The sequence below is a fragment of the Rummeliibacillus pycnus genome (assembly GCF_050459865.1).
GTDB classification, from domain to species: Bacteria; Bacillota; Bacilli; order Bacillales_A; family Planococcaceae; genus Rummeliibacillus; species Rummeliibacillus pycnus_B.
Window position 1 is genome coordinate 57,672 of sequence record NZ_JBCMNM010000077.1, and the last position, 57,671, is coordinate 115,342.

Here is a 57,671-nt window from a genome sequence, read left to right on the forward strand (position 1 = left end):
AAGTGATTCGATCTCGCTCTAAAATGGAATGGCATAAAGAGAAATTGTTAGAAAAATCATTAGAATGTCGTAAATATGAAAAGATGAAAGAAAAAGATTATCAAATTTATCAAAAAGAGCAGGATCGTATAGAGATGATTCAATTAGATGAACTTTCTTCCATCGCATATTACAACAAAGAAATCAGGTGAGAACATGACAACAAAGCCAAGAAAAAAAGTAAGTAAGCAAAAAGTACAAGTCGAAGAAGTGGAAAAGGAAAAGAAACCTAGCTTTATCCAGAAATTATTCTTTTGGGGGATTATTCCATTGCTCTTCGTATCTGCTGTTCTCCTGATTGCTGCAGAAGTTACAGGTACTAATGTTTTTGAAAAAGCAAAAGAAATAACGGGAACTTCTTCTTCACAAGAAAAAGCGAAAGATGTAACAAAATTTAACTCTAATAACGAAAAACAAATTGCAGATTTGAAAGCACAAGTTCAAGAAAAGGATGCAGAAATCGCCAAATTGCAAGGAGAAGTTGAAGACTCGAAAAGTGAAACATCTAAAATGGCTATCGAAAAACATCGATTAGAAGTACAAATCAAGAAAATGGAAAATGGAAAAGACGAAATAAAACAAGAATTCAGCAGCATTGTAACAACTTATGAAAAAATGACTCCGAAGAAAGCTGCTCCAGTTATAACAAATATGAAAGATGCAGAAGCATTGAAAATTTTATCTAGCTTAAAACCAGAGACATTAGCTGCAATCCTTGAAAAAATGCCTGCTGATAAAGCAGCACATTATACTGAATTGTTATCAAAAAATAACTAATTCATGAACATTGAAAGGAGGTGAAATAGTGAACATTGAACTGCTCAATCTATCAAAAAAAGTAAATTCAGAAACACCTTCTTCAAGAGTATCATCAAAAAACAGAGGTTTTTCAGAAGTGCTAACGAAAGCAAATTCTTCAGTTTCCAAAAGGGATCAAGCTGATCCAAGTAAAAAGGATGTTAATACCAAACAAATACCTGATAAACAGAGAATAGATAGTTCCAAAACAGAAAAAGTTCAAGAATCGCAAGTGAAAGAAACATCAGATGACAAAGAAACGAAGGAAACATCAAGCTCTTTCAAATTGGATTTAAACAAAGGTCTAGAAGGTCTTCTTGGTTCCGTATCAAAACTTGTAAATGATTCAAATGGAGAAGAAAAAATTTCTTTTGAAGATTTATTATCCGTATTAAATGCTTCTTCATTACAAGAGTTAGGAAATGCTTTAGGTATCAAAATAGAGCAACAAGACTTTTCAAAAGGAATATCTCTAGATAATATCTTAAAGGCTTTAGGTATTAATAAAGAAGATTTACAAAAAGCACTACAACAATTAACTGGGAAACAATCAAAAGGTGAAGATGTTTGGGATATGCTTGCAGGAATTGACCAAAATCAACAATCATTCATTCAAAATCTGATAGCTTCTATTAAAGGCGATCCGGGTGCTAATATTTCTAAATCTCAAGCTTCACAAGTTTTGCAGTTTTTGAAAATGATTGAACTAGTAGCTCCAAAAACAGATTTAATGTTGAATCAAGAATATCAAACATTCCAAGTAAAGGAATTGATTTCTAAACTTTCGTCAGAAGTTGAACAAACTAAAGTAACAAGCAATGAAACACAGCTTTTAAAAACAAACGAAATGCAACAGCTAAACATTAAACAAATAAATAATAAGCTTGCTGATATTACAGCAAACGAAAGTGTTAGCACGATTCAAACAACAACTAAATCTGAAACAACAGCCGTTACATTAACACTACCAACAAATAAAGCATCTCAAGCAGAAGCATTTGTTAAAGAATTCCAAGCAATCATGAATCGAAGTCAGTTTTCAAACAATGCAGCTGGAACAAAGCTATTAATTAAGCTTTATCCAGAAAATTTAGGATCTATTCGAGTAGAGCTAGTACAAAAAGACGGTGTTATGACAGCACGATTTTTAGCATCTACAAATATTGGTAAACAAATGCTTGAAAGTCAACTACAACAGTTAAAACAAGGATTAGTAAACCAAAATATACAATTAGATCGCATTGATGTTGCTCAAGCATTGAATGAAACAAACCGCCAGGAAAAAGAACAACAACAGTTCCAACAAGCTTTTAAACAACATTCAGAAAACCAGCAGAAACAAAAAAAGGATGAAAACGATGAGAAATCAAGCTTTAACGATTTCTTAATGGAATTGGAGGTCTAGTGTATGGCAGAAACAACCTTAACAAACAAGGCAGTAACAGATAAAACTTCGGATTATTTTTTATCTAATAAACCCAAGAGTGTAAAAGAGACTGGGAATAGTTCTTTAGGTAAAGATGCCTTCTTACAATTACTCGTTAAACAATTACAAAATCAAGATCCTACCAGTCCTATGGATGATAAAGAATTTATTGCGCAAATGGCACAATTTTCATCTTTAGAACAAATGCAAAATGTAGCAAGCGCTGTTGAATCTTTAGCAGGTATTGCTCAGCAATCCCAGCTTATGGAATATAACAATTTTATAGGGAAAAATGTAACATGGCATGAATTAACATCTGAATTAGATGAAGAAGGAAAACCTATTGTAAATACTGGTTCAGGAACTGTAAGTAAAATCTCATATAATGGAGATTCTGTTATTATTACATTGGCAGATGGCAAACAGCTAACACCAGCAAATATTTCTGAAGTTGGTACTGGATCAACAAATGGTTCTTCAAATTCACTTGTAGAAGCAAGTATGTTGATTGGAAAAAATGTTACATATAAAGAAAACGAAGAAACTGAAGAGATTACGGCAACAGTAAAATCCGTTAAAAAATCTTCAGATGGCAGTATTGTACTTGTATTATCAAATGGTAAGGAAGTTAAAGCAGATCAATTATCCTCTATTTCTGAATAAAGGAGGATAAATATATGTCAACGATAAAGTACATTCAACATCAGTATCCGATTCATTCGGAGATTCAATCAAACGTATTGAATGTAAAGCCTACAGCAAATAAATCTTTTAGTGAGTTATTAGCAGAACAAACTTCACAACAGTTAAAAGTGAGTAAACATGCATCTAATAGACTCCAAGAGCGCAATATCCATATTGATGAACGTCAGTGGGAACGCATTACAAACAAAGTATTTGAAGCGAAATCCAAAGGCGTTAACGATTCACTTGTATTAACAAACAATGCAGCTCTAATTGTAAGTGCAAAAAATGCAACAGTTATAACTGCAATGGATCGCAAAGAAGCACAGGATCAACTATTTACAAACATTGATGGCACAATTGTGCTGGGATAAGGCAGGACCTTTTTTAGGGTGCCTTGTATTACTGAATGACTGAGGTAATACACTTTAATTTGAAGGGAGAAAAATTATTTTATGTTACGTTCTATGTATTCTGGAATTAGTGGTCTTCGCAATTTCCAAACAAAATTAGATGTTATTGGTAACAATATTGCAAACGTAAACACATATGGCTTCAAAAAAGGTCGCGTAGTCTTCAAAGATTTAATTTCTCAAACTACACAGGGTGCAACAGCTCCTGGAGCAAATCTTGGTGGTACAAACCCAAAACAAATCGGTCTTGGCTCACAACTTGCAGCTATTGATACTATCCATGATGGTGGTTCCATGCAAACAACAAACCGTACACTAGACTGTGCAGTTAATGGTGATGGATACTTCGTTGTTCAAGATGGAAATGAACAATATTTTACACGTGCCGGAAACTTCTACCTAGATAGAGATGGAACACTAGTTACAGGTGATGGTAAAAAGGTATTAATGGACAATGAAGCTGCAATACCTAGCGATGCAACAGCAATCACAATTGGTCAAGATGGTACAGTTTCATACACCCAAAATAATACACTAGTAACTGCTGGAACAATCCAAATTGCTCGTTTTGCAAATACTGGAGGTTTAACAAAAGTAGGTGGTAACTACTTTAAACCATCTAATAACTCTGGTGATCCAGTAATTGGTGCACCGAACTCAGAGGGACGAGGATCTGTTGAATCTGGTTTCCTTGAAATGTCTAATGTTGATTTGTCTGAAGAATTCACCGAAATGATTGTTGCTCAACGTGGTTTCCAAGCAAACTCACGTATTATCACAACTTCTGATGAAATTCTACAAGAATTAGTAAATCTTAAACGATAATTGATCTGTCGGTTAAATTATGATTGGAAGGGGGGCTGGGCCGGCTCTCATGCACCCGGCCCTTACATCCTATGATTGCTCTAACGAAACTAAATAAAAAACCGTTCTTTTTAAATGCTTTATACATAGAATCGGTCGAGGAGTTTCCTGATACGACAATCACGTTAACGACCGGGCGAAAATATGTTGTATTAGAAACTATGGATGAAGTTCAATCGAAAATGATTCAATTTTACCGTAGTGTGCAACTCCTATCAAACCCGCACTTAAGAGGTGAAGAAGATGAAGAATAATAAGTTATTATCAATAATGTTGATTATTTTAGTTTCAATTACACTTATTGGTGTTGTTGCAGCGGTTATTGTAACTCAATTCAATAAGGGAGCAGCAGCTCAAGTAGAAAATATTGACGATATTGTCGCATCATCAGTTGATGTAGAAGAAATCACAACGAATATAGCAGATGATAGTTATGTAAAAATTGCGCTGAAAATCCAAACAAATAGTAAAGAAGCAGCTGCAGAATTAACAAAACGTGATTTTCAAGTAAAGAGTATCTTAATTGATGAGTTATCAGAAATGACAAAAGAAGATTTAGACGGTAAAAAAGGCAAAGAAATGCTTGAAAATACGTTGAAAACGAAGATAAATGAACTCATGCAAGACGGAGAAGTTCAACAAGTATATATAACTTCGTACATTAATCAGTAATCATAATATGAATTGTAAATGGAGGTGGGCAAATGGCAGGAGATGTGTTATCTCAATCCGAAATTGATGCGTTATTATCTGCATTATCAACTGGGGAAATGACTGCAGATGATATAAAAAAGGAAGAGGAAGCAAAAAAAGTTAAAGTGTATGATTTCAAACGAGCTCTCCGCTTCTCAAAAGATCAAATTCGTAGTTTAACGCGGATTCACGAAAACTTTGCACGCTTGCTAACTACTTTTTTCTCAGCACAGCTTAGAACATACGTGCAAATTACTGTCGCATCAGTTGATCAAATACCATTTGAAGAGTTTATCCGGTCAATTCCGAATATGACTTTGATAAATGTATTTGAAGTTCCTCCATTAGATGGTAATATTTTAATGGAAATTAACCCTAACATTGCTTATTCAATGTTAGATCGTTTGATGGGAGGTACAGGGGCGAGTCATAGCAACGTTGATAATCTAACAGAAATTGAAACGAAAATCATGACAAACCTATTTGAGCGTTCATTTGATAATTTGAGAGAAGCTTGGACGAACATTGCGGATATTGATCCTGTTTTAACAGAATTAGAAGTAAACCCGCAATTCTTACAAATGATTTCGCCAAATGAAACAGTTGTTGTGATCTCATTCAACTCAATTATTGGTGAGACAAGTGGTATGATCAATATCTGTATTCCACATGTTGTTCTTGAGCCAATTGTTCCAAACTTATCTGTTCGATACTGGATGCAATCAAACAAAAAAGAGGTTTCTCCAGAACAAACAGCAATTATCGAAAAACGCGTGAAACAATCTGATTTAAAAGTTGTAGCTGAACTAGGTACTACAGATATAAGTATTGAAGATTTCTTATTCCTACAATTTGGTGATGTGATTCAGCTAAATCAGAAAATTAGTGAACCTCTTATTTTAAATGTTGGGGGTATTCCTAAATTTACTGTCCAACCAGGTAAGTTGAAAAATAGGATGGCTATACAAGTAATAGATTCTTTGAAAGGAGGAGACGATGATGAGTGATGAAATGTTATCACAAGAAGAAATTGAAGCCCTATTAAGAGGCGAATCTATTGATACAGATAATGAACCGTCTTCTCGCACAGACTATAATGTGGAAGATTATTTAGATCCAATGTCACAAGATGCACTTGGTGAAATTGGTAATATTTCTTTCGGAAGTTCAGCAACAGCCTTATCTGCATTGCTAGGACAAAAAGTTGAGATTACTACTCCTACCATTAGTATGATCAACCGTGATAAGTTAGAAGAGGAATTTCCAAATCCTTACGTGGCGATTCAAGTTGAATATACAATTGGTTTAATGGGGATGAATTTACTCGTTATCAAACAGTCTGATGCGGCGATTATTGCAGACTTAATGTTAGGAGGAGATGGAGTAACTCCTACAGAAGATTTAGGAGAAATTCATTTAAGTGCTGTCCAAGAGGCAATGAATCAAATGATGGGATCTGCTGCTACTTCCATGTCGACAATCTTTAATAAGAAAGTGGATATTTCACCACCAACAATCGATTTGATGAATATTTCACTAAATCAAGGTGCTGAAAATATCCCATCAGAAGAATTACTTGTAAAAGTATCATTCCGATTGAAGATTGGTAATTTAATAGATTCAAATATTATGCAATTGTTACCATTAGAATTTAGTAAATCTTTAGTTAAACAATTAATGAATCCAGAGCAGGAAGAAGCAGCAGTTACACAAGCAGTTCAGGAGGAAATTCCAGTACAACAACCAGTTGTTCCAGAAATTGCATCAAATCAAATACCTGCTCAGGATTATTCTATGCCAACAATGCAACAACCATCTCAACCGGTATATGAACAATCTTTTGCGACTATGCAACAACGAGCACCACAACAACCTGTAGATGTTCAGCAAGCACAATTCGCTAGCTTCGAAAATGCAAGTTTAAAACAAGCCGAGGCCAGAAACTTAAATATGCTACTGGACATACCATTACAAGTTACAGTTGAATTAGGACGTACAAAACGTTCAGTTCAAGAAATTTTAGAACTAGCAAGTGGTTCCATTATCGAGTTGGATAAATTAGCTGGTGAACCAGTAGATATTCTTGTCAATAGCCGACTTATTGCTAAAGGTGAAGTAGTTGTTATCGATGAAAACTTCGGTGTTCGTATTACAGATATCTTAAGCAAAGCGGATCGACTTAATAATCTAAGATAGTATTAATTGGAGGAGTTAGTCATGTCAAAACGTATTTTAATTGTGGATGATGCAGCTTTTATGCGAATGATGATCAAAGATATTTTGACTAAAAATGGATTTGAGGTTGTCGGAGAAGCTGGAGATGGAGCTCAAGCTGTTGAAAAATACAATGAGTTAAAACCAGACTTAGTAACAATGGATATTACAATGCCTGAAATGGACGGTATTGCAGCACTAAAAACGATTAAAGAAAAAGACCCAGGTGCTATTATTATTATGTGTTCAGCAATGGGACAACAAGCAATGGTAATCGATGCAATTCAAGCTGGCGCAAAAGATTTCATTGTTAAACCATTCCAAGCTGATAGAGTAATAGAAGCAATCCAAAAAGCGCTAGGTTAATAAAATGTTTTATAAGAACTTATTGAAAATGATTTTGTGTGCATCGCTTTTTACCGTAATAACAAGTCAACCTATTGAACAAGCATTCGTCTATGCGGCATCTAATGATTCTGTAGATGAATGCATAAAAAATCCTGATTCATGTAAGGATGAGTTAAAACCAGCTGTCGACCCTAAGGATCAATCGACAGCTGTTGGCTTGTCTGCGTGGGATTACATTAAAATGGTATTGGCACTAATTTTTGTAATCGCATTACTTTATGGCGTGCTTAAATTTGTCAATCGCCGCAACAACAAATATCAACAAAATCAGTTAATGCAAAATTTAGGCGGTATATCTCTTGGACAACAAAAATCAGTGCAACTATTAAAAGTTGGAAATTCTCTTTATTTAGTTGGCATAGGAGATGATGTACATATTTTGAAAGAAGTGACGGACAAAGCAGAAAAGGACCATTTGTTAAGTATATACAGTGACAAACAAGAACTTTCAGCACAAGTACCATATGTCTCTGAACTATTTTCAAAGTTAAAAGGTCGTCACTCTGAAAAAGAGAGAGATTCGTCGGGCGAAGAATTTAAGGAAGAGTTTCGAAAAAAATTATCAGAAATTCAACAAGATCGTCAGAAAGAATTAGAAGATTGGAAGCAGAAGGAGAGGGAAAATGAATGAGTGATTTTGTCGATTACTTCTCCAATAGCGATCCATCAAATGTATCTGCATCTGTCAAATTGATGTTGATGCTTACGGTTTTATCTTTAGCGCCAAGTATTTTAATATTGATGACATGCTTTACTAGAATAATCATTGTATTGTCTTTTGTACGAACAGCATTGGCAACACAACAAATGCCACCGAACCAAGTCCTTATTGGTTTAGCTTTGTTTTTAACGTTTTTCATCATGGCACCAACATTCCAAGATGTAAACAAAAATGCATTACAGCCACTATTCGATGAAAAAATCACATTAGATGAAGCTTACTCTAAGGCAAGTAAGCCATTTAAAGAGTTTATGAGTAAGAACACTAGACAAAAGGATTTAGATTTATTTCTGAAGTATTCTGGTGCAAAGGAACGTCCTAAAACAATTGAGGACATTCCACTTACAACAATGGTTCCTGCATTTGCTATTAGCGAGTTAAAAACAGCTTTTCAAATGGGCTTTATGATATTCATTCCGTTCTTGGTAATCGATATGATTGTTGCCAGCGTCCTCATGTCGATGGGGATGATGATGCTACCTCCGGTAATGATCTCATTACCGTTTAAAATACTTTTATTTGTATTAGTAGATGGTTGGTATCTTGTTGTGAAATCACTTTTAGAAAGCTTTTAGGGGATGGGAATATGACAGCAGAAGTAGTTATTAAAGTTGCAGAAGAAGCGATTAAAGTTATTTTACTAGCATCAGGTCCATTACTACTTGTTGCTTTAATAACGGGTCTTTTAGTTAGTATTTTTCAAGCAACTACACAAATTCAAGAGCAAACCCTTGCTTTTGTACCAAAAATTATTGCAGTACTTGTTGCTATTATCTTTTTTGGTCCCTGGATGCTTACTCAAGTGACTACATATACCAAAGATATATTTGAAAATTTAGGCCGTTTTATAGGGTGATTGAATGGAAGAATTGATACCGAAAACAACCATATTTCTTCTTATTCTTATTAGAATTTCAGCATTCTTTATAACAGTGCCGTTTTTCTCATATAAAACGATTCCAGCTAAAGTAAGAATTACCCTTGCATTCGTATTGTCATGGATGATGTATTATACGATAGATGTAAAACCGTTTGATATTAATGGAGAATACATATTATTGATGATGAAAGAAGCAGTAGTTGGTTTATCAATAGGTCTTATAGCATATATGATTATGTCTGCTATACAAATAGCTGGAGGATTTATTGATTTCCAAATGGGTTTTGCTATTGCTAATGTTATTGATCCACAAACAGGTGCGCAAAGTCCGTTATTAGGGCAATTTTTTAATTCATTAGCTCTTCTTGTATTATTAGGAACAAATGGGCACCATTTAATTTTAGATGGCATTTTTTATAGCTATCAATATATTCCGATGGATAGTCTTTGGCCAGCATTTGGATCGAGCGATTTATCGCAGTTTGTTCTGAAAACTTTTGGTACACTTTTCGGGATCGCCTTCCAGATGTCAGTACCAATTGTGGCTACATTATTCTTAGTTGATATTGCTCTTGGTATTACGGCTCGAACTGTACCACAACTGAATATATTTGTTGTTGGTTTTCCCGTTAAAATCGGAGTTAGCTTTATCGTATTAATCGTCATGATGGGTGTAATGATTGCTGTTATGCAAAAACTATTTAATTTCATGATAATTAGTATGCGAGATTTTATGGTTCTATTAGGTGGTGGATAGTATGCTATTAATTGAATTAGACTTGCAATTTTTTGCAGGTGAAAAAACAGAAAGGGCGACACCTAAGAAACGTCAAGACGCTCGGAAAAAAGGTCAAGTTTTAAAAAGTCAGGATGTAACGAGCGCGCTTGTGTTGTTATCAGTATTTTTATTTCTGTTAATAGCAGCGACTTCCATGAGAGATGGCGTTATGTCTTTTTTTAGGCAAACTTTTTCAAAATATATGCTTGTTGATTCTATATCGATTGAGCTAGTAATCAAAGTTTATAAAGATGTACTATCTGAAGTTGCGATAATCGTATTACCAATTATGGCAATTGCAGTGATTGCAGCGATTGTAGGAAACTTTCTTCAATTTGGACTAGTATTCACTACCGAACCATTAAAATTTGATTTAACCAAATTAGATCCAATTAAAGGAATCAAGAGGATTGTTTCACTCAGGGCTGTTATCGAATTACTGAAATCTATTTTGAAAATTTCTTTGATTGGTTCAGTAACAACGGCAATTTTATGGATGAATATTGATGATGTATTAAGCTTATCATTCAAAACTCCATGGGATTCTCTTATAACAGTTTCTAAGCTTACAGTTTTAATGGGTATTGCAGCTTCTATTGTGTTGTTGATAATAGCTGTACTCGATTATTTCTATCAAAAATTTGATTATGAAAAAAATCTGAAAATGTCTAAACAAGATATTAAAGATGAATATAAAAATGCTGAGGGTGATCCCCTCATCAAATCTAAAATTAAACAACGTCAACGTGAAATGGCCATGCGTCGAATGATGCAAGAGGTGCCACAAGCGGACGTGGTAATCACAAATCCAACTCACTACGCAATTGCATTAAAGTATGATGAGGACACAATGGATGCGCCGAAAGTAATAGCAAAAGGCACAGATTTTATTGCACAGAAAATCAAATTAATTGCAAAAGAAAATGATGTGGTAATGGTAGAAAATCGACCTTTAGCTCGTGCTATGTACGATCAGGTTGTGATTGGACAACGGATTCCAGATGAATTTTTCAAAGCTGTAGCTGAGGTATTAGCGTATGTATATCGTATTAAACGAAAAATTTAGGGTTTTAAACCGGGAGGGACAAACATGAAATTTCGCGACATAGGAGTATTAGCTGCAGTAATAATGATAGTAGCAATGCTCATCATCCCTTTACCGCCATGGCTGTTAAGCTTTTTAATCATCATTAATATTACGCTAGCGCTTCTTGTATTGTTAACAACGATGAACATGAAAGAAGCATTAGAGTTTTCAATTTTCCCATCCCTCTTACTATTATTAACATTGTTCCGTTTAGGTCTAAACGTTTCGACTACTCGAGCAATATTAACAGGCGGAGATGCTGGAAATGTTGTTGAGACTTTCGGTACCTTCGTTGTTGGAGGTAATGTACTAGTTGGTTTAGTTGTATTCGTCATTTTAGTTATTATCCAATTTATCGTAATTACAAAAGGTGCTGAACGTGTATCTGAAGTTGCTGCACGGTTCACGCTAGATGCGATGCCTGGGAAACAAATGGCGATTGATGCAGATTTAAATGCTGGCCTGATTTCTGAATCAGAAGCTAGAGAACGACGAGAAAAAGTTAGTAATGAAGCAGACTTTTACGGATCTATGGATGGTGCTACGAAATTCGTAAAAGGTGATGCTATTGCAGCGATTATTATTGTATTAATCAACTTAATCATTGGTTTAGTCATTGGAATAGTGCAAATGGATATGGGATTTTCAGATGCTGTGCATTTATTTACTACTCTGACTGTTGGTGATGGATTAGTATCACAAATTCCGGCATTACTTATTTCTACAGCTACAGGTATTGTGGTAACTCGTGCTGCATCTGATGGTAACTTAAGTAAAGATATCACAGGTCAGCTATTAGCAAATCCAACATTAATTTACATAGCAGCTGGTACGATATTTATCCTAGGAATTGTGACACCAATTAAATTTATTTATACAGTTCCAATTGCAGGGGTACTAGCACTTGTTGCATATCGAATAAGCCATTCTAAGAAAGAGAACATTGAAGAGCTTGAACAAATTGAAGAAGTTGAAACAACTGATAATTTGAAGAGTCCAGAAAATGTTGTCAATTTATTGAATGTGGATCCAATTGAATTTGAATTTGGTTATGGCTTGATTCCACTAGTTGATGCTTCACAAGGTGGAGATTTACTTGACCGCGTTGTCATGATTCGCCGCCAATTAGCTCTTGAATTAGGGATTGTGATTCCAGTTGTTCGTATTCGAGATAACATTCAGCTGCAACCAAATGAATATCGCATTAAGATAAAGGGAAATGAATTAGCACGCGGTGAATTATTGTTAGATCATTATTTAGCAATGAGTCCTGGAGATGATGATTCGATAGAAGGAATCGATACAGTAGAGCCATCCTTCGGTTTACCAGCAAAATGGATTACAGAGCAAGTAAAAGAAGAAGCAGAAATGCTTGGTTATACGGTTGTTGATCCGCCGAGTGTCGTTTCAACACATTTAACAGAAATCATTAGAGCAAATGCTTCAGAGCTTTTAGGACGTCAAGAAACAAAACAATTAATCGATCACTTACGAGAAACTGCACCAATTTTAGTAGACGAGTTGACACCTACACCACTATCCATTGGTGAAATTCAAAAAGTATTAGCAAAATTGCTTGAAGAAAATGTATCTGTTCGAAATCTACCTGTTATTTTCGAAACATTAGCAGATTATTCGAAGTTAACATCTGATGTTGATGTCTTAACTGAATATGTTCGACAATCTCTAGCACGTCAAATTACAACACAATATGCTAGTGGTCAAACAGAGTTGAAAGTATTAACTGTTTCTGCAAAAGTTGAAAAAATACTTGCTGATAGTATACAACAAACAGATCACGGAAATTATTTAGCAATGGATCCAAGTGATTCACAAGCAATTTTAGAATCAATTGCAAAAGAAGTAGAGCGTATTGCATTCTTTGAACAATCACCAGTCATTCTATGTTCTCCTGCAGTACGTATGTATTTACGACAATTGACTGAAAGATACTTCCCTCAAATTCCAATTCTTTCGTATAATGAGTTGGAATCATCAATTGAGATTCAAAGTGTTGGGGTGGTGAACGTTGAATGAAAATGAAAAAATATATAGCATCATCTATGGCTGCAGCGATGAAAAAAGTACAAGTAGATTTAGGTGATGATGCAATTATTGCAAGTTCGAAAGTGGTATATTCAAAAGGTTTCTTAGGTATGTTCAAAAAGAAAAGCTATGAAGTTGTTGCGGGGATTGAACGCAAAAATCAAAAAGAAACAATGATTTCTCCTAGAACTATACAACAACCCATAATTATAGAATCAGAAACTACCGAAAAACAAACAGAAACAATCAAAAAAGAGCTCGCAGATTTAAAGACAATGATGGAATCGATGAAGCGTCGATCTGCTAGTGTACAATATCCAGATGAACTAGCTGACATCATTGAAAAATTAGAACAGCAAGAGATTAATCACGAGCTCATCACACAAATAGGTGATGGGCTCTTTACGGTTGTAAAAAACAGTAAAAATGACCTATCTCAAAATGAACTTCAAGAATTAGCAAAAAAGCATATATTAAGTATATTGAGGGAATTGCCTTTTGGCGGCATTTCATATGATAAAAAATATATTAATGTACTAGGCCCAACAGGAGTAGGTAAAACAACCACCATTGCCAAAATGGCTGCAAGAGCAGTATTGCAAGAGAAAAAGAAAATAGGTTTTATCACAACAGATACATACCGAATAGCAGCAATTGAGCAGCTTAAAACGTATGCAAATTTATTACAAGCACCAGTAGAAATTGTATATAGTAGGGATGACTATGAAAAAGCTTTACGTAAATTTGAACATTTAGATTTGATTTTTATTGATACGGCTGGGAGAAATTATAAAGAAGCAAAATATATTAAAGACCTTCAACAATTAATAGATGTTGAAAAAAATGTAGAAAATTATTTAGTTCTGTCTTTGACAGCAAAAGAACGCGATATGGCAACAATAATTGAACAATTTTTAGCATTTCCAGTGAAAAAGTTGATATTTACTAAGTTAGATGAAACAAATACTATTGGCTCAATGATCAATTTAATGGTTAAATATAAGAAGGGACTTGCTTACTATACAAATGGTCAAGAAGTACCAGAAGATATTGAAGAAGCTTCTATGAAAAATATGATAGATTTGCTTTTTCAGGGAGATAACATATGAGAGATCAGGCTGAAACATTAAGATTAAAGATGCAACAAAGTATCAGTATGGGTAAATCGATTGCTATTGTTAGTGGTAAAGGCGGAGTTGGGAAAAGTAACTTTACAACAAATTTTTCTAATATGTTAGCAGCTTATGGTAAAAAAGTCATTATTGTTGATATGGATATTGGAATGGGAAATATTCACATCTTATTAGGCAAAAGTTCTAGAAATAGTCTGAAAGATTATTTACAAGGAGATGTCTCACTGCCAGAAGTGATTTTTGAGGGACCCAATGGTTTGCATTATATTTCAGGTGGTACTGGTCTTGCAGGACTATTAGAATGGTCTAATTTAATGTTTACCCGTCTACTTACTGCTTTTGAAAATTTACAAAAAAATTATGATTATATTTTATTTGATATGGGAGCGGGTGCCACAAATTGGTCACTTGATTTACTAGTTGCCGTAGACGATATAATAGTTGTTTCAACTACAGAACCTACTTCTGTAACGGATGCCTATTCAATGATGAAATATATCCATTACAAGGATAGAGAAAAAAACTTTTATTTACTTTGTAATAGAGTTTTAACTAGCGAAGAAGGTACCGATACATTGAATAGATTGAAACAAACAATGTCTCGATTTTTGTCAAAGGATGTAAAAATATTAGGTTCATTACCAGAAGATAAACTAGTTTATCAAGCAGTAAAAAAACAAGTGCCATTTTCGATATTATATCCTAATGCTCCTATCACTAAGACATTGAGAGAAATAACTTATAGATTTATTGAAGGGAATATGGAAGAAGTAATTGTTCCAAATCAAAAAAATAAGTTTATTTCTAAATTAAGAAGTATGTTTTCAAAAGGAAGTGATTAGTTGTCTATTACCCAGCCGAAAAAACTATTAATCGTTGATGACTCAGCTTTTATGAGAAAAATGATTTCTGATTTCTTTGTGGACCACCCTAGTATAAAAGTAATCGGTACAGCTCGTAACGGTAAGGATGCAATAAAGAAAATTCAAATGCTCAAACCGGATGTTGTAACGATGGATGTAGAAATGCCAGAGATGAACGGCCTTGAATCGCTAAAAGTGATAATGAAAGAATGTCCTGTTCCTGTTGTCATGTTGTCAAGCACAACAAAAAGTGGGGCGAAGATTACATTAGAAGCAATGGCAAGTGGAGCCGTTGATTTTATCACAAAACCTAGCGGCCCCATTTCATTAGATTTACAAAAGATACAATCTGATTTAATTCGAATTGTAGAAAATGCGGCGACAGTGCATGTATCTAAATTACGACATGCAGCACATATGGATGTGGGAAGGACAACTAGTCCAATAGAAAAAGTATCTACTATTTCTAACAACGCTCATATCGTGGAAAATAATTTACGAGAAGTAAATGTTAAACATTCTGTTAAATGGGACTCACATTCTAAGAAAATAGTGCTCATAGGTACTTCAACAGGTGGCCCTAGGGCATTGCAGGAAGTTATTACTCGATTGCCTCAAAATATTCCAGCACCAATACTTATTGTACAACATATGCCAGCTGGATTTACGAAATCATTGGCCAATCGACTAGATCAACTGTCCAAAATTACCGTAAAAGAAGCAGAGCAAGGAGATATTTTGCAAGCTGGAGTAGCTTATATTGCGCCAGGAGATTTTCATCTACATATTCGAAAAATAGGCATGTCTTATGGTATTGAATTAGATAAATCAGAACCACCACGTGGAGGGCATAGGCCTTCTGTAGATGTAATGTTTGAAGATATTAGCAATTACAATGATTTTGATAAAATCGCAGTAATTATGACGGGCATGGGTTCAGATGGAGCAAAAGGATTACAAGCTTTAAAAAACAAAGGAAATGTTATTGCTATATCTGAATCCGCAGAGACATGTGTTGTTTATGGAATGCCAAAATCTGCTTACGCCACAGGTTTAGTTGACGAAGTTGCAGATGTTGATGATATTTCAAATATTATTATGAAATATTTACCTTAAAGGAGGGCTTTTTATGGATACAAACCAATATTTAGAGGTTTTTATAGATGAAAGTAAAGAACATCTTCAATCATGTAATGAAAATTTATTAGCATTAGAACAAAATCCTCATGATTTAGCAATTGTCAACGAAATATTCCGCAATGCGCATACATTAAAGGGTATGTCAGCGACAATGGGATTTGAAGATTTAGCCGATTTAACGCATAAAATGGAAAACGTATTGGATGCGATTCGAAATGAAAAAATATCTGTAACTCCAGAGATATTAGATGTAGTGTTTGAATCTGTCGACCATTTAGAAGCGATGATTGATGATATTGCTAATGGTGGAGATGGTAAACATGATGTATCAGCTACTGTTGCCAAATTAAAACAAATTGAAAATGGTGAACCAATTAATGGAGCAGAAATCGATGCGGAAGAAGTGCTAGCAAATTCTGCTGTTTCTAGTGCCGAAGCATTACAATATGATGAATTTGAATTAACTGTTATTCAACAGTCGCATGAACAAGATTTCAATACTTACGAAATCGCTGTACATTTACGTGAAGATTGTTTATTAAAAGCTGCACGTGTATTTATGGTGTTTGATATTTTAGAAAAAATAGGGGATGTTATTAAGTCCTCACCATCTGTTGAAAGACTAGAAGAAGAGCAATTCGATAACGATTTCTTTGTAGCAGTCGTAACAAAAGATTCAGCAACTGATGTACAAAAAAAATTATTAAAAGTATCTGAAGTAGAAAAAATAACTGTTACGCCAATAGATTATTATGCGATTGTAAAAAAAGAAACTGCTGTGACTGTAGCAGAAGAAGCACCTACTCAACAAGTTGCACAAAATTCAACTCTGCAAGCATCAACAAAGACAGCACCTAAAAAGGAAACTGAAAAAAAACCTACTCATGCTAACAGTAAAACTATTCGTGTTAATATTGAGCGCCTAGATATATTAATGAATCTTTTTGAAGAACTTGTCATTGATCGCGGTCGATTACAATCTATTGCTACAGAATTGAATCATAGTGAATTAAATGAAACAGTAGAAAGAATGTCGCGTATTTCAGGTGATTTACAAAATATTATTTTAACAATGCGTATGGTACCTGTTGAAACAGTTTTCAATCGTTTCCCAAAAATGGTACGTCAATTAACTCGAGATTTACACAAGAAAGTAGATTTGGAAATTATCGGAGCAGAAACCGAATTAGATCGTACAGTAATCGATGAATTAGGAGATCCGCTTGTACATCTTATTCGTAACGCACTTGATCATGGTGTCGAAAGCCCAGAAGTACGTAAAGCAGCTGGTAAACCTGAAGAAGGTAAAGTAGTACTACGTGCTTATCATAGTGGTAACCATGTATTTATCGAGTTAGAAGACGATGGTGCTGGAATTAATCGTGAAAAAGTATTAGAAAAAGCTATTTCAAGAGGAATTGTATCTCCAGAAGTTGGTAGTTCAATGACTGATAATCAAGTAAATGAACTCATATTGGCATCAGGTTTCTCAACAGCTGATGTAATTTCTGATATTTCTGGACGTGGTGTAGGACTTGACGTTGTCAAATCGACAATTGAATCTTTGGGTGGCAATATAACAATAGATTCTACAGAAGGTAGAGGTTCCTTATTCTCTATTCAATTACCACTTACTCTATCGATTATTTCTGTCATGTTAGTAGAAATAGAGAAAGAAATCTATGCAATTCCATTATCATCAATTATTGAAACATCAATTATACGTAATTCTGATATCATGAATGCTCATAATCAAAAAGTAATTGATTTCCGTGGTAAAGTTGTTCCACTAGTATTCCTAGAGGAAATTTTTGAAGTACCTCGAGAAGAATCAAAAGATAATGAGTTCCATTCAGTAGTTCTTGTACGTAAAGGTGAAAAAATGGCTGGTTTAGTAGTCGATTCATTTATTGGACAACAAGAAATCGTCTTAAAATCATTAGGTAATTATTTAACAAATGTTTTTGCAATTTCAGGTGCTACTATTCTTGGAAATGGTAAAGTAGCATTAATTGTCGACTGTAATTCACTTATTAAATAACGCACTTATAGAAAGAGGTGTCCATAGTGGCAAATTCACTTGATGTAGAAAGTGTAAAAGTAATTGTATTTCAATTAGGTGACAAAGAGTATGCAATTCCTGTAAACCAAGTTCAAGGAATTGAAAAAACAATGCATATTACACGTGTACCGAAAACTCCTGAATACGTTAAAGGTGTAATAAATCTTCGCGGAGTCGTGACACCTATTATCGATCTTCGTGACCGTTTTAACGTGAACTCATCAGTAGAAAATGAAAATACACGAATTATTATTATTTCATTAGATGAAATGGAAGTAGGCTTTATCGTCGATGCCGCTAATGATGTGCTTGATATTCCAAAAGAAGCGATTGAACCACAACCTGAAGTAGTTGGTAATTATGAAGAAGAATTTATTTCAGGTGTTGCAAAAGTAGATAAAAGACTTTTAATATTATTGAATTTAGAGAAAGTACTTAATACCTTAAAATAAGGGAAGGTCAATTCTAATGACATTTTATAATGAGATTACGTCTTTACACTTAGATGTTTTAAAGGAAATCGGAAATATAGGGGCTGCTCACGCTGCTACAGCCCTTTCAGATTTACTAAATACAAAGATCGATATGCGCGTCCCAAAAGTTGAAATGGTCTCATTTAACGAGATGATGGAATTTGCTGGGGGGGCTGAAAGTGTTGTTGCAGGTATTTATCTACGTATCGAAGGTGATGCAGAAGGTGGGATGTTTTTTATCCTTCCAGTGGAACAAGCAAACCACTTTATCAAAAAATTAATCCATGATGATTCGTTTGATTTTAGAAATCCACCAGTTTCTGAATTAGGACTATCTGCTATGCAGGAACTAGGGAATATATTATCTGGTTCCTATTTATCTGCGTTATCCGATTTTACTGGCCTGAAAATTTATCCTACTCCACCTGCATTAACTGTTGATATGTTTGGTGCAATTATCAGCTTTGGTCTTGTTGAACTTTCGCAAATAGGTGATCATGTAATAGTTATTGATACTACGATTTTTGAAGAACATATGGGTGATTCTGAAACAGTACGCGGTCATTTCTTTTTACTACCTGATCCTGACTCGTTTGATACAATTTTCAGATCTTTAGGGGTTTCGTAAAAATGATTGCGAGTATGAGCACGGTTGTAAAAGTTGGCATTGCTCAAATGGATATTGCCAAATCGCCAAATACAATAAGAACCTCAGGTTTAGGATCATGTGTAGGAGTAGTACTTTATGATGAATCAAAAGCAATTGCGGGTTTAGTTCATGTCATGTTACCAGATTCAAAATTAGGTCGTGGTGGATCAATCAATGTAGCGAAGTTTGCAGATACAGGTATACCTGCTATGGTGGAACAGCTGAAAAGAGAAGGCGTCCATTCATTTAAATTAAAAGCTAAGATTGCAGGTGGAGCTCAAATGTTTCAATTCACAGCAAATCGAGATTCGATGCGTATTGGACCTAGAAATGTAGAAGCAGTGAAAGAACAACTAAAGATGTTATCAATTCCAATAATTGCAGAAGATATTGGGGGAAGTAGTGGTCGAACAATTGAATTTGACACTACTACGTCCTTATTACATATTCGTACAGTAAATCAAGGAGTGAAAGAAATATAATGGTAGGCTCATTCTTATCCAATTGTTGGGCGGCTGTGATAGCTTTTACAATTTATTTTTTAATGACATTCCAATCATTAGAAACACCAACGACTATTATTATTCATTCATTCGTTGTAGCCATCATTGTGTTTTTATTAACATATTTGGTTCGTTTTTTAATTGCTTTTGTTATGTACTCATCTTCAGCCGACGAGTCAACAAATGATGAAGAAAATAATTTGAAATCTAACTTGGAAATGGAAGAACAAGATTCTTTGGAAAAAAATTCTTCTGAAATCCCTAATGTGGATCAAGCAGAAGAATTAGCGAAAGCTGTCAAAACAATGATGTTAAATGACGAATAATTTCGAAAGGGAGCTCAATTTGGCTCCCTTTATTAGTAAAGATTTGATATAATATACATGAAATTTAGAAAGACAACGAGGAGGATTCGATGATGCAACCAACGTCAAATGAAGAACAAAAGCTTTGGCAAAGCTGGGTAGCTGAACGTGATCCTCGTGCAGGAGATTTGTTAATAAAAAAATATACTCCACTCGTCTCTTACCATGTACAACGAATTAGTACGGGTTTACCCAAGAATGTATCGAGAGATGAATTGACAAGCCTTGGCATGATGGGATTATTCGACGCACTTAACAAATTTGATTTATCCAGAGACTTGAAATTTGATACATACGCATCTTTCCGAGTCCGTGGTGCAATAATTGATGGACTAAGAAAGGAAGATTGGTTGCCACGATCTGCTAGGGAAAAATCAAAAAAACTAGAATCACAAATTGAAGCGATGGAGCAACAATTACAACGACATGTTACACCAGAAGAAGTAGCAAATGAATTAAACATTAGTGTAGATGAAGTATATCAAACAATGCAAGAACACTTTATTTCTAACATATTATCGATGGACGAGCATTCTTCAGATCAAGATGATTCAGAGGTTAAGACATTTGTCATTAGAGATGATCATTTACGAACACCGGAGCAAGAGATTGTTCGAACAGAATTAATAGAAGATTTAGCTAAAAACATAATGAAGTTAAATGAAAAAGAACAACAAGTATTGAGTTTATTTTATTCAGAAGAGTTAACCCTTACTGAAATAGGAGATATGCTACATCTATCCACATCGCGAATATCTCAAATACATTCAAAAGCACTGTTTAAATTACGTAATTTATTATCAGCCGAGATGCAAAACGTATAACTTCTTTGAGTAGAAGTTCCATATCCCTGCATAGGAGTCCTAATGTATGAGCTTAAAAGGCGTAGAATTACAAATAGCATTGCCTAAAACTTTTGAAGCAGGTAAAGTAGCGGAACAAGCACAGCAACAAGTAAATACAGGGCAAGAATTAGCTAATCAATCATTACAAAAACAAATTGAACGAAATAGAACAGCTGTTTTAGAATCTGATAAATCTGCTCAAATTAGCGAAGATGATCCATCCGATAGAAAAGAAAAAAAACATGGACAAAAAAAGAAACAACAACATAAATCTTCCGCACTTGAACAGGTTCAACATCCTTTTAAAGGACACTTTATAGATTTTAGCGGATAGGAGTCATAATGGTAGGAACGGTTTTAGTGTTTTTATTTATTGCACAAATATTAAGCTTTTACTTCATCATTTTACTTTATACGAAAATTTCTAGACTAAAAGATATTGAAAAAAGTCAAGAACGTTTAAAGGATGAAATGGATAATGCAGTTGGTGCTTATTTAGCAGAAATGCGTGATGAAAATAATCGTTTAATCAAAGAATTAACAATGATGAATAAAAATAGAAAAAATGATGAAAATGAGAGTAAGCTTACTATAGAAAAGAATGAAAAAATAGAAAGCGTACTATCTTCTGAAAAAGAAGAAGTTGCAACAACTTTTAATATGCCGAGACATGTCGTAGCTAAGGCATATCAAAATAATTCTACTCCGACAGCTTCTACAACCGTACAAAAGGTATCCTTTAAAGACGAAATGGATCAAGTAGTTCATCCAGAAAAGAAATTAACAATGGAGGAACAAATCCAAGAATTGTATCAAAATGGAAAAACTATTGATGAAATTGCAAGAATGCTGCAAAAAGGAAAAACAGAAATTGAATTATTACTGAAATTCCAACACTAAAAAGGTTGCAGAGGACAAGACGGTGTGATATATTATCAATTGGTGTTACATTACACACGTATTCTGATGCAAGGAGAAGGTGCTCATATTTGAGTTGCTCCTACAGATGATGAATACGGAGGGCAAAAAAACCATATCAGGAGGAAATACACATGTCAGTAATTTCAATGAAACAATTACTAGAAGCTGGTGTACATTTCGGTCACCAAACTCGCCGTTGGAACCCAAAAATGAAAAAATTCATTTTTGTTGAACGTAACGGTATCTACATTATCGATTTACAAAAAACAGTTAAAAAATTAGAAGAAGCTTACGACTTCATGCGCCAAGTTGGCCAAGATGGTGGTAAAGTTCTTTTTGTTGGTACTAAAAAACAAGCTCAAGAAGCTATTAAAGATGAAGCTGAACGTTCAGGTAACTACTACATCAACCAACGTTGGTTAGGTGGTACTCTTACAAACTTCGGTACTATTCAAAAACGTGTAAAACGTATGAAAGATATCGAAAGAATGGAAGAAGATGGAACTTTTGAAGTTCTACCTAAAAAAGAAGTTGTTCAACTTAAAAAACAACACGAACGTCTTGTTAAATTCTTAGGCGGTATCCGTGATATGCATGATCTACCAGACGTAATGTTCGTAGTAGACCCACGCAAAGAACGTATTGCTGTAGCAGAAGCTCGCAAACTAAACATTCCTTTAGTAGCAATGGTTGATACTAACTGTGATCCTGACGAAATCGATTACGTTATTCCTTCAAATGATGACGCAATCCGCGCAGTTAAATTAATCACTGCAAAAATGGCTGATGCTTTAATCGAATCTAAACAAGGTGAAGAAGAAGCAGTTCCAGCTGAAGAGGTTGCAGCTGAGTAATTTCTGATTAGAAAACAGGTGATAAGCGGCTAAACCCTCTTATCACCTTTTTTTGAGAATAATAATAATTTCATATGATTTTATAAGGAGGAACTATCAATGGCAGAAGTAACTGCAAAAATGGTTAAAGAATTACGTGAAAAAACTGGTGCTGGTATGATGGATTGTAAGAAAGCATTAGTACAAGTTGATGGAGATATGGAAGCAGCAATCGATTTCCTACGTGAAAAAGGTTTATCATCTGCTGCTAAAAAAGCAGACCGTGTAGCTGCTGAAGGTACTACTTCTATTGAAGTTAAAGGTAATGACGCTGTACTTCTAGAAGTTAATGCTGAAACTGACTTCGTTGCTAAAAACGAAGGATTCAAAACTTTAGTTAAAGAATTAGCTGATCACTTATTAGCTGTTAAACCAGCAACAGTTGAAGATGCTTTAGAAACTACTATGGAAAACGGTGCGAAAGTTGCTGACCATATTTCTTCAGCAATCGCTACAATTGGTGAAAAAATCACTCTTCGTCGTTTTACAGTAGCTACTAAAACTGATGCAGATGCATTCGGTGCTTACCTACACATGGGTGGACGCATTGGTGTATTAGCAGTAGTTGAAGGTACAACTGATGAATCTGCAGCTAAAGACGTTGCAATGCACATTGCTGCATTAAATCCTAAATATATTGCACATGACCAAGTTTCTGAAGAAGAAACTGCTCACGAACGCAAAATATTAACTGAACAAGCTCTTAACGAAGGTAAACCAGAAAACATCGTTGCTAAAATGGTTGAAGGTCGTTTACGTAAATACTTCGAAGAAATCTGTGTTCTTGATCAAGCATTTGTTAAAAACCCAGACCAAAAAGTTGGCGATTTTGTAAAATCTGTTGGAGGTACTTTAACTTCATTCGTACGTTACGAAGTTGGTGAAGGTATCGAAAAACGTGAAGATAACTTCGCTGAAGAAGTAATGAGCCAAGTTAAAGGTAACTAATACTAATTTTATTAAATAATTACGTTAAAAGTAGGGAGCACAGCTTATCGTGTTCCCTCTTTTTAAAGATAAGGCTTTGTTATATGACATGTTGATATTTTTTTGCATTATACTAGAGCGTAAGGTGGCAACTCCTAGGGAAAGCCATTTGAGTGTAGCGCAACTTATGAAACGTCAACAGGATCAACAGGATTATCAAAACCAAAGAAAAAAAGCATGATGGAGGTTCCAATGAGTATGCCACAGTACAAAAGAGTAGTCATTAAACTAAGTGGAGAAGCACTTGCTGGAGAAGAAGGCTTTGGCTTATCACCTAAAATTGTTAAATCAGTAGCAGAACAAGTAAAAGAGGTTATTGATCTAGGGGTTGAAGTTGCCCTAGTAGTCGGTGGCGGTAACATTTGGAGAGGGAAAATTGGTGCTGAAATGGGCATGGAACGTGCAAATGCTGATTACATGGGTATGCTAGCAACTGTTATGAATGCATTAGCACTTCAAGACTCACTCGAAAATCTTGGTGTTCCAACACGTGTTCAGTCATCTATTGTTATGACACAAGTAGCAGAACCTTATATCCGTAGAAAAGCTGTTCGCCACTTAGAGAAAAAACGTGTTGTTATTTTTGCTGCTGGAACAGGTAACCCATATTTCTCTACAGACACAACAGCAGCTTTACGTGCAGCTGAAATCAATGCAGATGTCATTTTAATGGCTAAAAATAACGTAGATGGCGTATACTCTGCAGATCCAAAAACAAATGCAGATGCAGTAAAATATGATAATCTAACATACTTAGAAGTAATTCAACAAGGATTGCAAGTAATGGACTCAACAGCATCCACTTTATGTATGGATAATGATATTCCATTAATCGTGTTCTCTATTACTGAGAATGGTAATATTAAACGCGCAGTTTTAGGTGAAACAATCGGAACAGTAGTTAGGAGGAATTCATAATGTCAAAAGAAGTTATGGTAAAAGCTGAAGAAAAAATGACAAAATCGATTCAAGCATTTACTCGTGCATTAGCAACTATACGTGCAGGTCGTGCAAATGCTTCATTATTAGATCATGTAAATGTTGATTATTATGGTGCACAAACACCTATTAATCAATTAGCTGGTGTATCAATTCCTGAAGCACGACTATTGGTTATTCAACCTTATGATAAAACAGTTCTTGGTGATATTGAAAAAGCATTATTAAAATCAGATATTGGTATTACACCAACAAATGATGGTAATGTTATTCGTTTGACAATTCCCGCATTAACAGAGGAACGTCGTAAAGAACTAGTTAAACAGGTTAAAAAAGAAGCGGAAGAAGCGAAGGTAGTAGTTCGTAATGTTCGCCGTGACGCTAATGATGAATTTAAAAAATTAGAAAAAACTGGCGAAATTACAGAAGATGATTTACGTGGTTTCTCAGATGATATTCAAAAACTTACAGATGCAAATATTGTGAAAGTTGATCAAATTGCAAAAGAAAAAGAAAATGAGATTATGTCTGTTTAATTTTTTAGCAAAAGTCGACATCTTAATAGGTTGAGCAATAATTGCAGAATTTGTCTGTATTCAGTAAGTTTCTATAAACTCGCTGAAAGAAGTTAAAACCTCCGGCGGATGTCACAAATTTTGAATTGTGCAAGCACAATTCAAAATTTGGACGCAATTAAGTCGAGGTAAAATTGATTATTTAGAACCTTGTGTTTTTTTAGACGTCCTATAAGTACAGGGACGTCTTTTTTTGTTAAGAATAAGGAAAATAATTCGCATTTTTGATATGATAGAATTAGTATACGTTCCGATTTGTAAGTTAGTGGAGGATTCTAAATGTTAAACAAACTCGTATGGGGAAAATCAGATAAACAACGTCAAGATTTACAGGAACGAATTTCAGAGATTTCTAATGAACAAGTGCCTGCCCATATTGCAATAATTATGGATGGTAACGGTAGATGGGCGAAAAAACGTGCACTACCTCGTGTTGCTGGACATCATGAAGGAATGAAAAACGTTCGTAAAATTACACGAGCTGCAAATGCAATCGGAGTAAAAGCCATTACGTTATATGCTTTTTCAACAGAAAACTGGAAACGTCCAAGAAAAGAAGTAGAATTTTTGATGCGTTTACCTGAAGAATTTTTAGGTTCATTTTTACCTGAGTTAATGGAGCTAAATATTCGCATCAAGATGATTGGCGAAATGGATGTATTGCCTGGTCATACACAGAGAGCTGTTCAAAATGCGATGGATCGAACAAAAGACAATACAGGAATGGTTCTTAACTTTGCACTGAATTATGGTAGTCGCACTGAATTAGCAATTGCAATGCAAAGAATAGCCAACCAAATTAAAGTGGGAGAATTAGATGTATCAGATATAACTGAAGAGCGTATTTCTTCAGAACTTATGACTGCTAATTTACCTGATCCAGATTTATTAATTCGCACGAGTGGAGAAATTCGTTTAAGCAATTTTATGTTGTGGCAACTTGCTTACACAGAATTTTGGTTTACGGAAATCCTATGGCCAGACTTTGACGAACATGCCTTTTTTGATGCTATCAAAGATTATCAAAAACGCAATCGCCGTTATGGTGGATTGAAAGGAGAATAGGGAAAAGTGAAGCAGCGTATTATTACGGCTATAATTGCCGCTGCACTGTTTATACCATTCGTCATCTATGGTCAATTACCATTTACCATTTTGATTTACGCAATGGCAGCAGTAGGTTTATATGAAATATTGAAAATGAGAACAATCTCGTTGTTCTCAGTACCAGGAATCATTGCATTATTTACCTTGTTTATCATATTAATGCCTGATGACTGGGCAAATACTGTGCATGAAGTTACAAACTATTCAAAGATTGAATATGTATTCATCGCAACTATTTTATTGCTAATTTATACTGTACTGGTAAAAAATAAATTTACATTCGATGATGTAGGCTTTTTATTAGCAAGTGCTATGTATGTTGGAATTGGATTCCACTTCTTTATTACAACGCGAGCAGAAGGATTAGCATATGTTGTCTATGCATTGGTTATTGTATGGACTACGGATTCAGGAGCATACTTCATTGGTAGAAAGCTTGGCAAAAATAAACTTTGGCCAGAAATTTCTCCAAATAAAACAATAGAAGGTTTTGTTGGGGGAATCGTTGTAGCAATTATTTCCGCAATTATTTTCCAATTAATTGCGGAAATAGATAAATCTTATGTGACATTAATTATTGTAACGATTGTAGCTTCTGTATTTGGTCAATTAGGTGATTTAGTAGAATCGGCAATTAAACGTCATTATGGTGTAAAGGATTCAGGGAAAATACTACCCGGGCATGGTGGGATATTAGACCGCTTTGATAGTCTATTATTCGTTTTACCATTACTTTATTTCTTGCACTTCATAGGATAAGGGAGATCTTTTAAATGAAATCAATTAGCTTATTAGGAGCAACTGGCTCCATTGGCTTGCAAACACTAGATATTGTAAGAGACCATGCAGATGAGTTTGAAATCGTTGCATTTGCAGCAGGCAAAAACATTGAAAAAACAAAAGAAATTATTCGTACATTCAATCCGAAATTAGTTTCTGTGCAATTAGAGGAAGATGCACAATCTCTTTCTAAAGAGTTTCCTCATATTGACTTTTCTTTTGGGCCAAAAGGTTTAGTAGACGTAGCTACTTTCTCAGATGCAAACGTTCTATTAAATGCAGTATTAGGAAGTATCGGTCTTGAAGCAACTTTAGCAGCTATACGTGAAAAAAAAGCCATTGCCATTGCCAATAAAGAAACGCTTGTAACTGCTGGCCACTTAGTAATGAGTGAAGCAAAAAAATACGGGGCACCTATTTTACCAGTAGATAGTGAACATTCAGCTCTTTGGCAATCCATGCAAGGGGAAAATCGTAAATCTATATCTCGCCTTATCCTTACTGCTTCAGGTGGTAGTTTCCGAGATCTAACACGTGAAGAATTAGAAAATGTTACGATGAAAGAAGCTTTAAAGCATCCGAACTGGTCAATGGGAGCGAAAATTACTATTGATTCTGCTACCTTGATGAACAAAGGATTAGAAGTAATTGAAGCAGCTGTATTATATGACATGCCATATGACAAAATTGATGTATTGATCCATCGGGAAAGCATTATTCACTCAATGGTTGAATATCATGATACAAGTATAATGGCTCAATTAGGTACACCAGATATGCGAACACCAATTCAATATGCATTAAGCTATCCTGAGAGATTACCACGATCCACAGCTGAAAGATTAGATTTAGCAAAAATCGGTCAATTGCATTTTGAGAATGTAGATCTAAAACGTTTTCGATGCTTAGATTTCGCATACCAAGCAGGCCGTATGGGTGGTACAATTTTGACAGTTATGAATGCCGCAAATGAGGCAGCTGTTGGTGCATTTTTGCAAGAGAAAATTAAATTCCTTGAAATTGAAGACATTATCGAAAACATGATGAACAATCATGTGAACATTCAACATCCAGATTTAGAAACTATTTTACATGTTGATAAAGAAACGAGAAAAACAGTTCAAACCATGATAAAATAGCAGTAGAAGTTATTTTACAAAGCTTGAGAAGGTGGGATTCCATGCAATCAATCATTGCATTCATCGTAGTATTCGGTTCCATCGTATTTTTCCATGAACTAGGCCACTTTATTTTTGCTAAACGATCAGGTATATTAGTGCGTGAATTTGCAATTGGCTTTGGTCCTAAAATATTAGGAATCACTAAAGGCGAAACATTATATACAGTTCGTTTATTGCCGATGGGTGGCTATGTCCGCATGGCAGGAGACGATGCAGATGTGGTTGAACTTCAACCAGGGTATCGAATTGGAATGCTATTGAACGATCAAAACGAAGTAACGAAAATCGTTTTAAATCAAAACAAGCAGTTGCCAGACATGCTCTTTTTAGAAGTAGAAAAGGCAGATCTTCAAAAAGAATTATGGGTTGAGGGTTATGATGAAGATGAAAAGCTTGTACGTTACAATATAGCGCGCAATGCGGTCATCGAAGAAAATGGTAGCGAATTGATTATTGCTCCTTATGACCGTCAATTTAATTCTAAATCAGTGGGCAAACGAGCAATGACAATTTTTGCTGGTCCACTATTTAACTTTATCCTTTCAGTGATAATATTTATTGCTATCGCACTAATGACAGGTGTGCCAACATATGAACCAGTCATTGCAGGTGTTGTAAAAGATAGTCCAGCAGCTGTAGCAGGATTGGCAAAAGGTGATGTTGTCAAAGCAATTAATGGCAAGTCGATTGATAGTTGGCAAGAACTTTCAGATGCAATTCAAAACAGTCCTGAAAAAAAATTAACTTTAGATATTAATCGTGATGGTAATCATGAAACACTAAATGTGACACCAACTAAAAAGACAATTGATGGACAAACAATTGGCCAAATTGGGGTTCAATATCAAAGTCCTGTAGAAAAAGGTCCATTAAAAGCAATTGCATTTGGATTTACAGAGACATTTCATTGGATCATTAAAATCTTTACAATTCTCGGATCATTAATTACAGGTGGATTTTCGATTGATGCATTATCAGGCCCTGTAGGTATTTATAAAGCAACTGAAGAAGTGGCGAAATATGGTGCTGTTAACATTATGAACTGGGCAGCTGTTTTAAGTATTAATTTAGGTATTATGAACTTACTACCTTTACCTGCTTTAGACGGAGGTCGTTTATTATTCTTCGGATTCGAAGCTGTTCGTGGTAAACCAGTTGATCGTCAAAAAGAAGGAATGGTTCATTTCGTTGGGATTGTATTATTAATGATTCTCATGATTGCAGTAACTTGGAATGATATACAACGGTTCTTCTTTTAATGTACACTAATTAAACATAGCTCAAAGTGAGGTTTTTTTGATGAAACAAAGCAAAACATTTATCCCAACTTTGCGCGAAATACCCGCTGATGCAGACGTTAAGTCTCATCAGCTCTTATTACGTGCAGGTTTTATTCGCCAAAATACAAGTGGTGTTTATTCATTCTTACCATTAGGAATAAAAGTACTTCAAAAAATCGAACAAATCGTTCGTGAAGAAATGAATGAAGCAGGTGCTGTTGAATTATTAATGCCTTCATTACAACAGGCTGAATTATGGCAAGAATCAGGTAGATGGGAAGCATATGGTCCAGAATTAATGCGTTTAAAAGACCGTCATGATCGCCAATTCGCGCTTGGACCAACACATGAAGAAGTCATTACATCATTAGTACGTGATGAAATAAAATCTTATAAAAAGTTGCCTTTAACTTTATATCAAATTCAAACTAAATTCCGAGATGAAAAACGCCCTCGCTTTGGATTATTACGTGGTCGTGAATTTATCATGAAAGATGCATATTCTTTCCACGCAAACGAAGAAAGTTTAGATGAAACATATCAAGCGATGGTTAGAGCATATACAAATATTTTCACTCGACTTAGTTTGAAATTCCGTGCAGTAATTGCTGATTCTGGTTCAATTGGTGGTACAGATACTCATGAATTCATGGTACTATCTGAAATCGGTGAAGATACTATTGCCTATTCCGATGAATCAGATTATGCAGCCAATATCGAAATGGCTGAAGTAAACGTTGATTATACACATTCAAGTGAAGAAATGCAGGATCTTGAAAAAGTAGCAACGCCAGATCAAAAATCAATTGATGATGTGGCAACTTTCCTAAATGTTAAACCAGAACAATGTATCAAAACATTAGTATTCAATGTAGATGATGAATTAGTAATCGTTCTTGCTCGTGGTGATCACGAAATTAATGATATTAAACTAAAACATGCATTAGATGCTGAATCTGTGGAATTAGCAGAAGAAGATGCTATATTTGAATTATTAAATAGTCATGTAGGTTCACTAGGACCTGTAAAATTACCTGTGAATGTGAAAGTTATAGCAGATAATGCTATTAAATCAATTCGCAATGGTGTAAGTGGAGCAAATGAAGATGGCTATCATTATATGAACGTAAACCCAGGAAGAGATTTTGCAATTGATCGTTTTGAAGACTTACGTTTTGTGCAAGTTGGTGACCCAACACCCGATGGCAAAGGAACAATAAAATTTGCAGAAGGTATTGAGGTCGGACATGTCTTTAAATTAGGAACAAAGTATAGCGATTCCATGAATGCAACATTCTTAGATGAAAACGGACGTACACAACCATTTATCATGGGCTGCTATGGTATTGGTGTTTCTCGTGTTATGGCTGCAGTTGCAGAACAATTCCAAGATAATTACGGATTTGTATGGCCAAAACAAGTTGCCCCTTATGATATTCACTTAATCTCTGTAAATGAGAAAGATGAAACACAAAAAGGATTAACTGAAGACCTATACAAATTACTACAATCATATCGTTACGATGTGTTATACGATGATCGTAAAGAACGCGCTGGAGTTAAATTTGCAGATGCTGATTTAATCGGATTACCAGTACGAGTAACAGTTGGTAAAAAAGCTTCAGAAGGTATTGTTGAAGTTAAATTCCGTCAATCAGGTGAAACATTCGAATGGGCGAAAGAAGAATTAGTCGATCGTTTAAACAATTTCTTTCACGCTGAATAAATAACGATAAAAATTAGGTCATTTAAGGAGAGAAAGTACATTTGTGCTTTCTTTTCTTTCTTTATTTGACCCTATTAAATATAATGTAGGGGTAAAGAAACCATTTAAATCATAATGGAATTGTGTTCTATATCGGTATGTTTATCTATAAAAACAATATAAAAGTGTGGGTGAATCCCCTAACACTCCTGTATTTGCCGAACTATTAGTAAATGTAAGAAAGTAGGTGGGAAGATGGCAAACGAACAAGATTCAAAACTTAAATTTCAGCTATTATTACAACAGATTAATATGACAGAAGACGTCTTGATGCCTTTTTTCGAAGAGGCTGAAATGACAAGGATGACTGTGCAAAAAAAAGAACGTGTTTGGCGCTTTTCATTGAAATTACAAAATATATTACCTTTTCGAGTCTATCAAGATTTCCAAATGCGTATAGATGCAGCATTCTCTCAGATCGCGAAAGTACATGTTCAGATAGAAGCTGTAAATCAACAATTAACACAACAATTAATTTCAGATTATTGGTTAAAGATTGTCGAAGAAATTGATGAAATGTCCCCACCGCTTAGAGAAGGATTAGCAAAGCAGTTCCCTGAATGGAATGGACAAAAGCTAATATTAAATTGCCAACAAGAATTCCAATTAACTACATTAAAAAATAAATATGCAGAAGTATTATCAGAAGTATATATGCAATGTGGCTTCCCTCATATGGCTATCGATTTTCAGTTAAAAGAAACAACTGAAGAACTAGCTGAACAACAGCAAGCATTTCTTGAACAACGTCGCAAAGAGGAAGCTGCTTTTGCACAAAAAGCCGTTATGGATATGCAAAAACGCGAAAAAGAAAAACAAGAAAATCCTGATTTGTCCGATCTTGCTGATAGACCTTTCCAATTGGGTATCCCAATTAAACCGGATGAACCTATGATGGAAATTCACCAAATCCAAGATGAGGAACGACGAATAGTAATTGAAGGATTTGTTTTCGATGTGGAAGTAAAAGAATTACGAAGCGGGCGGTCATTGTTAACAATTAAGTTAACCGATTACACCGATTCTATTTTGGTCAAAATGTTCTCTCGTGATAAAGAGGACGCAGCTCTTATGCAAATGGCTAAAAAAGGAATGTGGCTAAAAGTACGTGGTTCTGTTCAAAATGATACGTTTGTTCGTGATTTGATTGTAATGGCTCAAGATATGATGGAGATTAGACCAACATTAAGAGTGGACAAAGCGCCAGAAGGGGAAAAACGTGTAGAGTTACATTTGCATACACCGATGAGTCAAATGGATGCTGTCTCCTCAGTCGATTCGCTTGTAGGTCAAGCAGCAAAATGGGGGCATCCTGCAATAGCAATTACGGATCACGCGATAGCACAATCGTTCCCGGATGCTTATAATGCAGGTAAAAAGCATGGCATTAAGATTATTTATGGTATTGAAGCAAATTTAGTCAATGATGGTGTTCCAATTGCTTACGATGATCAACATCGTTTTCTTGAAGAAGACACATTCGTAGTATTTGACGTGGAAACAACAGGATTATCTGCAGCATATGATACGATTATTGAACTTGCTGCAGTAAAAATTAAGAATGGTGAAGTGATTGATAAATTTGAAAGCTTTGCCAATCCACATCATCCACTATCTGCTACAACGATTGAATTAACAAGTATTACGGATGATATGGTAAGGGATGCACCTGAAGTTGTAGACATGATTGCGAAATTCCATGATTTTATAGGAGATGCTATCGTCGTTGCACATAACGCAACATTCGATATTGGTTTCCTTTATGAAGCCTATAAAAAAGCAGGAATTGATGATTTCCATCATCCTGTAATTGACACTTTAGAGCTTGCACGTTTCTTGCATCCAGAAATGAAAAACCACCGATTAAATACATTGTGTAAAAAATTCGGTATTGATTTAACACAACATCACCGTGCCATTTATGATACGGAGGCAACGGGCTATTTATTGTTACATTTATTAAAAGAAGCCGATGAACAAGATATTAAATATCATGATGACTTCAACAAACATATAGGTGAAGGGGATGCTTATAAAAGAGCACGTCCTACACACTGTACAATTTTAGCTGTAGATAATGATGGACTAAAAAATCTATTTAAACTTGTGAGTGAATCACATGTTCAAACATTCTATCGAGTGCCCCGAATTAAACGTTCTTCATTACAAAAATATCGTCAAGGACTACTAATAGGTACGGCTTGCGATAAAGGTGAATTTTTTACAGCAGTTATGCAAAAATCGATGGATGAAGCGATGGAAGTAGCGAAATTCTATGATTATTTAGAAGTACATCCTAAAGCTGTTTATGCGCCTTTAATCGAAGCCGAATTGATCCGCGATGAATGGAATCTAGAAGATATTATTCGTAAAGTTGTGAAAATCGGGAAAAAATTAGATAAACTGGTGGTAGCAACTGGGAATGTGCATTATTTAAGTGAAAATGATGCGATCTTCCGTAAGATTCTATTGCGCTCACAAGGTGGTGCGAATCCGTTAAATCGTTATGAGCTGCCAAAAGTTCATTTACGTACTACAGATGAAATGTTGCAAGATTTTGCGTTTTTAGGGGAAGATATAGCGAAAGAGATTGTTGTAACGAATTCGCAAAAAATCGCAAACACGATTGGGGATGTCGTACCGGTAAAAGACAAATTATACACTCCCCGTATTGAAGGAGCGGACGAAACAGTTCGTGATATGAGTTATAATATGGCACATAAAATTTATGGACCAAACCTACCCGAAATAGTAGAGGCGCGTCTTGAAAAAGAATTAGGCTCTATTATTGGCCATGGATTCTCTGTTATTTACCTTATATCACATAAGCTAGTAAAAAAATCATTAAGTGATGGCTATTTAGTAGGTTCGCGTGGTTCAGTAGGTTCGTCGCTTGTCGCGACAATGATGGAGATTACAGAAGTTAATGCATTACCACCTCATTATATTTGCCCAAATTGCCAACATGTTGAATTCTTCAACGATGGTTCTGTCGGTTCAGGTTTTGACTTACCAAACAAAGATTGCCCTGAATGTGGTGCACACTATAAAAAAGATGGGCATGATATTCCATTCGAAACGTTCTTAGGCTTCAAAGGGGATAAAGTACCCGATATCGATCTAAACTTTAGTGGTAGTTATCAACCACGTGCTCATAACTATACGAAAGTATTGTTTGGTGAAGATTATGCGTATCGTGCGGGAACAATTGGTACAGTAGCTGAAAAAACAGCTTATGGTTATGTAAAAGGCTATGCAGCAGACCATAATATTAATATGCGTGGCGCTGAAGTTGATCGACTCGTACAAGGTTGTACAGGTGTAAAACGAACAACAGGTCAGCACCCTGGTGGTATTATCGTAGTGCCTGATTATATGGATATTTATGATTTCTCACCATTTCAATATCCAGCAGATGCACAAGATGCTGAATGGCGTACAACACACTTTGATTTCCACTCCATTCACGATAACGTGCTAAAACTTGATATACTTGGACACGATGATCCGACAGTTATTCGTATGCTACTTGATTTAACTGGGATTGATCCAAAAACGATCCCTACCGATGACCCTGAAGTAATGAAAATCTTCACTAACCCAGATTCACTTGGTGTGACTGCTGAACAGATTAATTGTAAGACAGGTACACTTGGGATTCCAGAGTTTGGGACGAGATTTGTACGTCAAATGCTAGAAGAAACAAAACCTTCTACTTTCTCTGAACTTGTTCAAATTTCAGGTCTATCACACGGTACAGATGTATGGCTAGGAAATGCTAGTGAATTAATCGAAAATGGAACTTGTGTGTTATCTGAAGTTATTGGATGTCGGGATGATATTATGGTTTATTTAATCTACCAAGGTCTTGAACCCTCATTGGCTTTTAAAATTATGGAACATGTCCGAAAAGGGAAAGGATTAACAGAAGATATGGAAGCAGCTATGAGAAAAGAGAGCGTTCCGGAATGGTATATTGATTCTTGTAAAAAGATAAAATACATGTTCCCTAAAGCTCACGCAGCTGCTTATGTATTAATGGCGGTCCGTATCGCATACTTTAAAGTACACTTCCCAATTGTGTACTACTGTGCTTACTTTACTGTACGTGCGGATGATTTCGATTTAATCGCAATGGTAAATGGCTCTCAAATGATTCGTGCACATATTGAAGAAATTGAAGCAAAAGGTCTAGAGGCATCAACAAAAGAGAAAAGTTTATTAACTGTATTGGAACTATCACTTGAAATGTGTGAGCGTGGTATGTCATTCCAAAAAGTTGATCTTTATCGTTCTGATGCAACAGAATTTGTTATTGATGGCGAAAGTTTAATCCCGCCTTTCAATGCAATTCCGGGACTTGGAAATAACGTTGCCTATGCAATTGTAAAAGCAAGAAAAGAAGGGGAATTCCTTTCTAAAGAGGATTTGCAAATTCGTGGTAGGGTTTCGAAATCATTAATTGAGTATATGGATAAATTAGGTTGCTTAGAAGGGATGCCAGACGCGAATCAACTCTCTCTCTTCTAGGGCTAGTTGCATTTGCTGCTTGATTGTGTTATAATTTAAACAATTATTTGTTGATAGAACGGCAGCAAAAGAGTGGGATTTCCCGCTCTTTTCTGTTGTTATGACAACTATGTGAGTCAGGAGGATTGTATGAGCAAAGTTACAACAGAAGTAGAACAACTAGTAACGCCAATAGTAGATAGTCTAAACCTTGAATTAGTCGAAGTTGAATTTGTTAAAGAAGGTCAAGATTGGTTTTTACGTGTTTACGTGGATACTCCTGAAGGAAGCATTGACATTGAGCAATGTGCTCAAGTAAGTGAATTATTAAGTGTAAAACTTGATGAAGTTGATCCAATCGAACAAAATTATTTCCTTGAAGTTTCCTCTCCAGGGGCAGAACGTCCACTTAAAAAAGATGCAGATTTTGAAAAAGCCATTAATCAATTTGTGCATATTAAATCATATGAAGCCATCAATGGTATGAAAGTATTTGAAGGATATTTAAAATCATACACAGACGAAGGCGCTGAACTTACTGTACAGATTAAAACAAGAAAAATTACAGTTCTAATTCCGAAAGATAAAATTGCAAAAGCTCGCTTAGCAATTGATTTTTCTGCAGAACGTTAAACTTTAGGAGTGAAATAGACAATGAGTAAGGAATTAGTCGGTGCACTAAGCGCACTTGAATCCAAGGGTATCTCAAAAGAGGTGATCGTTGAAGCAATTGAAGCTGCACTAATTAATGCATATAAAAAGAATTATAACCAAGCGGCAAATGTTCGTGTGGATTTGAATTTAGAAAAAGGCACAATGCATTTATATTCTCGTAAAAATGTAGTTGAAGAAGTGGAAGACGAACGTTTAGAAATTTCTTTAGCAGATGCACAAAGAATTAATCCTAATTATGAATTAGGGGATATTGTCGAAGAAGAAGAAACACCTCGTAACTTTGGACGTATTGCAGCAACTACTGCAAAACAAATTGTTACACAACGTTTCCGTGAAGCAGAACGTGGCATTGTATATGAAGAATATGTAGACCGTGCTGATGATATCATTAATGGTGTAGTAGAACGATTGGATGCTCGTAATATCTATGTAGGTATAGGTAAAATCGAAGCAGTTCTTCCTCAAAACGAACAAATTCCAGGTGAAGTTTACAAACCTCATGATCGTATTAAAGTATACATTACGAAAGTTGAACGTACTTCTCGTGGACCTCAAGTATTCGTTTCTCGTACTCATCCAGGTCTATTACGCCGCCTATTTGAACTTGAAGTGCCTGAAATCTTTGAAGGTACAGTAGAAATTAAGTCAATCGCACGTGAAGCGGGTGATCGTTCTAAAATCTCTGTTGTTGCTCACAATGAAGAAGTAGACCCAGTAGGTTCATGCGTAGGTGCAAAAGGCGCACGTGTTCAAACAATTGTTAACGAATTACACGATGAAAAAATTGATATCGTGGAATGGTCAGAAGATCCAGTAGTTTTCGTAGCAAACGCTTTAAGTCCTTCTCAAGTGTTAGATGTACAAGTAAACGAAGAAGAAAAATCTACAACTGTAGTAGTTCCTGATTATCAATTATCATTAGCAATCGGTAAACGTGGTCAAAATGCAAGATTAGCTGCAAAACTAACTGGTTGGAAAATTGATATTAAAAGTGAAACAGATGCAACTGAATTAGGAATTTATCCTCGTCCAGAAGCACAAACTAATGTATATGAAGATATAGATGAAGAATCAACAAATAGTGAAGTTGTTGAAGTGGACCTATATAAAGACGACGAAGAATAGTGAAGAGTAGAATGGTTGGTAGGATCGTATTATTTCTTACCAATCGATTCTTAACGCCAGAGGAAAGGTGAGTTCTGATGCCGATCAATCGTAAGGTACCTTTAAGAAAATGCATCGCTACAGGCGAAATGCTTCCTAAGAAAGAAATGATTCGTGTCGTTCGTACAAAAGAAGGAGAAGTCACTGTTGATGTAACGGGAAAAAAATCCGGCCGTGGTGCGTATGTTTCAAAATCTGAAGCAGCCATCAAAACAGCTAAGGAAAAGAACGTATTTGAACGTCAACTTGAAGTGAAAGTTCCTGATCAAGTTTACGATGATTTAATGGCAATCGTTCGTAAGGAACCATCAGCATGAATAAAGAACAAGCAATTTATAACTTATTAGGTTTAGCCACTCGTGCTCGTAAAGTGGTTACTGGAGAAGAACAAGTAATTAAAGAAGTTCGGGGACAAAATGCAAAACTTGTGATTTTATCAACGGATGCTTCTAAAAATACACGAAAAAAAATGCAAGATAAATGTAAGTCTTTTAACGTTGAGCTACATGAATTTGCGACAAGAGATTATCTTGGACACGCTATGGGTAGGGAGGCGAGAGTTTCCGTAGCTATTATGGACAGTGGTTTTGCAAAAAAACTGTCTGAGCTACTCAACGAAATCTAACCGGGGGTGAATACATGACAAAGTTACGAGTTCATGAATATGCGAAACAAGTAAGTAAGTCAAGTAAAGAAGTAATTGAACAGTTATCTAAGCTCCAAATTGATGTAAAAAATCATATGTCTATGTTAGAAATAGAAGCGATTAGCAAATTGGATGGTGTATATAAAAAGAATAGTAGTACACAACCAACTCAACAAAATGAACAATCTAAAGGACAGCCAGGAACTGGTCCTGTAGCAAGAAAAGAGCAACCCTCTTCTAGTCCTGCTCAAACAAAACAAAAAATTACCCAAGGAAGTACTATGAATAATAATTCGACTTCAAAAGATCAATCAAAATCAAAACAAAATACAACTAGTAGCAATAGCCAAGGCCGTTCAAATAATAACAATAATAATAACAACAACCGTGGTGGGCGTGGAAACAATGCGCAAGGTGGAAACCGAAACAATAATCAAAGACGAAAACCGGGTATCAATGGGGGACAACGTCGTAAAAATCGTCCTCAACAAGCACCACAACCAGCTGTGAAGAAGGAACTGCCAGAAAAAATTACTTTCTTTGAATCCTTAACAGTTGGAGATTTAGCGAAAAAACTTGGACGCGAACCATCTGAAATTATCAAAAAATTATTTATGCTTGGCAGTATGGCAACAATCAATCAAGAACTAGATCAAGATGCCATCGAGTTAATCTGCGCTGATTACGGTGTAGAAGTAGAAGAAGAAGTACGTATAGATGTAACAGACCTTGATACTTATTTCGAAGAAGATGAAAATGAAAATCAAGCAAATATCAAAGAACGTCCGCCAGTGGTAACAATTATGGGACACGTTGACCATGGTAAAACAACATTATTAGACTCAATTCGTAATACAAAAGTTACTGAAGGTGAAGCTGGTGGTATCACACAACATATTGGTGCATATCAAGTGGTTGTAAAAGGCAAGAAAATCACTTTCTTAGATACACCTGGACACGCAGCATTTACAACAATGCGTGCACGAGGAGCAAAAATCACCGATTTAACTATTTTAGTTGTAGCTGCAGATGATGGTGTAATGCCTCAAACAATTGAAGCTATTAACCATGCAAAAGCTGCAGAAGTTCCAATTATCGTAGCTGTCAACAAAATGGATAAACCAACATCAAACCCAGATCGTGTAATGCAAGAATTAACTGAACATGGTTTAATTCCTGAAGATTGGGGTGGCGATACAATCTTTGTTCCAATCTCAGCTTTAAAAGGTGACGGCATCGATCAATTATTAGAAATGATTTTACTTGTTTCTGAAGTAGGCGAGTTGAAAGCAAACCCTAAACGTCGTGCAATTGGTTCAGTTATTGAAGCTCAATTGGATAAAGGTCGCGGTTCAGTTGCTACATTATTAGTACAAAACGGTACTTTAAATGTTGGCGATCCAATCGTAGTAGGTCATACATACGGTCGTGTCCGTGCTATGGTCAACGATTTAGGTCGTCGCGTAAAATCTGCAGGTCCATCAACACCAGTTGAAATTACTGGTTTAAATGAAGTGCCACAAGCTGGAGATCGCTTCGTCGTATTCGAAGATGAAAAAACAGCCCGTCAAGTTGGGGAAGCTCGTGAATCGACTGCTATCCAAGCACAACGTTCAGAAAAACAACGTGTAACACTTGATAACTTATTTGATCAAATGAAACAAGGCGATATGAAAGAATTAAACCTTATCGTTAAAGCAGACGTTCAAGGTACAGTAGAAGCTATGGCTGCATCTCTTATGAAAATTGATGTAGAAGGCGTAAACGTGAAAATTATTCATACAGGTGCCGGAGCTATCACTGAATCAGATATCTCACTTGCTGCTGCTTCTAACGCAATCGTTATTGGATTTAACGTACGTCCAGACGTTAATGCAAAACGTGCTGCTGAAGCAGAAGGCGTAGATATTCGTCTTCACAGAATTATTTATAAAGTAATCGAAGAAATCGAAGCTGCGATGAAAGGTATGCTTGATCCAGAATTCGAAGAAAAAGTAATTGGATCTGCTGAAATTCGTGAAACATTTAAAGTTTCTAAAGTAGGTACAATTGCTGGTGGTTATGTAACTGAGGGTAAACTAACACGTGATAGTGGCGTTCGAGTTATCCGTGATGGTATTGTAATATTTGAAGGTGAATTAGATTCTCTTAAACGTTTCAAAGATGATGCTAAAGAAGTCGCTAGAGGTTATGAATGTGGATTCACAGTAAAAGGCTACAACGAGATTAAAGTTGGAGATGAAATTGAAGCATTTATCATGGAAGAAATTAAACGCTAATGATCATGTATGCAGAGTGTGAATTCTTCGTCCCTTCTGCACATTCGCTAAAAGAGAAAAGAGCAGTATTACAGCGTATGATTACTCGTACAAAACAAAAATACAATGTCTCAATAGCGGAAATTGATCATCAAGATGTTTGGCAAAGAACACTTCTAGCACTTGTTTCCGTTGCATCCTCACAACAGGCAGCCGAAAAAGAGCTTGGGCGGGCAATTGCTTTTCTCGAATCTAATCCTGATTGGCAATGCCTTAACATACAACGAGAGTTTTTATAGAAATTGAGGTGAAACGATTATGTCAATGCGTTCAAACCGTGTTGCAGAACAAATGAAAAAAGAACTTGCGGATATTATTAGTCGTAAGTTAAAAGATCCACGTGTTGGATTTGTTACTGTAACAGATGTAGATGTAACAGGAGACCTACAACAAGCTACGGTATTTATTACTTGCTTAGGTTCAGAAAGAGAACGTCAAGATACGATGAAAGGTCTAGAAAAAGCAAAAGGCTTTATTCGCTCTGAGATTAGTCAACGTATTCGTTTACGAATTACACCTGAAATTTCATTTGAGTTTGACTCATCTGTTGAGTATGGTAATCGAATTGACAATTTGTTACGTCAACTTCACGATTCGCAAGAATAATAATCGATAGAAGCCTGCAGATGAAAAAATTTGCAGGCTTTTTCTAATATAAAGCGCGACCTCGTGTCGTAACGGCTATCTGACCCACATCTTGTGGGCCAGTGTTAAACACTAAATTATAAATTATAAGCAAAGGAGTGAACATGTATGCAGCATGGCATTCTCCCATTATGGAAAGAAAAAGGCATGACATCTCATGATTGTGTATTTAAAATCCGTAAAATCCTACATACAAAGAAAGTAGGGCATACAGGGACATTAGATCCAGGTGTTGAAGGCGTATTACCTATTTGTATTGGCAATGCAACAAGACTTGCTGAATATTTAACAGATGCAGGTAAAGTTTATGAAGCTGTGATTGAAATTGGAACGACCACGACAACAGAAGATGCTGAAGGTGAAGTTGTAGAAGAAGATAAATCGGAAAAACATCTAACTCGTACACAAATTCTGGAGGCATTAAAATCATTAACAGGTGTTATTTCTCAAACACCGCCCATGTTTTCAGCTGTTAAAGTGAATGGTCGTAAATTATATGAATATGCAAGACGAGGTGAAGTTGTTGAACGTCCAACTCGTCAAATAACGATATATGCTTTAGATTTATTGGATGATGACGAAGTGTATGAAGGAAAGACTATTACTTTTCCAATTCGTATTGCATGTAGCAAAGGTACGTATATACGTACTTTAGCTGTTCAAATAGGTGAAGCACTTGGATATCCTGCTCATATGGCTTCATTAGTACGTACAAAATCAGGTGCTTTTACAAAAGATGATTGTGTCACATTAGACCAATTACAAGAAAAAGTAGACAATGAACAATTAAATGATTGTATTAAACCATTAGAATTTGCATTGATGGAATTTCCACATATTGAAATGACACCAGATATTAAGAAGAAAATTATGAATGGCCAAGTTTTACCAATGCACCCTTCTCTTGAAGAACATGATAAAATAGTTTATATGGAAAATAACAAAGCGGTTGCTGTCTACGTGAAGCATCCAGAGAAAAAGGGACTTATGAAACCAGAAAAAATGTTCCCAAAAGTTGATTAGGAGGCACTAGCATGAAAGTCATTCAACTGATGTACCCTCATCAGATTAGTTCAAAGTATATTGAGGGACCTTACTCTTTAGCAGTTGGGTTTTTCGATGGGGTACATCGTGGACACCAAGCTGTTGTAAAAGAAGCAAAAATACAAGCAACAAATAAAAACTTAAAACTTGCGGTTATGACATTTGATCCGCATCCTTCTATTGTTTTAGGGCAACGTAAAGAACAAGTATTTTACATTACGCCATTAAAACAAAAACTAGAAATTTTAGAAGAACTAAAAGTGGATACAGTATTTGTCGTTCGATTTACTTCAGATTTTGCTAAATTATGCCCTCAACAGTTTGTAGATATATTTATCCGTAATTTAAATATAAAACATGTGACAGCCGGATTCGACTTTACATTTGGTGAGATGGGAAGAGGTACGATGAAGGATTTACTAGATATGAGTAATGAAGATTATGAAGTTTCAGTAGTAGAAAAGCAACAACAAGAATCAGAAAAAATCAGTTCAACAAATGTTCGTCAAGCGTTAAAAGAGGGAGATATGGAGCGAGTTCGTTTGCTTTTAGGACGCCCATTCCAAATACCTGGTATTGTTGTTCATGGGGACAAGCGTGGCCGACAAATTGGTTTCCCAACAGCGAATGTTCAAGAGGCTGAAGGTTCCTTTATTCCAGCGACAGGTGTTTATGCGGTTCGTATACTAGTTCAAAATGAATGGCATGATGGTGTATGTAATGTGGGATATAAACCAACTTTCAAAAATCCTGATGAAAAGAATTTAACTATTGAAGTATATATTAATAACTTTGACAAAAATATCTACGGAGAAGAAGTAAAAGTGGATTGGTATAAATATCTTCGTGGTGAACAAAAATTTGATGGAATCGAATCATTAAAAGCTCAAATCGAATTAGATAAACAGCATGCATTGGAATATTTGAGTCACTGCTAGTTCAATTAATTATAGTTGCATGAGTGAAATCTTTATGTTAATATTTCTAAAGTGACTTGCATAACAAGTTACTTAACCATTACTTGGCACATCGAATCACCAACGAGTAGCTCAGTAATTGGGGATATTTCAATTTAGGAGGTGAATAGGATGGCACTAACACAAGAACGTAAAAACGAAATCATTGCTGAATACCGTACTCATGAAAGTGATACTGGTTCACCAGAAGTTCAAATCGCTGTCCTTACGGAAGAGATTAACAACTTAAACGAACATTTACGTGTTCACAAAAAAGACCACCACTCTCGTCGCGGTTTATTCAAAATGGTCGGACGTCGTCGTAACTTATTAAAATACTTACGTGAAAATGACGTACAACGCTACCGTGAAATCATTACTAAACTCGGCTTACGTCGATAAAATGCAATTTTGTGAAAGCGGGCTTGTCCCGCTTTTTCTTTATGCTTCAATAAATATAACCTCCTATTTAATAATTGAAACTGAAGTTTAGAGAAATGTTTCGCAAAGCATAATTTTTTTTGATAAACTACAAGTAACTACATAACATAAACATATATGTGATTAGGTTTTCTTTTTAAGAGAGGAGTTCAATACATGAACGAGAAAAAGGTTTTTACCTATGAATGGGCAGGACGACCTTTGCAAATTGAAGTTGGTCAGCTCGCAAAACAAGCTAATGGGGCCGTAATGGTACGTTATGGAGAAACAGCTGTATTATGTAACGCAACAATGTCCAAACATCCTAAACAAGCAGATTTCTTCCCATTAACAGTAAACTACGAAGAAAAATTATACGCTGCTGGTAAAATTCCAGGCGGATTTATTAAACGTGAAGGACGTCCTTCTGAAAAAGCGGTTCTTACATCTCGCTTAATCGACCGTCCGATTCGACCTCTTTTCCCAGATGGCTTCCGTAACGAAGTACAAGTTATTTCGATGGTCATGTCTGCAGATTCAGATTGTAGTACAGAAATGGCAGCAATGCTTGGTTCATCATTAGCACTTATGGTGTCTGATATTCCATTTGATGGCCCAATCGCCGGCGTTCAAGTAGGTATGATCAACGGTGAATTCATTGTTAACCCAACAGTTGAACAATGGAAAGATTCTATTATCAACTTAGCAGTTGCTGGTACAAAAGATGCTATTAACATGGTTGAAGCAGGGGCTTTAGAAGTACCAGAAGAAACAATGCTTGAAGCGATTATGTTCGGACATGAAGAAATTAAAAAATTAATCGCATTCCAAGAAGAAGTTACTGCTCAAGCTGGTAAAGAAAAAATTGAAGTTGTACTTCATGAATTAGATGCAGAGTTAACTGCAGTAATCACTTCTGAATATGAAGAAAAGATGAATGCAGCAATCCAAACTCATGAAAAACACGCTCGTGACGAAGCAATTGAAGCTGTAAAAGCAGAAGTTGTAGCGAAATATGAAGAGCAAGAAACAGACGAAGAAACATTAAAACAAGTAAATCAAATTTTAGATAAAATGGTGAAAGAAGAAGTTCGCCGTTTAATCACTGAAGAAAAAATCCGTCCAGATGGTCGAAAATTAGATGAGATTCGTCCTTTATCTTCTGAAGTAGGTTTATTACCACGTACACATGGTTCTGGCTTATTTACACGTGGACAAACTCAAGCATTGTCTATTTGTACTTTAGGTGCATTAAGTGATGTTCAAATTATTGATGGTCTTGGAGTGGAAGAATCTAAACGCTTTATGCACCATTATAATTTCCCACAATTCTCTGTTGGTGAAACTGGTCCAATGCGTGGCCCTGGTCGTCGTGAAATCGGTCACGGTGCTCTAGGTGAACGTGCATTATCAGCAATTATTCCAGATGAAAAAGACTTCCCATATACAATTCGTTGTGTATCAGAAGTATTAGAATCAAATGGTTCAACTTCCCAAGCTAGTATTTGTGGATCATGTCTAGCTCTTATGGATGCAGGTGTACCAATTAAAGCACCGGTTGCAGGTATTGCAATGGGTCTTGTTAAAAAAGGCGATTATTACTCAATCTTAACAGATATTCAAGGTATGGAAGATCACCTTGGAGATATGGACTTTAAAGTGGCAGGTACAGCTAAAGGTGTAACAGCACTTCAAATGGACATTAAAATTGATGGACTTTCTCGTGAAATCCTTGACGAAGCTTTAGTTCAAGCAAAACGTGGTCGTATGATTATTCTTGACTCAATGCTTGCTACTATTTCTGAATCAAGAAATCAATTATCAAAATATGCACCAAAAATTAAAAGTATCAACATTAATCCAGATAAAATCCGTGATGTCATCGGACCGGGTGGTAAACAAATCAACAAAATCATTGAAGAGACTGGCGTGAAAATTGATACAGAACAAGATGGAACAATTTTCATCTCATCTTCTGACGAAGCAATGATTAACCGTGCAAAAGAAATCATCGAAAATATTGTTCGCGAAGCAAAAGTGGGCGAATATTATATGGGTAAAGTAAAACGTATCGAAAAATTTGGTGCATTCCTTGAAATCTTCCCGGGCAAAGATGGTTTACTACACATCTCTGAAATTCAAGAAGAACGTACAAAAGCAGTAGAAGACGTTTTGAAATTAGACGATGAATTAATGGTAAAAGTAATCGAAATCGACCGCCAAGGCCGTGTCAACCTATCACGAAAAGTAGTGATTAAAGAAGAAAAAGAACGCGCTGAACAACAATAAAAGCTGAACGTGCTCGTAAAACGTTGAATAAAATGTTTGTTTTCATTTTAGTTTTACATTCACAATTAAAAATCACGAGGTTGTCGGTTTCGTATGAAACGGCAACCTCTTTTTTACATAAGGAGGAGTCCATTTGGTTACAAAGCATATATGTCAAAATGGCGTTCGTATATTAGTTGAAAAGTTACCTTATGTTCGATCTGTTTCCATGGGGATATGGGTCAATATAGGTTCGGGCAATGAACGTCCTGAAGAAAACGGCATCACACACTTTATCGAACATATGCTATTTAAAGGTACATACAGTAGAACAGCTAAAGAAATTGCAGAATCTTTTGACCGAATTGGAGGACAATTAAACGCCTTTACTTCAAAAGAAAATACGTGTTACTATGCCGTAACCCTAGATCATCATGCAATTGAGGCGATGTCCATATTAGCTGATATGTTTTTCCATTCTAAATTTGAAGAAACAGATATTGAGAAAGAGCGACAAGTCATCTTTGAAGAAATGGCGATGGTAGAGGACACACCTGATGATGATGTGGATGAAAGACTTTGGAGCGTAATGTATCCAAATCATTCGATAGGGGCTCCTATTTTAGGAACTGAAGAAACGTTAGCAACTTTTACAAAAGATAAAATTGAAACTTATATGTCTGAAAATTATACACCAGATAAAGTGGTCATCTCAGTTGCAGGAAATGTTACAGATCAGCTTCTAACATCAATCATTACTCTATTTGATCAGTTTAATAACTCATCAGTTCAATCGAAAAAAATTGCAACAATACCAATGTTTGTTCCAGGACAGACAAAAAAAGATAGTAATACTGAACAATCACATCTTGCCATAGGTTACGAGGGGCTGGCAGTTAAAGACACTGATTTAGTCAGTTTACTTGTAGTCAACAATATATTAGGAGATACGACATCCTCTAGACTATTCCAGCAAGTACGAGAGGAAAAGGCATTAGCTTATTCTATTTTCTCCTATTATTCTGCATATGAGCATACAGGAGCTTTTATGATTTATGGTGGTACATCACAAGATAAACTTACTCTACTAGAAGAAACTATTCTTCAAGTAACAGAGCAGATGATAAATGATGGAGTATCGAAAATCGAAATTCAATATGCCAAAGAACAATTAGAAAGTAATTTATTACTCGGACTTGAAACATCGAATGATTTCATGAATCGAAATGCTAAAAACGAGCTTATATATGGTAAAGATAAAACAGTAGAAGAGACTTTAAAAGACCTATATGCTGTTGATGAAGAAAGTGTATATCGAGTTATTCAAAAGCTGTTAACAAAACCATATGCAAAATCATTAATTCAACCTGCTAAGGGGATATAAGTTTGTCTCCTTAGCTTTTTTATGCACGGGAAAAGCTTGGGCTACATACACTGTTAATACGGGAAAAGGAGGGATTGAATGCTCTTATCGGAGCTTGCAGACAAAGAGTTGATTCAGATCAAAGATGGTGTGCGTTGTGGATTACTCGCTGAAACAGAGTGTTTACTTAATGCTAAAACTGGCCAAATCTACGGTTTTGAATTAGTTCAAAAAGGTTATCGCTTACCTTTTCAATCAAAAGAAAATAAAACACAATCATTTATTCCTTGGACAGAAATTGCTTTAATCGGCGAAGATCGAATTTTATTTAAAAAAACTGAGCCTTTAACATCGGGGTATATTAAATGACAATGGAAAAATGGCTTATATTGGGTAAGGATTTACGGTTTAAGGAATTAGCGTTGCAGCTTTCTCTTGATTTTGAAAAAGTAATTTATAAGTATACAAATACATGGAACGACGAAATACAACAGATTGTTTTGACTGAGAAACCACAGAGAATTGTATTGCCTATTCACGCAGTTGATTTACCTAAATATGCTTTTGAGGGGTTACAGAAAGATACAGCCATATTTGTTGGTAAAAGTAATCAAACATTACAGCAGGAACTTCAATATCTAGATGAAAATCGAGTGATTTACTATTTGCAAGATGAATCTTATATATGGCTAAATGCAAGGTTAACATCAGAAGGGATGCTATGTGCATTTTATGAACTTGAGAGTGCTTCAGTTTATGGAAAATCCTTTTATATTACAGGATTCGGTCGAGTAGCAAAAATGCTTGCATACATGTTGCATAAATTAGGGGCAAATGTCCATATACTAGCACGTTCAAATAGTCAAATTCAAGAGGCAATTGCGTATGGATATGTTGCTGCGCAGCTATTACCTGAAAATATGACACAGCCTTATTATTTGATCAATACAATCCCAAATAAATGGTTTACAGATGAATTTATTCAACAATTTGATCATTCGGTAAAAATCTTTGATGTAGCATCAGCTCCAGGATGCTTAAATGTTGAGGATGACCAAAGTGTAGACTATAAATTACTTCCTGGATTACCTGGAAAGTATTTTCCACAAGATGCAGCAAATCTATTGGCACAAGTAATCATACGTAAAAATAACGAACTAAAGGAGGGATAAAGTGTTAGAGGGAAAACGTATTGGCCTTGGCATAACTGCATCTCACTGTACGTACGAAGACGTAATACCTAAAATTACATCTCTAACAGACCAAGGAGCAACTGTTGTACCAATTATCACAAATTCGGTATTAACAGCAGCTACACGTTTCGGAACAGGTGAAGAGTGGATTCAAAAGATAGAAGCATTAGCAGGTCATGAAGTAATTAAAAGTATCGTAGAAGCAGAACCTTTTGGGCCTTCCAATCCCGTGGATTGTATGGTTATTGCTCCTATGACAGGAAATTCAATTAGCAAATTTGCAAATGCAGCAACTGATTCGCCAGTTTTAATGGCGGCTAAAGCAACTTTACGAAATGGAAGTCCAGTTGTATTAGGAATTTCAACAAATGATGCCCTTGGATTAAATGGAGTTAACGTCATGAAGTTATTAAATACCAAAAACATCTACTTCATTCCATTTGGTCAAGATAGTCCGACTGGAAAACCGAATTCCTTAATATCTGATTTTTCGCAATTATTACCTACGGTTGTAGCTGCCTTAGATAAGAAACAAATACAGCCTTTGCTGATTCAATATACTAAATAATATAATTATTATATAAAATTCGTACTAGTTGTGATACAATAGCGCCATTATCTAATGAATAAATGAGGAGAGATGTAGGGATGGCTAAAGAATATACAGTAGCAGTTGTTGGAGCTACAGGCGCAGTAGGAACAAAAATGATGGAGCAGCTTGCAAAGCGTAAGTTTCCTATTGGGAAATTAAAGTTACTCGCATCAAAACGTTCTGCTGGTAAGGAACTTACATTTAATGGTCAAACATACACAATAGAAGAGGCTACGCCAGAAGCTTTTGAAGGAGTAGATTTTGCATTATTTAGTGCAGGCGGATCTGTTTCAAAAGCATTAGCACCTGCTGCAGCAGAACGAGGAGCAGTTGTTATCGATAATACAAGTGCATTCCGTATGGATCCAGAAGTTCCTTTAGTAGTACCAGAAGTGAATCCACAAGATTTAGCGACTCACAAAGGTATTATTGCCAATCCAAATTGTTCAACTATTCAAATGGTTGCAGCACTTGAACCAATTCGCCAAGCATTTGGATTGAAAAACTTAATTGTTTCTACATATCAAGCCGTTTCAGGGTCAGGAATAAGCGCGATTGAAGAACTAAAAGAACAAAGCTTAAATTTTGACCAGGCAAAGAATGTAGAAGCACATGTGTTACCGGTAAAAGGCGATAAAAAGCATTATCCGATTGCTGGAAATGTCATTCCACAAATTGATGTATTCACTGACAATGGTTTCACATATGAAGAAATGAAAATGATTAATGAAACAAAAAAAATTATGCATGCGCCAGAATTACCAGTTGCTGCAACATGTGTCCGTGTACCAGTAGTTGCTGGACATTCTGAATCTGTTTATATTGAAATTGATCAAACAGACGTAACTGTGGAAAGTATTAAAAGAGTATTGCAAGAAGCACCAGGTGTAATTGTGCAAGATGATATCTCGTCACAAGACTATCCAATGCCAATTTACACTGAAGGCGAAGATGCAGTATTTGTTGGACGTATTCGAAAAGACTTAACAAAAGATAATGCTTTCCATCTTTGGATTGTGTCAGATAACTTATTAAAAGGTGCTGCATTAAATTCAATTCAAATCGCAGAGAAGATGATTGAAGACGGATTAATCTAAGGGGGCATAACAAGTGAATATTGGTAATGTTGCTACTGCTATGATTACACCGTTTCGTGAAGATGGTTCAATTCATTTTGAGCAGGTTTCAGAAGTAATAGAGCATTTAATAGCAAACGGTACCGATGCAATTGTTGTTTGTGGCACAACAGGTGAATCGCCAACATTGTCACATGACGAGAAAGTTGCTTTAATTCATTTTGTTTTGAAAAAAGTTGATAAAAGAGTTCCTGTTATTGCAGGGACTGGGAGCTATAATACGCAAGCTTCGTTGGAACTTACCAAAGAGGTTGAAGCAGTTGGTGTTGATGGAGTTATGTTAGTTTGTCCTTATTACAACAAACCAAGTGAACGAGGTATCTATGCACATTTTGCAACAATTGCAAAATCCACATCGTTACCAGTAATGTTGTACAATATTCCAGGACGTTCAATCGTGAATATACAACCGAAAACCATTTTAGATTTAAGTGAAATTCCGAATATTCAGATCATAAAAGAGGCTAGTGGTAGTTTAGATCAAATGACAGAAATTATAGCTGGAGCTCCTGATGGTTTGGAAGTATACTCAGGGGATGATGGCTTAACATTACCTCTACTAGCAATTGGAGGTTCAGGTGTAATTTCCGTTGCAGCACATATAGTGGGAAATGATATGCAAAAAATGATTGCATTATTTAAAGAAGGTCGTAATCAAGAAGCAGCAACGATACATCAAGCATTATTACCATTAATTCGAGCTTTATTTTCTACGCCAAGTCCTTCAACTGTAAAATACGCATTAACCAAAATAGGAATAGGGTCAGAAGATGTTAGATTACCGATTGTAAGACTGACAGATAAAGAAAAATTAGCCTTTGACCTTGCGTGGGAAGAATATTTGGAAAAGCAAAAACAATTTTAGAAAATAATTTTTTGAATGGGTAGCCTGCCCATTCTTTTTTTGTTTGTGAAAACTCTCAACAATAGATATAATGAGTGTAAGTGGTTTGTGTTCGGGATTATTTTAGGAGGAAATCAAGTGGTAAAAACAAAAAATGAAGTTATTCGCGTCATTCCACTAGGTGGCGTTAGTGAAATCGGCAAAGCTATGTATGTCGTTGAAATCGATGAAGAGCTTTTTGTCGTAGATAGTGGACTTATGTTTCCTGAGGATGATATGTTAGGAATAGATTACGTGATTCCTGATATGTCGTACTTAGAAGAAAATAAAACGCGTGTGAAAGGTATTTTCCTAACACACGGTCATGAAGATGCGATTGGTTCAATAGCATATCTTTTACAAAAAGTGAATGCACCTGTCTACGGTTCTAAATTGACAATTGCATTAGCAAAAGAGCATTTAAAAGATTTACCTGCTCCATACCCGGTTAAATTCTTTGAAGTAACGAAAAAGAGTCGTATGAATTTCCAATCTACGCATGTAACATTTTTCCACACAACACATAGTATTCCAGACTCTTTAGGGATTGCTTTCCATACTTCAGAAGGTGCAATTGTGCATACTGGAGAATTTAAATTTGACCAATCAGCACAAGGTAAATACAAACCGGATATTGCGAAAATGGCTACATTAGGTGAAGAAGGTGTTTTCATCTTAATGTCTGATTCAACAGAGGCAGAACGCCCTGGATATACGATCCCAGAAAACGTAATTCGTGAAAAACTTGCAAAAACATTCCATCAAGCAGAAGGAAGAATTTTAGTTGCTCTTTATGCATCAAACTTTATACGCATTCAACAAGTATTCGATCAAGCAACAGCTGATGATCGTAAAATAGCAATTGTAGGCCGTAGTTTAGAACATGTATTTGAAATAGGTATGCGTTTAGGTTATCTGTCTGTAGATCCTGAACGAATTATTCCAATTAGTAAAATTAACGACTATGCCGATGATGAAATTGTAGCAATTATTACAGGTAAACAAGGTGAACCACTAGAAGGATTAGAAAAAATCATCCGAAAACACCACCGTGATATCCGTATTAAAACTACAGATACAGTACTAATTACATTTACACCTTCACCAGATATGGAGGTACAAATTGCTGATACAATGAATAGTCTTGCGAAAGCAGGTGCTAAAGTTTTATCAGCTGATACTAAGGTTCATGTTTCAGGCCATGGTGCTCAAGAAGATTTGAAATTGATGTTGAATCTTATGCAACCAAAATACTTTATCCCAATTCAAGGGGAATATCGTATGCTGATTGCGCACTCTAAATTAGCTCAACAAACAGGTCTATCTAAATCTCAAATCTTTATTGCTGATAAAGGGGATATCGTTGAATATAAAGGCGGTAAAATGCGTATGAGTGGCCGAGTAACGGCTGGCAATGTTTTAATCGATGGTATTGGTGTCGGTGATGTAGGTAATATTGTCTTACGTGATCGTAAATTACTTAGCCAAGATGGAATTTTTATCGTTGTTGTAACGATTAATCGTCAACAGAAAAAAATTGCCTCAGGTCCAGAAATTTTATCTCGTGGATTTGTTTATGTAAGAGAATCTGAAGAGTTACTAAGTGAATCTTCTGAATTAGTAAAAGCAGTTGTCGAAAAATATGTGAATAAAGGATCATATGAATGGACAAATATAAAACAAGAAATCCGTGACACGCTAAACTCTTATTTATTCCAAAAAACGAAACGTCGACCAATGATAATCCCTATTATTATGGAATATTAATGCGTAAGCGGACAAAAAGGATTTCCTAACCTCAAGATTGGTAGGAAATCCTTTTTTCCTTTCAATACATGAAGATAAAAGAGAGTAGGTGGAGGCATGGCAATAGCAAAAAAGGGACCTGCAAAGTCAAAAAAAGCATCATCAAAAACAAAAAAAGATACACCATCGCATCCATTAATGTATGAAATTATTGGTCTCATTTTAATTGGGTTTGCAATTATTATATTTTTTGAATATGGTCCTGTAGGGAGATTGTTTCAATTTATAGCACTATTTTTATTTGGAAACTGGGCAATAATTGTTCCGTTTTTATTTATCGTTAGTGCACTTTTATTAATGTTGAAACGAACGGTCCCCAATTTAAAAAATCGATTAATATTAGGAAGTTTGCTAATTACAGGGGGACTAACATTATTTAGTCATATCGCATTGTTTGAACAACTATTTGAAGGGAATGCAATTCAAAGTAATTCCGTTTTAAAAGAGACATGGCGAATATTAATTACTAGTGGTGGTATACAAGATCATAGCCACGCATTAGGCGGTGGTATGATTGGTGCAGTGTTATTTGCATGTTTTTATGCATTATTTGACTCTGCAGGTGCTAAAATTGCCGGTTGGTTAATGGTACTCATTGGCATTGTTTTAATTACAGGAAAAGCGCTTATTCCGTATTTGGCTAGCAAATGGCCATCCATAAAAAAATCAATCCTTCAAATGAAAAAAGATTCTGGGGATTCTATAAGTAGACGCCAAGAAGCGAAAAAGAAAAAGGAAGATGAAAAGAAAGTCAATTCTCGAAGAAATCGAAAAAAAGAGAAGTCAGACTCAACGATTCATGATGAAGAGCATCATGCAGCAACAGAAATTGAGCCGGTATTAGAAGAACGTAGAGAACCGATTATTTCTGCCTTTACACAGAGAGTTCAAGAAGATCATTCTAAACCAGAAATGCCAGTAATAGGTGAGGGAGATTTACATATAGATGTAGATCATCCACCGATTGATACCTCCGATGTGGTTGAAAATAAAGCGTATCAATTACCTGCAATGAATTACTTGAAACTTCCACCACATACTGACCAAAGTGGTGAATTTGAATTAATTCAAGATAATGCGCGTAAATTAGAACAAACTTTCCAATCTTTTGGTGTCAAAGCGACAGTTACTCAAGTTCACTTAGGACCAGCTGTAACTGAATATGAAGTTTTACCTGATCGAGGCGTAAAAGTAAGTAAAATAGTTGGGTTACAAGATGATTTAGCATTAGCACTTGCGGCAAAAGATATACGTATAGAAGCACCAATTCCAGGCAAATCAGCAGTTGGAATTGAAGTGCCAAATAAGGAAGTTGCAATTGTAAGTCTGCGTGAAGTGTTAGAATCTAAACAAAACAATAAACCTGATGAGAAATTGTTAATCGGTTTAGGAAGAGATATTACGGGTGAAGCAAAACTAGCGAAATTGAACAAAATGCCACACTTACTTGTAGCTGGTTCAACAGGTAGTGGTAAATCCGTATGTATTAACGGCATTATCATTAGCATATTAATGAGAGCAAAGCCCCATGAAGTTAAAATGATGATGATTGACCCTAAAATGGTTGAATTGAATGTTTATAATGGAATCCCTCATTTACTTGCGCCAGTTGTAACAGATGCTCGTAAAGCTTCTCAAGCATTGAAAAAAGTAGTCTCTGAAATGGAGAGACGTTATGATTTATTTTCACATACTGGAACACGTAATATTGAGGGCTATAACGAACAAATTGAGCGATTCAATGAGGAAAACGGAGAAAAACATCCTAAAATGCCATTTATAGTGGTCATAGTTGATGAATTAGCAGATTTAATGATGGTTGCTTCTAGCGATGTGGAAGATTCAATTACTCGATTAGCACAAATGGCACGTGCTGCAGGAATTCACTTAATCATTGCTACGCAAAGGCCAAGTGTCGATGTAATCACGGGTATTATTAAAGCGAATATACCATCCCGAATTGCTTTTGCTGTATCTTCTGCTATTGATTCTCGCACAATCCTTGATATGGGTGGCGCTGAACGTCTTTTAGGTAGAGGAGATATGTTATTCTTACCAGCTGGAGAATCGAAACCTGTGCGGGTACAAGGTGCTTTTGTTTCTGATCAGGAAGTAGAACAGATTGTTGATTTTGTTATAGCACAGCAAAAAGCCCAATACCAAGAGGAAATGATTCCAACTGATGAAGAAGAAATTCAAGATTTAGATGATACAGATGATCTGTTTGAAGAGGCCGTTCAATTAGTTGCTTCACAAGACACTGCATCTGTATCTTTCCTTCAAAGAAAACTTAAAATTGGCTATGCAAGAGCTGCACGTATAATGGATCAGATGGAGGAAAGAGGGATTGTTGGTCCGGCTGAAAAAAGCAAACCAAGAGAGGTCCTGATTGGAAAATAATTTTAATAGATAATTTTGATATTAACCAGAGAATGTAAAAAAATACCTATATTAGAATAGTAATATAAAAAAATATCTGTTTTAACACAGTTTTTTCTGAAAGTTATTTATTTACCTAAACAAAAATGGTATAGTAATGTCTGATTAGTAGGAATGTTTTACGTCTGATGTCTGATCTCTGATCTCTTTTGGTGGTGGTTTATATGACAATTAAGTCTGATCATCGTCATCTCTATCTTCAAGTGATTGATCATTTAAAGGCAGATATTGATCAAGGTGTTTACAAAGAAAATGAAAAACTACCTTCTGAATTTGAATTATCGAAATCACTTGGAGTCAGTCGTGCAACACTTCGTGAAGCTTTAAGACTGTTGGAAGAAGAAAATATTATTGTTCGAAGACATGGTGTTGGTACCTTTGTTAATCCGAAACCTTTATTTACATCGGGTATTGAACAACTCTCAAGTATTTCCTCTATGATAGAGGATGCTGGAATGCAGCCCGGTACAAACTACATAAGTTCTTCCGAGCAGCTTTCGAATGAAGAAGATATAAAACGCTTTCAATGTGATGCTGATGAATCATTAATAACGATTGAACGTGTGCGTACAGCAGACGGTGAACCGGTCGTGTATTGTGTGGACCAAGTACCTGCAAAATATTTACCAGCAGACTTCTTGCTTCGACATAATTCATCCATTTTCTCGGCCTTAGAGGAGTCTGGGGAAATTCATGTAGCTTATGCAGTTACATTTATTGATCCAGTTGGCTATCATAGTCAAGTTTCTCCAATATTACAATGTGGGCGTGAAACAGCGCTCTTAGTTTTAAAACAGCTCCATTATGATGATAACGATCGTGTGGTGCTCTATTCACGTAATTATTTCAGAGCTGATAAATTCAGTTTCCATGTAGTACGAAAACGTGTGTAAAATAAGTATTCATTCCTGCTATCGAAAAAAACAATATAACTTACTTTTGGGGGGATTTCAAGTGAAAACACGTAAAATCGGTTTAGCACTTTCTGCACTTCTAGCATCTGGTACATTACTAGCAGCTTGTGGTTCAAAGGATGCAACAGAAACAAAAAAAGGCAGTGACAAAAATTCATTCTCAGTAGCAATGGTGACTGACGTTGGCGGTATTGATGATAAGTCATTCAACCAATCGACTTGGGAAGGTATTCAAAAATTCGGTAAAGACAATGGCTTATCTAAAGGTAATGGTGGTTATGATTACCTACAATCTAATTCTGAAAGTGATTACAATACGAACCTTAACGGCTTGATCCGCCGCAACTTTGATTTAGTATACGCTGTAGGCTTTAATTTACATGACTCTGTATCAGAAGTAGCAAAACAACAAAAAGATGCCAAAATTGCTATCATCGACTCAGTAGTTGAAGGTCAAGACAATGTCGCTTCAATTATGTTCAAAGCAAACGAAGCTTCTTATTTAGCAGGTGCTGCAGCAGCATTACAATCTAAAACTGGTAAAATTGGTTTCATCGGTGGTATGGAAGGTGACATCATTGGCGGATTTGAAGCAGGCTTCGTTGCAGGTGCTAAAGCTGCTAATCCAAAAGTAAAAGTTGATGTTCAATATGCAGGTACATTTGGCGATGCTGCAAAAGGTCAAGCAATTGCTAAACGTATGTATGATTCTGGTTCTGATATTATCTTCCACGCAGCTGGTGGTACAGGTAATGGATTATTCACAGAAGCGAAAGAACGTAAGAAAAAAGATCCAAATGCTGATGTATGGGTAATCGGTGTTGACCGTGACCAATATGATGAAGGTAAAGTGGATGATAAAACAAACGTTACTTTAACTTCAGTATTAAAACGTGTTGATATTGCAGCAGAACAAGTAGCTAAACAAACTAAAGATGGTAAATTCCCTGGTGGTGAATTGATTACTTTTGGTTTAAAAGACAATGGTGTTGACTTAGCTGATTCTCGTGGTGCGATTACTCCAGAAACACAAAAGAAAGTTGACGATTATAAAGCAAAAATTATTAGTGGTGAAATTAAAGTTCCTGAAAAACCAGGAAAATAATATTAACCATTATCATCATAAAGGCCAGTATCTCCAGGTCTTTATGATGTTTTTATCTATTAAAAAATTAATAGATGAAGGTA

The 57,671-nt window shown here is 35.6% G+C and carries 59 protein-coding genes (1 of these 59 only partly in view); all 59 read left to right on the forward strand.

Going from position 1 to position 57,671, the window contains the following annotated elements:
- Window positions 1-191, forward strand: partial view of a flagellar export protein FliJ gene (fliJ, locus tag ABE048_RS15585; RefSeq protein ID WP_430312185.1) — the 3' end only. Its footprint begins 259 nt before the window's first position; 191 of the gene's 450 nt are visible here — the last part of the coding sequence; the start codon falls outside the window, past its left edge; it ends in the stop codon at window positions 189-191.
- A gap of 4 nt (window positions 192-195) precedes the next feature.
- The gene (locus ABE048_RS15590; RefSeq protein WP_430312186.1) at window positions 196-816 is read left to right on the forward strand and encodes a MotE family protein; all 621 of its coding nucleotides are present in this window, start codon (window positions 196-198) and stop codon (window positions 814-816) included.
- 28 nt (window positions 817-844) lie between these two features.
- Window positions 845-2,242, forward strand: coding sequence for a flagellar hook-length control protein FliK (locus ABE048_RS15595; RefSeq protein WP_430312187.1), 1,398 nt, complete (start codon window positions 845-847; stop codon window positions 2,240-2,242).
- A 3-nt stretch (window positions 2,243-2,245) separates the two neighbouring features.
- Window positions 2,246-2,926 (forward strand): flagellar hook assembly protein FlgD, encoded by a 681-nt coding sequence (gene flgD, locus ABE048_RS15600; protein ID WP_430312188.1) that lies wholly within the window; start codon window positions 2,246-2,248, stop codon window positions 2,924-2,926.
- A 14-nt stretch (window positions 2,927-2,940) separates the two neighbouring features.
- Window positions 2,941-3,321 (forward strand): TIGR02530 family flagellar biosynthesis protein, encoded by a 381-nt coding sequence (locus ABE048_RS15605; RefSeq protein WP_430312189.1) that lies wholly within the window; start codon window positions 2,941-2,943, stop codon window positions 3,319-3,321.
- A gap of 81 nt (window positions 3,322-3,402) precedes the next feature.
- Complete coding sequence (flgG, locus tag ABE048_RS15610) at window positions 3,403-4,185, forward strand: flagellar basal body rod protein FlgG (RefSeq protein WP_430312190.1); 783 nt, start codon at window positions 3,403-3,405, stop codon at window positions 4,183-4,185.
- A gap of 71 nt (window positions 4,186-4,256) precedes the next feature.
- Window positions 4,257-4,478, forward strand: a complete 222-nt coding sequence (locus ABE048_RS15615; RefSeq protein ID WP_430312191.1) for a flagellar FlbD family protein — start codon at window positions 4,257-4,259, stop codon at window positions 4,476-4,478.
- Window positions 4,468-4,896 carry a flagellar basal body-associated protein FliL gene (fliL, locus tag ABE048_RS15620; protein ID WP_430312192.1) on the forward strand — a complete coding sequence of 143 codons (429 nt, stop codon included), beginning with the start codon at window positions 4,468-4,470 and terminating at the stop codon, window positions 4,894-4,896. The genes ABE048_RS15615 and fliL overlap by 11 nt, the downstream gene beginning before the upstream one ends.
- Before the next feature lie 32 nt (window positions 4,897-4,928).
- Window positions 4,929-5,924 carry a flagellar motor switch protein FliM gene (gene fliM, locus ABE048_RS15625; RefSeq protein ID WP_430312193.1) on the forward strand — a complete coding sequence of 332 codons (996 nt, stop codon included), beginning with the start codon at window positions 4,929-4,931 and terminating at the stop codon, window positions 5,922-5,924.
- On the forward strand, window positions 5,917-7,113 hold the full coding sequence (fliY, locus tag ABE048_RS15630) for a flagellar motor switch phosphatase FliY (RefSeq protein WP_430312194.1): 1,197 nt from the start codon (window positions 5,917-5,919) through the stop codon (window positions 7,111-7,113). The genes fliM and fliY overlap by 8 nt, the downstream gene beginning before the upstream one ends.
- A gap of 21 nt (window positions 7,114-7,134) precedes the next feature.
- Window positions 7,135-7,497, forward strand: a complete 363-nt coding sequence (locus ABE048_RS15635) for a response regulator (RefSeq protein WP_430312195.1) — start codon at window positions 7,135-7,137, stop codon at window positions 7,495-7,497.
- A 4-nt stretch (window positions 7,498-7,501) separates the two neighbouring features.
- Complete coding sequence (locus ABE048_RS15640; protein ID WP_430312197.1) at window positions 7,502-8,170, forward strand: flagellar biosynthetic protein FliO; 669 nt, start codon at window positions 7,502-7,504, stop codon at window positions 8,168-8,170.
- A complete protein-coding gene (gene fliP, locus ABE048_RS15645) occupies window positions 8,167-8,835 on the forward strand; it encodes a flagellar type III secretion system pore protein FliP (protein WP_430312198.1) in 669 nt (222 codons plus the stop codon). Before ABE048_RS15640 ends, fliP begins: the two co-directional genes overlap by 4 nt.
- An 11-nt stretch (window positions 8,836-8,846) precedes the next feature.
- Window positions 8,847-9,116, forward strand: a complete 270-nt coding sequence (gene fliQ / locus ABE048_RS15650; protein ID WP_430312199.1) for a flagellar biosynthesis protein FliQ — start codon at window positions 8,847-8,849, stop codon at window positions 9,114-9,116.
- Window positions 9,117-9,120: 4 nt separating this feature from the next.
- Window positions 9,121-9,897, forward strand: coding sequence for a flagellar biosynthetic protein FliR (fliR, locus tag ABE048_RS15655; protein ID WP_430312201.1), 777 nt, complete (start codon window positions 9,121-9,123; stop codon window positions 9,895-9,897).
- Window position 9,898: 1 nt separating this feature from the next.
- On the forward strand, window positions 9,899-10,984 hold the full coding sequence (gene flhB, locus ABE048_RS15660; RefSeq protein WP_430312202.1) for a flagellar biosynthesis protein FlhB: 1,086 nt from the start codon (window positions 9,899-9,901) through the stop codon (window positions 10,982-10,984).
- A 24-nt stretch (window positions 10,985-11,008) separates the two neighbouring features.
- Entirely contained in the window at window positions 11,009-13,042 is a 2,034-nt protein-coding gene (gene flhA, locus ABE048_RS15665; protein ID WP_430312203.1) for a flagellar biosynthesis protein FlhA, read from the forward strand.
- Window positions 13,039-14,160, forward strand: a complete 1,122-nt coding sequence (gene flhF / locus ABE048_RS15670; protein ID WP_430312204.1) for a flagellar biosynthesis protein FlhF — start codon at window positions 13,039-13,041, stop codon at window positions 14,158-14,160. The genes flhA and flhF overlap by 4 nt, the downstream gene beginning before the upstream one ends.
- Window positions 14,157-15,026 carry a MinD/ParA family protein gene (locus tag ABE048_RS15675; protein ID WP_430312205.1) on the forward strand — a complete coding sequence of 290 codons (870 nt, stop codon included), beginning with the start codon at window positions 14,157-14,159 and terminating at the stop codon, window positions 15,024-15,026. The genes flhF and ABE048_RS15675 overlap by 4 nt, the downstream gene beginning before the upstream one ends.
- A gap of 51 nt (window positions 15,027-15,077) precedes the next feature.
- On the forward strand, window positions 15,078-16,163 hold the full coding sequence (locus tag ABE048_RS15680) for a protein-glutamate methylesterase/protein-glutamine glutaminase (protein WP_430312259.1): 1,086 nt from the start codon (window positions 15,078-15,080) through the stop codon (window positions 16,161-16,163).
- A gap of 13 nt (window positions 16,164-16,176) precedes the next feature.
- Complete coding sequence (locus ABE048_RS15685; RefSeq protein WP_430312207.1) at window positions 16,177-18,228, forward strand: chemotaxis protein CheW; 2,052 nt, start codon at window positions 16,177-16,179, stop codon at window positions 18,226-18,228.
- A gap of 26 nt (window positions 18,229-18,254) precedes the next feature.
- The gene (locus ABE048_RS15690) at window positions 18,255-18,701 is read left to right on the forward strand and encodes a chemotaxis protein CheW (protein WP_430312208.1); all 447 of its coding nucleotides are present in this window, start codon (window positions 18,255-18,257) and stop codon (window positions 18,699-18,701) included.
- Window positions 18,702-18,717: 16 nt separating this feature from the next.
- Window positions 18,718-19,350 (forward strand): chemotaxis protein CheC, encoded by a 633-nt coding sequence (locus tag ABE048_RS15695; protein ID WP_430312209.1) that lies wholly within the window; start codon window positions 18,718-18,720, stop codon window positions 19,348-19,350.
- 2 nt (window positions 19,351-19,352) lie between these two features.
- Window positions 19,353-19,853 (forward strand): chemotaxis protein CheD, encoded by a 501-nt coding sequence (locus ABE048_RS15700; RefSeq protein WP_430312210.1) that lies wholly within the window; start codon window positions 19,353-19,355, stop codon window positions 19,851-19,853.
- Window positions 19,853-20,200 carry a hypothetical protein gene (locus tag ABE048_RS15705; RefSeq protein WP_430312211.1) on the forward strand — a complete coding sequence of 116 codons (348 nt, stop codon included), beginning with the start codon at window positions 19,853-19,855 and terminating at the stop codon, window positions 20,198-20,200. Before ABE048_RS15700 ends, ABE048_RS15705 begins: the two co-directional genes overlap by 1 nt.
- A gap of 89 nt (window positions 20,201-20,289) precedes the next feature.
- Entirely contained in the window at window positions 20,290-21,063 is a 774-nt protein-coding gene (locus tag ABE048_RS15710; RefSeq protein ID WP_430312212.1) for a FliA/WhiG family RNA polymerase sigma factor, read from the forward strand.
- Between the two features lie 46 nt (window positions 21,064-21,109).
- Window positions 21,110-21,418, forward strand: a complete 309-nt coding sequence (locus ABE048_RS15715; RefSeq protein WP_430312213.1) for an RNA polymerase subunit sigma — start codon at window positions 21,110-21,112, stop codon at window positions 21,416-21,418.
- A gap of 8 nt (window positions 21,419-21,426) precedes the next feature.
- Window positions 21,427-21,984 carry a hypothetical protein gene (locus ABE048_RS15720; RefSeq protein ID WP_430312214.1) on the forward strand — a complete coding sequence of 186 codons (558 nt, stop codon included), beginning with the start codon at window positions 21,427-21,429 and terminating at the stop codon, window positions 21,982-21,984.
- 152 nt (window positions 21,985-22,136) lie between these two features.
- Window positions 22,137-22,859 (forward strand): 30S ribosomal protein S2, encoded by a 723-nt coding sequence (gene rpsB / locus ABE048_RS15725; protein ID WP_430312215.1) that lies wholly within the window; start codon window positions 22,137-22,139, stop codon window positions 22,857-22,859.
- 99 nt (window positions 22,860-22,958) lie between these two features.
- Entirely contained in the window at window positions 22,959-23,846 is an 888-nt protein-coding gene (gene tsf, locus ABE048_RS15730; protein WP_430312216.1) for a translation elongation factor Ts, read from the forward strand.
- A gap of 231 nt (window positions 23,847-24,077) precedes the next feature.
- Window positions 24,078-24,803, forward strand: a complete 726-nt coding sequence (pyrH, locus tag ABE048_RS15735; RefSeq protein WP_430312217.1) for a UMP kinase — start codon at window positions 24,078-24,080, stop codon at window positions 24,801-24,803.
- Window positions 24,803-25,360, forward strand: a complete 558-nt coding sequence (gene frr, locus ABE048_RS15740; protein WP_430312218.1) for a ribosome recycling factor — start codon at window positions 24,803-24,805, stop codon at window positions 25,358-25,360. The genes pyrH and frr overlap by 1 nt, the downstream gene beginning before the upstream one ends.
- Window positions 25,361-25,678: 318 nt before the next feature.
- On the forward strand, window positions 25,679-26,464 hold the full coding sequence (locus ABE048_RS15745; protein WP_430312219.1) for an isoprenyl transferase: 786 nt from the start codon (window positions 25,679-25,681) through the stop codon (window positions 26,462-26,464).
- Between the two features lie 6 nt (window positions 26,465-26,470).
- Window positions 26,471-27,265 (forward strand): phosphatidate cytidylyltransferase, encoded by a 795-nt coding sequence (locus tag ABE048_RS15750; RefSeq protein WP_430312220.1) that lies wholly within the window; start codon window positions 26,471-26,473, stop codon window positions 27,263-27,265.
- Window positions 27,266-27,279: 14 nt separating this feature from the next.
- Window positions 27,280-28,425: a 1-deoxy-D-xylulose-5-phosphate reductoisomerase gene (gene dxr, locus ABE048_RS15755; RefSeq protein WP_430312221.1), complete on the forward strand. Its 1,146-nt coding sequence runs from the start codon at window positions 27,280-27,282 to the stop codon at window positions 28,423-28,425.
- A gap of 41 nt (window positions 28,426-28,466) precedes the next feature.
- Entirely contained in the window at window positions 28,467-29,726 is a 1,260-nt protein-coding gene (rseP, locus tag ABE048_RS15760) for an RIP metalloprotease RseP (RefSeq protein WP_430312222.1), read from the forward strand.
- Between the two features lie 40 nt (window positions 29,727-29,766).
- The gene (locus tag ABE048_RS15765) at window positions 29,767-31,473 is read left to right on the forward strand and encodes a proline--tRNA ligase (RefSeq protein ID WP_430312223.1); all 1,707 of its coding nucleotides are present in this window, start codon (window positions 29,767-29,769) and stop codon (window positions 31,471-31,473) included.
- Window positions 31,474-31,707: 234 nt separating this feature from the next.
- Window positions 31,708-36,042: a PolC-type DNA polymerase III gene (locus ABE048_RS15770; RefSeq protein ID WP_430312224.1), complete on the forward strand. Its 4,335-nt coding sequence runs from the start codon at window positions 31,708-31,710 to the stop codon at window positions 36,040-36,042.
- Window positions 36,043-36,171: 129 nt separating this feature from the next.
- Complete coding sequence (gene rimP, locus ABE048_RS15775) at window positions 36,172-36,654, forward strand: ribosome maturation factor RimP (protein WP_430312225.1); 483 nt, start codon at window positions 36,172-36,174, stop codon at window positions 36,652-36,654.
- Window positions 36,655-36,675: 21 nt separating this feature from the next.
- A complete protein-coding gene (gene nusA, locus ABE048_RS15780; protein ID WP_430312226.1) occupies window positions 36,676-37,821 on the forward strand; it encodes a transcription termination factor NusA in 1,146 nt (381 codons plus the stop codon).
- A 77-nt stretch (window positions 37,822-37,898) separates the two neighbouring features.
- Window positions 37,899-38,177 (forward strand): RNase P modulator RnpM, encoded by a 279-nt coding sequence (gene rnpM, locus ABE048_RS15785; protein WP_430312227.1) that lies wholly within the window; start codon window positions 37,899-37,901, stop codon window positions 38,175-38,177.
- A complete protein-coding gene (locus ABE048_RS15790; protein WP_430312228.1) occupies window positions 38,174-38,485 on the forward strand; it encodes a YlxQ family RNA-binding protein in 312 nt (103 codons plus the stop codon). The genes rnpM and ABE048_RS15790 overlap by 4 nt, the downstream gene beginning before the upstream one ends.
- Before the next feature lie 14 nt (window positions 38,486-38,499).
- A complete protein-coding gene (gene infB / locus ABE048_RS15795) occupies window positions 38,500-40,785 on the forward strand; it encodes a translation initiation factor IF-2 (protein WP_430312229.1) in 2,286 nt (761 codons plus the stop codon).
- Window positions 40,785-41,063, forward strand: a complete 279-nt coding sequence (locus tag ABE048_RS15800) for a DUF503 domain-containing protein (RefSeq protein WP_430312230.1) — start codon at window positions 40,785-40,787, stop codon at window positions 41,061-41,063. Before infB ends, ABE048_RS15800 begins: the two co-directional genes overlap by 1 nt.
- Window positions 41,064-41,082: 19 nt before the next feature.
- Window positions 41,083-41,430 carry a 30S ribosome-binding factor RbfA gene (rbfA, locus tag ABE048_RS15805; RefSeq protein ID WP_430312231.1) on the forward strand — a complete coding sequence of 116 codons (348 nt, stop codon included), beginning with the start codon at window positions 41,083-41,085 and terminating at the stop codon, window positions 41,428-41,430.
- 147 nt (window positions 41,431-41,577) lie between these two features.
- Entirely contained in the window at window positions 41,578-42,492 is a 915-nt protein-coding gene (gene truB / locus ABE048_RS15810; RefSeq protein WP_430312232.1) for a tRNA pseudouridine(55) synthase TruB, read from the forward strand.
- Between the two features lie 11 nt (window positions 42,493-42,503).
- The gene (locus ABE048_RS15815; protein ID WP_430312233.1) at window positions 42,504-43,451 is read left to right on the forward strand and encodes a bifunctional riboflavin kinase/FAD synthetase; all 948 of its coding nucleotides are present in this window, start codon (window positions 42,504-42,506) and stop codon (window positions 43,449-43,451) included.
- A 150-nt stretch (window positions 43,452-43,601) separates the two neighbouring features.
- Window positions 43,602-43,871: a 30S ribosomal protein S15 gene (gene rpsO / locus ABE048_RS15820; RefSeq protein WP_066785740.1), complete on the forward strand. Its 270-nt coding sequence runs from the start codon at window positions 43,602-43,604 to the stop codon at window positions 43,869-43,871.
- Between the two features lie 195 nt (window positions 43,872-44,066).
- Window positions 44,067-46,178: a polyribonucleotide nucleotidyltransferase gene (pnp, locus tag ABE048_RS15825; RefSeq protein ID WP_430312234.1), complete on the forward strand. Its 2,112-nt coding sequence runs from the start codon at window positions 44,067-44,069 to the stop codon at window positions 46,176-46,178.
- 133 nt (window positions 46,179-46,311) lie between these two features.
- Window positions 46,312-47,541, forward strand: a complete 1,230-nt coding sequence (locus ABE048_RS15830) for a M16 family metallopeptidase (RefSeq protein ID WP_430312235.1) — start codon at window positions 46,312-46,314, stop codon at window positions 47,539-47,541.
- Between the two features lie 78 nt (window positions 47,542-47,619).
- On the forward strand, window positions 47,620-47,889 hold the full coding sequence (locus ABE048_RS15835) for a YlmC/YmxH family sporulation protein (protein ID WP_430312236.1): 270 nt from the start codon (window positions 47,620-47,622) through the stop codon (window positions 47,887-47,889).
- Window positions 47,886-48,692 (forward strand): NAD(P)-dependent oxidoreductase, encoded by an 807-nt coding sequence (locus ABE048_RS15840; RefSeq protein ID WP_430312237.1) that lies wholly within the window; start codon window positions 47,886-47,888, stop codon window positions 48,690-48,692. The genes ABE048_RS15835 and ABE048_RS15840 overlap by 4 nt, the downstream gene beginning before the upstream one ends.
- 1 nt (window position 48,693) lies before the next feature.
- The gene (locus ABE048_RS15845; protein ID WP_430312238.1) at window positions 48,694-49,281 is read left to right on the forward strand and encodes a dipicolinate synthase subunit B; all 588 of its coding nucleotides are present in this window, start codon (window positions 48,694-48,696) and stop codon (window positions 49,279-49,281) included.
- Window positions 49,282-49,361: 80 nt separating this feature from the next.
- Window positions 49,362-50,402, forward strand: a complete 1,041-nt coding sequence (locus tag ABE048_RS15850; RefSeq protein WP_430312239.1) for an aspartate-semialdehyde dehydrogenase — start codon at window positions 49,362-49,364, stop codon at window positions 50,400-50,402.
- A 13-nt stretch (window positions 50,403-50,415) separates the two neighbouring features.
- A complete protein-coding gene (gene dapA / locus ABE048_RS15855; RefSeq protein WP_430312240.1) occupies window positions 50,416-51,306 on the forward strand; it encodes a 4-hydroxy-tetrahydrodipicolinate synthase in 891 nt (296 codons plus the stop codon).
- Between the two features lie 117 nt (window positions 51,307-51,423).
- Window positions 51,424-53,091: a ribonuclease J gene (locus tag ABE048_RS15860; protein WP_430312241.1), complete on the forward strand. Its 1,668-nt coding sequence runs from the start codon at window positions 51,424-51,426 to the stop codon at window positions 53,089-53,091.
- Window positions 53,092-53,187: 96 nt separating this feature from the next.
- Entirely contained in the window at window positions 53,188-55,530 is a 2,343-nt protein-coding gene (locus tag ABE048_RS15865) for a DNA translocase FtsK (protein ID WP_430312242.1), read from the forward strand.
- Window positions 55,531-55,733: 203 nt separating this feature from the next.
- Window positions 55,734-56,462 (forward strand): GntR family transcriptional regulator, encoded by a 729-nt coding sequence (locus tag ABE048_RS15870; protein WP_430312243.1) that lies wholly within the window; start codon window positions 55,734-55,736, stop codon window positions 56,460-56,462.
- Window positions 56,463-56,523: 61 nt separating this feature from the next.
- The gene (locus ABE048_RS15875) at window positions 56,524-57,588 is read left to right on the forward strand and encodes a BMP family lipoprotein (RefSeq protein WP_430312244.1); all 1,065 of its coding nucleotides are present in this window, start codon (window positions 56,524-56,526) and stop codon (window positions 57,586-57,588) included.
- The last annotated feature ends 83 nt before the right edge of the window (window positions 57,589-57,671 follow it).

Coding starts and splice junctions, on each gene's coding strand:
- ABE048_RS15745 (WP_430312219.1), top strand. CDS start 25,679: ATGTTAAACAAACTCGTATGGGGAAAATCAGATAAACAACGTCAAGAT.
- rimP (WP_430312225.1), top strand. CDS start 36,172: ATGAGCAAAGTTACAACAGAAGTAGAACAACTAGTAACGCCAATAGTA.
- ABE048_RS15590 (WP_430312186.1), top strand. CDS start 196: ATGACAACAAAGCCAAGAAAAAAAGTAAGTAAGCAAAAAGTACAAGTC.
- truB (WP_430312232.1), top strand. CDS start 41,578: ATGCAGCATGGCATTCTCCCATTATGGAAAGAAAAAGGCATGACATCT.
- ABE048_RS15835 (WP_430312236.1), top strand. CDS start 47,620: ATGCTCTTATCGGAGCTTGCAGACAAAGAGTTGATTCAGATCAAAGAT.
- rpsB (WP_430312215.1), top strand. CDS start 22,137: ATGTCAGTAATTTCAATGAAACAATTACTAGAAGCTGGTGTACATTTC.
- fliP (WP_430312198.1), top strand. CDS start 8,167: ATGAGTGATTTTGTCGATTACTTCTCCAATAGCGATCCATCAAATGTA.
- ABE048_RS15800 (WP_430312230.1), top strand. CDS start 40,785: ATGATCATGTATGCAGAGTGTGAATTCTTCGTCCCTTCTGCACATTCG.
- ABE048_RS15605 (WP_430312189.1), top strand. CDS start 2,941: ATGTCAACGATAAAGTACATTCAACATCAGTATCCGATTCATTCGGAG.
- ABE048_RS15615 (WP_430312191.1), top strand. CDS start 4,257: ATGATTGCTCTAACGAAACTAAATAAAAAACCGTTCTTTTTAAATGCT.
- ABE048_RS15680 (WP_430312259.1), top strand. CDS start 15,078: ATGAGAAAAATGATTTCTGATTTCTTTGTGGACCACCCTAGTATAAAA.
- ABE048_RS15635 (WP_430312195.1), top strand. CDS start 7,135: ATGTCAAAACGTATTTTAATTGTGGATGATGCAGCTTTTATGCGAATG.
- ABE048_RS15870 (WP_430312243.1), top strand. CDS start 55,734: ATGACAATTAAGTCTGATCATCGTCATCTCTATCTTCAAGTGATTGAT.
- tsf (WP_430312216.1), top strand. CDS start 22,959: ATGGCAGAAGTAACTGCAAAAATGGTTAAAGAATTACGTGAAAAAACT.
- ABE048_RS15700 (WP_430312210.1), top strand. CDS start 19,353: ATGATTGCGAGTATGAGCACGGTTGTAAAAGTTGGCATTGCTCAAATG.
- ABE048_RS15840 (WP_430312237.1), top strand. CDS start 47,886: ATGACAATGGAAAAATGGCTTATATTGGGTAAGGATTTACGGTTTAAG.
- rbfA (WP_430312231.1), top strand. CDS start 41,083: ATGTCAATGCGTTCAAACCGTGTTGCAGAACAAATGAAAAAAGAACTT.
- ABE048_RS15770 (WP_430312224.1), top strand. CDS start 31,708: ATGGCAAACGAACAAGATTCAAAACTTAAATTTCAGCTATTATTACAA.
- ABE048_RS15640 (WP_430312197.1), top strand. CDS start 7,502: ATGTTTTATAAGAACTTATTGAAAATGATTTTGTGTGCATCGCTTTTT.
- nusA (WP_430312226.1), top strand. CDS start 36,676: ATGAGTAAGGAATTAGTCGGTGCACTAAGCGCACTTGAATCCAAGGGT.
- ABE048_RS15675 (WP_430312205.1), top strand. CDS start 14,157: ATGAGAGATCAGGCTGAAACATTAAGATTAAAGATGCAACAAAGTATC.
- ABE048_RS15715 (WP_430312213.1), top strand. CDS start 21,110: ATGAGCTTAAAAGGCGTAGAATTACAAATAGCATTGCCTAAAACTTTT.
- ABE048_RS15705 (WP_430312211.1), top strand. CDS start 19,853: ATGGTAGGCTCATTCTTATCCAATTGTTGGGCGGCTGTGATAGCTTTT.
- fliM (WP_430312193.1), top strand. CDS start 4,929: ATGGCAGGAGATGTGTTATCTCAATCCGAAATTGATGCGTTATTATCT.
- fliR (WP_430312201.1), top strand. CDS start 9,121: ATGGAAGAATTGATACCGAAAACAACCATATTTCTTCTTATTCTTATT.
- ABE048_RS15765 (WP_430312223.1), top strand. CDS start 29,767: ATGAAACAAAGCAAAACATTTATCCCAACTTTGCGCGAAATACCCGCT.
- fliY (WP_430312194.1), top strand. CDS start 5,917: ATGAGTGATGAAATGTTATCACAAGAAGAAATTGAAGCCCTATTAAGA.
- flhF (WP_430312204.1), top strand. CDS start 13,039: ATGAAAATGAAAAAATATATAGCATCATCTATGGCTGCAGCGATGAAA.
- rpsO (WP_066785740.1), top strand. CDS start 43,602: ATGGCACTAACACAAGAACGTAAAAACGAAATCATTGCTGAATACCGT.
- pnp (WP_430312234.1), top strand. CDS start 44,067: ATGAACGAGAAAAAGGTTTTTACCTATGAATGGGCAGGACGACCTTTG.
- ABE048_RS15720 (WP_430312214.1), top strand. CDS start 21,427: ATGGTAGGAACGGTTTTAGTGTTTTTATTTATTGCACAAATATTAAGC.
- rnpM (WP_430312227.1), top strand. CDS start 37,899: ATGCCGATCAATCGTAAGGTACCTTTAAGAAAATGCATCGCTACAGGC.
- ABE048_RS15695 (WP_430312209.1), top strand. CDS start 18,718: ATGACATTTTATAATGAGATTACGTCTTTACACTTAGATGTTTTAAAG.
- infB (WP_430312229.1), top strand. CDS start 38,500: ATGACAAAGTTACGAGTTCATGAATATGCGAAACAAGTAAGTAAGTCA.
- pyrH (WP_430312217.1), top strand. CDS start 24,078: ATGAGTATGCCACAGTACAAAAGAGTAGTCATTAAACTAAGTGGAGAA.
- frr (WP_430312218.1), top strand. CDS start 24,803: ATGTCAAAAGAAGTTATGGTAAAAGCTGAAGAAAAAATGACAAAATCG.
- ABE048_RS15685 (WP_430312207.1), top strand. CDS start 16,177: ATGGATACAAACCAATATTTAGAGGTTTTTATAGATGAAAGTAAAGAA.
- flgG (WP_430312190.1), top strand. CDS start 3,403: ATGTTACGTTCTATGTATTCTGGAATTAGTGGTCTTCGCAATTTCCAA.
- ABE048_RS15710 (WP_430312212.1), top strand. CDS start 20,290: ATGATGCAACCAACGTCAAATGAAGAACAAAAGCTTTGGCAAAGCTGG.
- rseP (WP_430312222.1), top strand. CDS start 28,467: ATGCAATCAATCATTGCATTCATCGTAGTATTCGGTTCCATCGTATTT.
- fliL (WP_430312192.1), top strand. CDS start 4,468: ATGAAGAATAATAAGTTATTATCAATAATGTTGATTATTTTAGTTTCA.
- ABE048_RS15790 (WP_430312228.1), top strand. CDS start 38,174: ATGAATAAAGAACAAGCAATTTATAACTTATTAGGTTTAGCCACTCGT.
- flhB (WP_430312202.1), top strand. CDS start 9,899: ATGCTATTAATTGAATTAGACTTGCAATTTTTTGCAGGTGAAAAAACA.
- ABE048_RS15865 (WP_430312242.1), top strand. CDS start 53,188: ATGGCAATAGCAAAAAAGGGACCTGCAAAGTCAAAAAAAGCATCATCA.
- flhA (WP_430312203.1), top strand. CDS start 11,009: ATGAAATTTCGCGACATAGGAGTATTAGCTGCAGTAATAATGATAGTA.
- fliQ (WP_430312199.1), top strand. CDS start 8,847: ATGACAGCAGAAGTAGTTATTAAAGTTGCAGAAGAAGCGATTAAAGTT.
- ABE048_RS15815 (WP_430312233.1), top strand. CDS start 42,504: ATGAAAGTCATTCAACTGATGTACCCTCATCAGATTAGTTCAAAGTAT.
- flgD (WP_430312188.1), top strand. CDS start 2,246: ATGGCAGAAACAACCTTAACAAACAAGGCAGTAACAGATAAAACTTCG.
- ABE048_RS15850 (WP_430312239.1), top strand. CDS start 49,362: ATGGCTAAAGAATATACAGTAGCAGTTGTTGGAGCTACAGGCGCAGTA.
- dxr (WP_430312221.1), top strand. CDS start 27,280: ATGAAATCAATTAGCTTATTAGGAGCAACTGGCTCCATTGGCTTGCAA.